58 protein-coding genes (1 of these 58 cut by a window edge) are annotated in these 57,671 nt (G+C 37.3%); 10 read left to right on the forward strand and 48 right to left on the reverse strand.

The genetic code is table 11. The features are described 5' to 3' along the window. Positions 1 to 148 precede the first annotated feature (148 nt). The 18 genes from ACIQX2_RS14495 to hprK form a co-directional block, all read right to left on the reverse strand. Entirely contained in the window at positions 149 to 406 is a 258-nt protein-coding gene (locus tag ACIQX2_RS14495) for an HPr family phosphocarrier protein (protein WP_402851805.1), read from the reverse strand. Between the two features lie 18 nt (positions 407 to 424). Continuing rightward, entirely contained in the window at positions 425 to 1,366 is a 942-nt protein-coding gene (gene whiA, locus ACIQX2_RS14500) for a DNA-binding protein WhiA (RefSeq protein ID WP_402851808.1), read from the reverse strand. Positions 1,367 to 1,394: 28 nt separating this feature from the next. Next, complete coding sequence (locus ACIQX2_RS14505) at positions 1,395 to 2,366, reverse strand: gluconeogenesis factor YvcK family protein (RefSeq protein ID WP_402851811.1); 972 nt, start codon at positions 2,364 to 2,366, stop codon at positions 1,395 to 1,397. Positions 2,367 to 2,370: 4 nt separating this feature from the next. Next, a complete protein-coding gene (gene rapZ / locus ACIQX2_RS14510; RefSeq protein WP_402851815.1) occupies positions 2,371 to 3,255 on the reverse strand; it encodes an RNase adapter RapZ in 885 nt (294 codons plus the stop codon). 3 nt (positions 3,256 to 3,258) lie between these two features. Continuing rightward, positions 3,259 to 3,729, reverse strand: a complete 471-nt coding sequence (locus ACIQX2_RS14515) for an NUDIX hydrolase (RefSeq protein ID WP_402851818.1) — start codon at positions 3,727 to 3,729, stop codon at positions 3,259 to 3,261. Between the two features lie 198 nt (positions 3,730 to 3,927). Further along, complete coding sequence (gene trxB, locus ACIQX2_RS14520) at positions 3,928 to 4,878, reverse strand: thioredoxin-disulfide reductase (protein WP_402851820.1); 951 nt, start codon at positions 4,876 to 4,878, stop codon at positions 3,928 to 3,930. Positions 4,879 to 4,947: 69 nt separating this feature from the next. Then, on the reverse strand, positions 4,948 to 6,474 hold the full coding sequence (locus tag ACIQX2_RS14525; protein ID WP_402851823.1) for a tetratricopeptide repeat protein: 1,527 nt from the start codon (positions 6,472 to 6,474) through the stop codon (positions 4,948 to 4,950). Between the two features lie 78 nt (positions 6,475 to 6,552). Continuing rightward, positions 6,553 to 7,179, reverse strand: coding sequence for a bifunctional phosphoribosyl-AMP cyclohydrolase/phosphoribosyl-ATP diphosphatase HisIE (gene hisIE / locus ACIQX2_RS14530; protein ID WP_402851826.1), 627 nt, complete (start codon positions 7,177 to 7,179; stop codon positions 6,553 to 6,555). A 34-nt stretch (positions 7,180 to 7,213) separates the two neighbouring features. Further along, positions 7,214 to 7,954, reverse strand: a complete 741-nt coding sequence (gene hisA / locus ACIQX2_RS14535; RefSeq protein WP_402851829.1) for a 1-(5-phosphoribosyl)-5-[(5-phosphoribosylamino)methylideneamino]imidazole-4-carboxamide isomerase — start codon at positions 7,952 to 7,954, stop codon at positions 7,214 to 7,216. Between the two features lie 15 nt (positions 7,955 to 7,969). Next, positions 7,970 to 8,566 carry an imidazoleglycerol-phosphate dehydratase HisB gene (hisB, locus tag ACIQX2_RS14540; RefSeq protein ID WP_402851832.1) on the reverse strand — a complete coding sequence of 199 codons (597 nt, stop codon included), beginning with the start codon at positions 8,564 to 8,566 and terminating at the stop codon, positions 7,970 to 7,972. After that, the gene (hisD, locus tag ACIQX2_RS14545; protein WP_402851835.1) at positions 8,563 to 9,846 is read right to left on the reverse strand and encodes a histidinol dehydrogenase; all 1,284 of its coding nucleotides are present in this window, start codon (positions 9,844 to 9,846) and stop codon (positions 8,563 to 8,565) included. The genes hisB and hisD overlap by 4 nt, the downstream gene beginning before the upstream one ends. 8 nt (positions 9,847 to 9,854) lie before the next feature. Further along, the gene (hisG, locus tag ACIQX2_RS14550; RefSeq protein WP_402851838.1) at positions 9,855 to 10,484 is read right to left on the reverse strand and encodes an ATP phosphoribosyltransferase; all 630 of its coding nucleotides are present in this window, start codon (positions 10,482 to 10,484) and stop codon (positions 9,855 to 9,857) included. Further along, positions 10,477 to 11,655, reverse strand: a complete 1,179-nt coding sequence (locus ACIQX2_RS14555; protein WP_402851841.1) for an ATP phosphoribosyltransferase regulatory subunit — start codon at positions 11,653 to 11,655, stop codon at positions 10,477 to 10,479. The genes hisG and ACIQX2_RS14555 overlap by 8 nt, the downstream gene beginning before the upstream one ends. 296 nt (positions 11,656 to 11,951) lie before the next feature. Beyond that, a complete protein-coding gene (locus ACIQX2_RS14560) occupies positions 11,952 to 12,470 on the reverse strand; it encodes an acyltransferase (protein ID WP_402851844.1) in 519 nt (172 codons plus the stop codon). Further along, positions 12,467 to 13,117, reverse strand: a complete 651-nt coding sequence (gene ppaX / locus ACIQX2_RS14565) for a pyrophosphatase PpaX (RefSeq protein WP_402851846.1) — start codon at positions 13,115 to 13,117, stop codon at positions 12,467 to 12,469. Before ppaX ends, ACIQX2_RS14560 begins: the two co-directional genes overlap by 4 nt. Beyond that, positions 13,114 to 14,052 carry a nucleoside recognition domain-containing protein gene (locus ACIQX2_RS14570; RefSeq protein ID WP_402851848.1) on the reverse strand — a complete coding sequence of 313 codons (939 nt, stop codon included), beginning with the start codon at positions 14,050 to 14,052 and terminating at the stop codon, positions 13,114 to 13,116. The genes ppaX and ACIQX2_RS14570 overlap by 4 nt, the downstream gene beginning before the upstream one ends. 15 nt (positions 14,053 to 14,067) lie before the next feature. Next, positions 14,068 to 14,877 (reverse strand): prolipoprotein diacylglyceryl transferase, encoded by an 810-nt coding sequence (gene lgt, locus ACIQX2_RS14575; RefSeq protein WP_402851851.1) that lies wholly within the window; start codon positions 14,875 to 14,877, stop codon positions 14,068 to 14,070. A gap of 23 nt (positions 14,878 to 14,900) precedes the next feature. After that, the gene (hprK, locus tag ACIQX2_RS14580) at positions 14,901 to 15,836 is read right to left on the reverse strand and encodes an HPr(Ser) kinase/phosphatase (protein ID WP_402851854.1); all 936 of its coding nucleotides are present in this window, start codon (positions 15,834 to 15,836) and stop codon (positions 14,901 to 14,903) included. Positions 15,837 to 15,958: 122 nt separating this feature from the next. On the opposite strand from hprK, the gene ACIQX2_RS14585 reads away from it, so the two are divergent. Further along, a complete protein-coding gene (locus ACIQX2_RS14585) occupies positions 15,959 to 16,510 on the forward strand; it encodes an N-acetylmuramoyl-L-alanine amidase family protein (protein ID WP_402851857.1) in 552 nt (183 codons plus the stop codon). Between the two features lie 671 nt (positions 16,511 to 17,181). Here ACIQX2_RS14585 and ACIQX2_RS14590 read toward each other — a convergent pair. The 4 genes from ACIQX2_RS14590 to ACIQX2_RS14605 all read right to left on the reverse strand — a co-directional run bounded on the left by ACIQX2_RS14590 (position 17,182) and on the right by ACIQX2_RS14605 (position 23,704). Then, positions 17,182 to 18,285 (reverse strand): DUF4097 family beta strand repeat-containing protein, encoded by a 1,104-nt coding sequence (locus ACIQX2_RS14590; RefSeq protein ID WP_402851860.1) that lies wholly within the window; start codon positions 18,283 to 18,285, stop codon positions 17,182 to 17,184. Between the two features lie 85 nt (positions 18,286 to 18,370). Beyond that, positions 18,371 to 21,259, reverse strand: a complete 2,889-nt coding sequence (gene uvrA / locus ACIQX2_RS14595) for an excinuclease ABC subunit UvrA (RefSeq protein ID WP_402851863.1) — start codon at positions 21,257 to 21,259, stop codon at positions 18,371 to 18,373. A 6-nt stretch (positions 21,260 to 21,265) separates the two neighbouring features. Then, a complete protein-coding gene (gene uvrB, locus ACIQX2_RS14600) occupies positions 21,266 to 23,248 on the reverse strand; it encodes an excinuclease ABC subunit UvrB (RefSeq protein ID WP_402851866.1) in 1,983 nt (660 codons plus the stop codon). A gap of 219 nt (positions 23,249 to 23,467) precedes the next feature. Beyond that, positions 23,468 to 23,704 carry an IDEAL domain-containing protein gene (locus ACIQX2_RS14605; protein WP_093063187.1) on the reverse strand — a complete coding sequence of 79 codons (237 nt, stop codon included), beginning with the start codon at positions 23,702 to 23,704 and terminating at the stop codon, positions 23,468 to 23,470. A 178-nt stretch (positions 23,705 to 23,882) separates the two neighbouring features. Here ACIQX2_RS14605 and ACIQX2_RS14610 point away from each other — a divergent pair, with 178 nt between their 5' ends. Next, positions 23,883 to 24,416, forward strand: coding sequence for a competence protein ComK (locus ACIQX2_RS14610; protein WP_402851870.1), 534 nt, complete (start codon positions 23,883 to 23,885; stop codon positions 24,414 to 24,416). 5 nt (positions 24,417 to 24,421) lie between these two features. On the opposite strand, the gene ACIQX2_RS14615 is transcribed toward ACIQX2_RS14610, so the two are convergent. Together ACIQX2_RS14615 and ACIQX2_RS14620 are read right to left on the reverse strand one after the other, a co-directional pair. Continuing rightward, complete coding sequence (locus ACIQX2_RS14615; RefSeq protein ID WP_402851873.1) at positions 24,422 to 24,778, reverse strand: YhjD family protein; 357 nt, start codon at positions 24,776 to 24,778, stop codon at positions 24,422 to 24,424. Positions 24,779 to 25,085: 307 nt separating this feature from the next. Continuing rightward, the gene (locus tag ACIQX2_RS14620) at positions 25,086 to 26,315 is read right to left on the reverse strand and encodes an EAL and HDOD domain-containing protein (protein ID WP_402851876.1); all 1,230 of its coding nucleotides are present in this window, start codon (positions 26,313 to 26,315) and stop codon (positions 25,086 to 25,088) included. A gap of 156 nt (positions 26,316 to 26,471) precedes the next feature. Here ACIQX2_RS14620 and ACIQX2_RS14625 point away from each other — a divergent pair, with 156 nt between their 5' ends. Next, positions 26,472 to 27,248, forward strand: coding sequence for an enoyl-CoA hydratase-related protein (locus ACIQX2_RS14625; protein WP_402851879.1), 777 nt, complete (start codon positions 26,472 to 26,474; stop codon positions 27,246 to 27,248). 61 nt (positions 27,249 to 27,309) lie between these two features. On the opposite strand, the gene ACIQX2_RS14630 is transcribed toward ACIQX2_RS14625, so the two are convergent. The 3 genes from ACIQX2_RS14630 to ACIQX2_RS14640 all read right to left on the reverse strand — a co-directional run bounded on the left by ACIQX2_RS14630 (position 27,310) and on the right by ACIQX2_RS14640 (position 29,720). Further along, positions 27,310 to 27,633: a DUF378 domain-containing protein gene (locus tag ACIQX2_RS14630; protein WP_402851882.1), complete on the reverse strand. Its 324-nt coding sequence runs from the start codon at positions 27,631 to 27,633 to the stop codon at positions 27,310 to 27,312. 140 nt (positions 27,634 to 27,773) lie between these two features. Continuing rightward, a complete protein-coding gene (locus tag ACIQX2_RS14635; protein WP_402851885.1) occupies positions 27,774 to 28,655 on the reverse strand; it encodes a DMT family transporter in 882 nt (293 codons plus the stop codon). A gap of 96 nt (positions 28,656 to 28,751) precedes the next feature. Continuing rightward, complete coding sequence (locus tag ACIQX2_RS14640) at positions 28,752 to 29,720, reverse strand: DMT family transporter (RefSeq protein ID WP_402851888.1); 969 nt, start codon at positions 29,718 to 29,720, stop codon at positions 28,752 to 28,754. 133 nt (positions 29,721 to 29,853) lie between these two features. Between ACIQX2_RS14640 and ACIQX2_RS14645 the strand changes: the two genes are divergently transcribed. Continuing rightward, entirely contained in the window at positions 29,854 to 30,732 is an 879-nt protein-coding gene (locus ACIQX2_RS14645) for a LysR family transcriptional regulator (RefSeq protein ID WP_402851891.1), read from the forward strand. 49 nt (positions 30,733 to 30,781) lie between these two features. On the opposite strand, the gene ACIQX2_RS14650 is transcribed toward ACIQX2_RS14645, so the two are convergent. Further along, positions 30,782 to 31,621, reverse strand: a complete 840-nt coding sequence (locus tag ACIQX2_RS14650) for a DUF2268 domain-containing putative Zn-dependent protease (protein WP_402851893.1) — start codon at positions 31,619 to 31,621, stop codon at positions 30,782 to 30,784. 148 nt (positions 31,622 to 31,769) lie between these two features. On the opposite strand from ACIQX2_RS14650, the gene ACIQX2_RS14655 reads away from it, so the two are divergent. Next, on the forward strand, positions 31,770 to 32,024 hold the full coding sequence (locus ACIQX2_RS14655) for a hypothetical protein (RefSeq protein ID WP_402851896.1): 255 nt from the start codon (positions 31,770 to 31,772) through the stop codon (positions 32,022 to 32,024). 197 nt (positions 32,025 to 32,221) lie between these two features. Here ACIQX2_RS14655 and ACIQX2_RS14660 read toward each other — a convergent pair whose 3' ends face one another. From ACIQX2_RS14660 to ACIQX2_RS14695, 8 genes are all read right to left on the reverse strand, one after another. Continuing rightward, a complete protein-coding gene (locus tag ACIQX2_RS14660; protein ID WP_402851899.1) occupies positions 32,222 to 33,355 on the reverse strand; it encodes a bifunctional cystathionine gamma-lyase/homocysteine desulfhydrase in 1,134 nt (377 codons plus the stop codon). A 2-nt stretch (positions 33,356 to 33,357) separates the two neighbouring features. After that, the gene (gene cysK, locus ACIQX2_RS14665) at positions 33,358 to 34,287 is read right to left on the reverse strand and encodes a cysteine synthase A (protein ID WP_402851902.1); all 930 of its coding nucleotides are present in this window, start codon (positions 34,285 to 34,287) and stop codon (positions 33,358 to 33,360) included. After that, positions 34,287 to 34,757, reverse strand: coding sequence for an S-ribosylhomocysteine lyase (locus ACIQX2_RS14670; protein ID WP_402851904.1), 471 nt, complete (start codon positions 34,755 to 34,757; stop codon positions 34,287 to 34,289). Before ACIQX2_RS14670 ends, cysK begins: the two co-directional genes overlap by 1 nt. Positions 34,758 to 34,769: 12 nt before the next feature. Further along, positions 34,770 to 35,408 (reverse strand): class I SAM-dependent DNA methyltransferase, encoded by a 639-nt coding sequence (locus ACIQX2_RS14675; protein WP_402851907.1) that lies wholly within the window; start codon positions 35,406 to 35,408, stop codon positions 34,770 to 34,772. Positions 35,409 to 35,536: 128 nt separating this feature from the next. Continuing rightward, complete coding sequence (locus ACIQX2_RS14680) at positions 35,537 to 37,381, reverse strand: SLC13 family permease (RefSeq protein ID WP_402851910.1); 1,845 nt, start codon at positions 37,379 to 37,381, stop codon at positions 35,537 to 35,539. Between the two features lie 211 nt (positions 37,382 to 37,592). Then, entirely contained in the window at positions 37,593 to 38,345 is a 753-nt protein-coding gene (locus tag ACIQX2_RS14685) for an ABC transporter permease (protein WP_402851913.1), read from the reverse strand. Further along, on the reverse strand, positions 38,342 to 39,061 hold the full coding sequence (locus ACIQX2_RS14690) for an ABC transporter ATP-binding protein (protein ID WP_402851916.1): 720 nt from the start codon (positions 39,059 to 39,061) through the stop codon (positions 38,342 to 38,344). The genes ACIQX2_RS14685 and ACIQX2_RS14690 overlap by 4 nt, the downstream gene beginning before the upstream one ends. Beyond that, positions 39,058 to 39,585 (reverse strand): GNAT family N-acetyltransferase, encoded by a 528-nt coding sequence (locus ACIQX2_RS14695; RefSeq protein ID WP_402851919.1) that lies wholly within the window; start codon positions 39,583 to 39,585, stop codon positions 39,058 to 39,060. Before ACIQX2_RS14695 ends, ACIQX2_RS14690 begins: the two co-directional genes overlap by 4 nt. A 136-nt stretch (positions 39,586 to 39,721) precedes the next feature. On the opposite strand from ACIQX2_RS14695, the gene ACIQX2_RS14700 reads away from it, so the two are divergent. Beyond that, a complete protein-coding gene (locus ACIQX2_RS14700) occupies positions 39,722 to 41,080 on the forward strand; it encodes an amino acid permease (RefSeq protein ID WP_402851921.1) in 1,359 nt (452 codons plus the stop codon). A gap of 61 nt (positions 41,081 to 41,141) precedes the next feature. Here the strand turns inward: ACIQX2_RS14700 and ACIQX2_RS14705 are convergent, their stop codons facing one another. The 3 genes from ACIQX2_RS14705 to ACIQX2_RS14715 form a co-directional block, all read right to left on the reverse strand. Next, positions 41,142 to 43,118 carry a S9 family peptidase gene (locus tag ACIQX2_RS14705; protein WP_402851924.1) on the reverse strand — a complete coding sequence of 659 codons (1,977 nt, stop codon included), beginning with the start codon at positions 43,116 to 43,118 and terminating at the stop codon, positions 41,142 to 41,144. A gap of 302 nt (positions 43,119 to 43,420) precedes the next feature. Beyond that, the gene (locus ACIQX2_RS14710) at positions 43,421 to 43,996 is read right to left on the reverse strand and encodes a dihydrofolate reductase family protein (protein WP_402851927.1); all 576 of its coding nucleotides are present in this window, start codon (positions 43,994 to 43,996) and stop codon (positions 43,421 to 43,423) included. 84 nt (positions 43,997 to 44,080) lie between these two features. After that, positions 44,081 to 44,254 (reverse strand): hypothetical protein, encoded by a 174-nt coding sequence (locus ACIQX2_RS14715; protein WP_402851930.1) that lies wholly within the window; start codon positions 44,252 to 44,254, stop codon positions 44,081 to 44,083. A 186-nt stretch (positions 44,255 to 44,440) separates the two neighbouring features. Here ACIQX2_RS14715 and ACIQX2_RS14720 point away from each other — a divergent pair, with 186 nt between their 5' ends. The 4 genes from ACIQX2_RS14720 (at position 44,441) to ACIQX2_RS14735 (ending at position 46,620) form a co-directional block, all read left to right on the forward strand. Then, positions 44,441 to 45,115 carry an AlkZ-related protein gene (locus ACIQX2_RS14720; protein WP_402851933.1) on the forward strand — a complete coding sequence of 225 codons (675 nt, stop codon included), beginning with the start codon at positions 44,441 to 44,443 and terminating at the stop codon, positions 45,113 to 45,115. A 243-nt stretch (positions 45,116 to 45,358) separates the two neighbouring features. Continuing rightward, on the forward strand, positions 45,359 to 45,622 hold the full coding sequence (locus ACIQX2_RS14725) for a hypothetical protein (RefSeq protein ID WP_402851935.1): 264 nt from the start codon (positions 45,359 to 45,361) through the stop codon (positions 45,620 to 45,622). A 134-nt stretch (positions 45,623 to 45,756) separates the two neighbouring features. Further along, positions 45,757 to 46,062 (forward strand): hypothetical protein, encoded by a 306-nt coding sequence (locus tag ACIQX2_RS14730; RefSeq protein WP_402851937.1) that lies wholly within the window; start codon positions 45,757 to 45,759, stop codon positions 46,060 to 46,062. Between the two features lie 63 nt (positions 46,063 to 46,125). Further along, positions 46,126 to 46,620: an NUDIX hydrolase gene (locus ACIQX2_RS14735; RefSeq protein ID WP_402851940.1), complete on the forward strand. Its 495-nt coding sequence runs from the start codon at positions 46,126 to 46,128 to the stop codon at positions 46,618 to 46,620. A gap of 396 nt (positions 46,621 to 47,016) precedes the next feature. On the opposite strand, the gene ACIQX2_RS14740 is transcribed toward ACIQX2_RS14735, so the two are convergent. The 9 genes from ACIQX2_RS14740 to lplA all read right to left on the reverse strand — a co-directional run. Then, the gene (locus ACIQX2_RS14740; RefSeq protein WP_402851943.1) at positions 47,017 to 47,787 is read right to left on the reverse strand and encodes a polysaccharide deacetylase family protein; all 771 of its coding nucleotides are present in this window, start codon (positions 47,785 to 47,787) and stop codon (positions 47,017 to 47,019) included. A gap of 562 nt (positions 47,788 to 48,349) precedes the next feature. Beyond that, positions 48,350 to 49,897 carry a fatty acid--CoA ligase family protein gene (locus ACIQX2_RS14745; protein WP_402852157.1) on the reverse strand — a complete coding sequence of 516 codons (1,548 nt, stop codon included), beginning with the start codon at positions 49,895 to 49,897 and terminating at the stop codon, positions 48,350 to 48,352. Positions 49,898 to 50,055: 158 nt separating this feature from the next. After that, positions 50,056 to 51,987, reverse strand: a complete 1,932-nt coding sequence (locus tag ACIQX2_RS14750; RefSeq protein ID WP_402851946.1) for an FtsX-like permease family protein — start codon at positions 51,985 to 51,987, stop codon at positions 50,056 to 50,058. Next, on the reverse strand, positions 51,959 to 52,732 hold the full coding sequence (locus ACIQX2_RS14755; RefSeq protein WP_402851949.1) for an ABC transporter ATP-binding protein: 774 nt from the start codon (positions 52,730 to 52,732) through the stop codon (positions 51,959 to 51,961). Before ACIQX2_RS14755 ends, ACIQX2_RS14750 begins: the two co-directional genes overlap by 29 nt. Beyond that, a complete protein-coding gene (locus ACIQX2_RS14760) occupies positions 52,692 to 53,738 on the reverse strand; it encodes a sensor histidine kinase (RefSeq protein WP_402851952.1) in 1,047 nt (348 codons plus the stop codon). Before ACIQX2_RS14760 ends, ACIQX2_RS14755 begins: the two co-directional genes overlap by 41 nt. Position 53,739: 1 nt before the next feature. After that, positions 53,740 to 54,444 (reverse strand): response regulator, encoded by a 705-nt coding sequence (locus ACIQX2_RS14765; RefSeq protein ID WP_402851955.1) that lies wholly within the window; start codon positions 54,442 to 54,444, stop codon positions 53,740 to 53,742. 169 nt (positions 54,445 to 54,613) lie between these two features. Next, a complete protein-coding gene (gltS, locus tag ACIQX2_RS14770) occupies positions 54,614 to 55,798 on the reverse strand; it encodes a sodium/glutamate symporter (protein WP_402851958.1) in 1,185 nt (394 codons plus the stop codon). A gap of 6 nt (positions 55,799 to 55,804) precedes the next feature. Next, positions 55,805 to 56,002 (reverse strand): hypothetical protein, encoded by a 198-nt coding sequence (locus ACIQX2_RS14775; protein WP_402851960.1) that lies wholly within the window; start codon positions 56,000 to 56,002, stop codon positions 55,805 to 55,807. Between the two features lie 950 nt (positions 56,003 to 56,952). Beyond that, positions 56,953 to 57,671, reverse strand: the 3' portion of a protein-coding gene (gene lplA / locus ACIQX2_RS14780) for a lipoate--protein ligase (RefSeq protein WP_402851962.1). Its footprint extends 274 nt past the window's final position; the window shows 719 of its 993 coding nt (coding positions 275–993); the start codon falls outside the window, past its right edge; the stop codon is at positions 56,953 to 56,955.

The raw sequence follows: 57,671 nt of genomic DNA on the forward strand, positions 1-57,671 counted from the left end.
AAAGCGACCGCCCGGAGCGGAATCACATTGTCAGGTTTCATTTCTTTACTATTTATTGTCCGTTTTTTTCTTACTGCTACACTTAAATTGAATATTCAAGATAAAAAAAAGCCCTTTCGTCTTAAGTGACTAATGAGGCCGTTCATTTTTATGATTCACTTGAGATAAACTTCCCTAAAGCTTCTACTGCTTCCTCCGCATCAGAACCATCAGCACTTAAAACCACCGCTGTTCCTTTACTGATCGCCAAGCTCATAATTCCCATAATGCTCTTCGCATTAACTTTTTTAGTATCTTTTTCTAAAAAAACGTCCGCAATATAACGATTTGCTTCCTGTACAAAAAGTGCAGCCTGTCTTGCTTGAAGTCCTGACGCTAATTTTACTTCCACCTGCTGTTCTGCCATTGTCTACTCCCCATTTCTCTAAATTGTCTCTCCATTGCGCAGCATATCTGCTATTTCATCAATCTTTCGCAATCGGTGATTTACACCTGATTTACTCACATTTCCAGTAGAAACCATCTCACCTAGTTCTTTCAGTGTAACATCTTGGTACTCTACACGTAACCTAGCTATTTCACGAAGTTTTTCTGGTAGCTGATCTAAACCGATGGAATTCTCAATAAAACGAATATTGTCCACTTGGCGAATAGCTGCACTGATTGTTTTGTTCAGATTGGCCGTTTCGCAATTGACAAGGCGGTTTACGCTATTTCGCATATCTCGTATGATTCGAACATCTTCAAATTTCAGTAATGCTCTATGGGCTCCCGCAATACTTAAAAAATCGGAAATCTTTTCTGCTTCCTTTAAATATGCAACAAACCCTTTTTTTCGTTCAATTGTTTTTGCATTCAATTCATATTCATTCATTAAATCTACCAATGCATCACTATGTGTTTTATAAGAAGAATAAATTTCTAAGTGATAAGATGAGGTTTCCGGATTATTAACCGATCCTCCTGCTAAAAAGGCTCCTCTTAAATAAGCTCTTTTACAGCAACTTTTTTGAACAAGCTCTTTGGAAATGGAGTATTCAAATTGAAAGCCATCCTTTAATATTTGAAGATCTTCTAACAGGTTTTTTGCACCGTCCCGAATACGACAAATATAAATGTTGTTCTTTTTCAATCTCATTTTCTTTCGAACAAGTAATTCTACTTGATATGGATATAACGATTTTATCAATGTATATAGTCTTCTCGCAATAGCTGCATTTTCTGTTTGAACGTCTAAGCTTAACATTTTGTTGCTAAAAGAGAGTGATCCGTTCATGCGTATAAGCGCAGAAAGCTCTGAACGTGCACAGCAAGGCTCATTTTCTTCCTGGGTCATCTCTTTTTTAGTTTCAGAAGCAAACGACATATTCCGTTTCCCCCTTTCTCCTGGACAGTTACATTTTTAAACCGTCTGCGTATTCTACAAGCCATTTCGCAACTTCCGTTGCATCATGACGAACTGCACCGTCATTAACGACTGAAATGTCTTTTTTAACAATGTCTATATTTAATTTTTCTAATTCATCAATATCTATTTTAACAGGAGATGCCTGCTCTTGTTTGTATAAATATCTAACATTTTCAGGAATTTCTTCCTTACTTATTAACACTGCATCTAAAAAGTTATCCCCTACATGTTCGATCAGTGCATTTACATGATCATATGCAGAGTAATTACCTGTCTCTCCAGCCTGTGTCATTAAATTACAAATATATACTTTCTTCGCTTTAGATTGTCTAATAGCTTTTTGTATATCTTGCACTAATAGATTCGGCAAAATACTCGTATATAAACTTCCTGGTCCAATAACGATCACATCCGCTTGACGAATAACATTAATCGTTTCTGGCAACGGTTTTACGTCTGCAGGAGTTATAAATACTTTTTCAATCTTTTTGCCATATTTGGGGATTTTAGATTCTCCCTTAATGGTTGTTTGATCTTCAAAAAGAGCATGTAAAGTTACTACTTGGTTCGCGGCTGGTAGTACTTTCCCGCGTATATTAAGTACTCGACTCATTTCTGTTATGGCATGTGCAAAATCACCTGTTATCGATGTAAGGGCAGCTAACATAAGATTACCTAATGAATGCCCTTCCAATTCTTTCGATTGAGAAAATCTATATTGAAACATTTCCTCCACTAACGGCTCTACTTCCGAAAGAGCGGCTAGTACATTTCGTACATCTCCTGGTGGTGGAATGTCATATTCATCACGGAGTCTACCCGAGCTCCCCCCGTCATCTGCGACCGTCACAATTGCTGTAATATCCAGTGGAAAATTCTTTAATCCACGAAGTAACGTAGAGAGACCCGTACCTCCACCGAGTATAACTATTTTTTTACGGTGTTTTGTAGGTTCCATTCCTTCATTCCTTTCTAATAACTACATCCCGGTGAGTAATAATCGTTTTGTCGTCCTCTTTCAATAATTTCCCAAAGTATTCTGCTAATGTAACAGAGCGATGCTGTCCTCCGGTGCACCCAAATGCAATAACTAACTGGGTTTTACCTTCTCTTTTATATTGAGGAATCATGAATAGGAACAAATCGGTTAGCTTTTCGATTAATGTCTTTGTGTCTACCCATTTTAATACGTAGCTGGATACTTCTTCGTTTAGTCCAGATTTCAAGCGTAGCTCTTCTATATAATACGGATTTGGCAGAAAACGTACATCAAATACTAAATCAGCATCAATAGGAATCCCATGTTTAAATCCAAAGGACATTACGTTAATAGTAAACACTTGACTGCTTTTGGAAGAGAACTCTTCTTGAATTTTCTCTCTAAGTTCACGAGGCTTCATCTTAGAAGTGTTGTAAATGTATTGAGCTCTCCCCTTTAAATCAGAAAGCATTTGCCTTTCTTTTTTAATACCTTCCAAAGGTAAACCAGAGTTTGCGAGCGGATGAGAACGACGCGTTTCCTTGTAGCGTCTTACTAATACTTCATCCCCCGCATCTAAAAATAATAATTTAGGTGTTACTGTTGTTGCCTCTTCTAATTGATTTACTGAATCTGCTAAGGAGTTGAACATTTCCCCTCCGCGCAAATCCATCACAACTGCTATATTTCGAGGCTGTTTATTCGAATCTATCATTAGTTTGATGAACGTACTCAACAACTCTGGTGGTAAATTATCAATGCAGTAATACCCAAGGTCTTCGAAACTTTGGATAGCCACAGTCTTTCCAGCACCTGACATTCCTGTAATAATTACAACTTCCGTTTCGTGCTTTTGAAGACTCTCCATTGTTCATTCTCCCTCCGTTGATTGCTGAATTGTTTCCGATATAAGAGAAAATTCAGGTGTATAGACAAATGTTCCATATTGCATCCCTTTTCCTTGAACTGCAAATAATAGATTTGTCCGGTCGCCTTCAGCCATTGGAAGGTGATGTAGATCCTTGACGGAATGCCACTCTAATATTCCTTCCGTTGTCTCCTCATAAGGTATTCCTTCAATATCATTAGCAACAAACGTAAATAACATCCATTCATCCAAATGCTTTCCATTTTCCTCAATTATCATTGTATAAATTCCTTTTAAATGGGGCTGTAAGGGAACTGCATTCGTTTCTTCTGTAAATTCTCGTACAGCAGCAATTAAAATAGATTCACCCATTTCCATTTTACCGCCTGGTGCCACATACCAATTTCTTCTTGGTTTTTTCAATAGTAGTACTTTGTCATCTTTACATACGAGTAGGTTGGCTATTCTTTGCACAAATCGTCACTCCACATCTATCATGTGTTCATAAAATATATTATACATTATTTTTCATAAAAAGAGGCTGCTCCACGATTAAAATCGCGAAACAGCCTGTCCAAATGTTTCATATATAAAAAGGGGGTCAATTTATATTCTTTACTATACACTTTATTTATTTCAAGACTATTACAATCCGATTAAGAAAAAATTAAGTTAAGCGTTTGTAGTTATTTTGTCTTTCAAATTTTCGATATAGTGTTGCGCAGCTTGTGCAGCAATACTTCCGTCTCCTGTAGCAGTAACAATTTGACGAAGCATTTTCTCACGAACATCTCCTGCGCCGAATATCCCAGGTACAGCTGTTTCCATTTTCTCATTTGTCACAATATAACCATTGTCATTTAGAATATCTAAATTCGCAAAAGGTTTTGTTAATGGAAGCATCCCTACATATACGAATACACCGTCTGTTTCAAATTCTCTTTCCGTACCGTCCACGGTAGATACTAAAGTAACACTTGCTACTTTTCCATCTTTGCCATGAATTTCTTTTAAAGTTGTATTCCAAATAAATTCAATTTTCTCGTTGGCAAATGCACGATCTTGTAGAATTTTCTGTGCACGTAGCTCATCACGACGGTGGACAATCGTTACTTTGTTCGCGAATTTAGTTAGGAACGCACCTTCTTCAACTGCAGAGTCTCCTCCACCTACAACTACTAGGTTTTTCTGTTTAAAGAATGCTCCATCACAAACTGCGCAGTAACTAACTCCGCGTCCACCTAGCTCAGTTTCACCAGGAATACCCATTTTTTTATACTCTGCACCAGAAGAAATAATGACTGCTAATGCTTTATATTCTTTCCCACTTACTTTCACTGTTTTGTATGCTTCACCGTCAATAATTTCTGAAACATCGCCGTATGCGTATTCAGCACCGAATTTCTTAGCATGGTCAAACATTTTAGTCGAAAGCTCTGGTCCTAAAATCATTTCAAATCCAGGGTAGTTTTCCACTTCCTCCGTGTTCGCCATTTGTCCACCTGGAATACCACGTTCAATCATTAAAGTGGATAGGTTTGCACGAGAAGTATAAACTGCCGCTGTCATACCAGCAGGTCCAGCACCAATTATAATTACATCATAAATTTTATCTACAGTCATTTTAAATTCCTCCTACGTTGCTCTTATCCTCAATCTATAGGATTTTTTCGTATGCTTCAACTATTTTGCTTATGCATCGAAAAGAGGTAAAAATTGCATTAACTCGTTAACATACTTAGTTAATGTATTAGTAGTAATACCATATTGCTCAGCATAATATTTTTTCGTTACATTTTTAGAACGTGACGATTCAAACATATACTCGGTTGCTGCTGCTAACGCACGTGGATTTTTGAAATCATAGCCTTTTTCTAGTGCACGTTCTACTAATACAAACCACATTTGAAATAGAAACGTATCTTCATGCTCTAAAGGCTTATATTTATCGTACAATAGGTCTGTCGCTGCAATTGCTTTTAAGAAAGCTTTCTCTGCGGGAGACTTTTCATCAAAATCATGCCCTAAAGAATTAGCAAGGAATAGTTTTTCCATCGTTGTTAAATCATCTACAACAATCCATTTTGGATGTGAGATTATTTCTTGACGATGCTTAGATTTTCCTAACAAATAAAACCCATAAATACGTTCGCTCACGTGCTTATGCTCTATCTTTTCTAAAATATATTCCTTCTGAATTTTAGAAGCAGCATCATCGGATTCACTTTTTATTGGTAGCCAAGGTTCAAAACCAGCTTTTTCTGGATCTAGTTTCAATAGTGCCTTCCAAGCATTTTTGGCAACCTCTTCATGTCCTGAAAAATAAGCTGAATGAGACAGCCAAAAATAAAATCCTGGATCTCCTTCAAAGCCTTTTCTCTGTAAACTTCTTAGCCACTTAAATGCCTGTTCATATTTTCCTATTAACGCAAATGTTGCGCCTAACTTGTAGCGATGCTCCACAAAGTAAGGGTTTATCTTAGTTAATATTTCTACGATTTGTTGTAGCTCATCTTCGTTTTTTTCATAATAATGAATGACAGCTAAATTACATAATGCATGGATATTTCCTCTATTTTCATTGAGTACATCATGTAATAATGCCTTTGCTTGCTCCTCTTCGCCAATATAAAAGTAAGCTAGCGCTAAATTATTAAATGCTGCCCAAAAATCTGGATGGTCTACTACGATTGATTCTAGTAGCTCTACTGCTTCCGCAAACTTTCCTTGTTCCATCAAACGTCTTGATTTTTCCTGTAAAAATAACGCTTCACTAGAGGGTGTATCTGCTTGTAGTGACACAACATCCTCTTGTTCCGTGAAATCCACAATCTCCATTGCCTCTTCTGTATATTCGCCTTGAATATCCATCTCTAAGTACATGCTGGCGAATTTATTGGCCTCGACAAAGTTACCAAGATGTGCGTTTACTTCTGCCAAAAAGAAAATAATTTCAGATTCATTTTGGTCCATAGCATAAGCACTTCTCAATAGCTCATGAGCTAGTTCAAAGTTATCTATTTCCATTTGTAATATCGCATATTGTAATAAGATCATGGGATCATTAGGACTTAGTTCAGCTGCTCTTTTTAAATATTTATGTGCTTTTTCATATTGTTCTTTTTGTAGTTCGTCTAAAGCCTTTTTATAATAGTATTCACCCGTGGGTAAAAATGAAATTATATTTTCTTTAAGAACTTTTTTACTTTTTTTATTCAACATAATCCTCCGAAAAATAATAAGGAACGTTTAAGTAAACGTCCCTAATTAGTATATCCTTCAGTATATCACATATATTTAATTTTTATCTGCTTTAGCTTCATGTCTTTTCTGTAATACTTGGAGTAAGTCGTAGAAGCTAACTTGTTGGTTTTGTAAAAGAACTAACAGATGATATAGCAGATCCGCTGCTTCCCATTTCAATTCTTCTCCATCATTATTTTTGGAAGCGATAATAACCTCGGCAGCTTCTTCTCCAACCTTTTTACAAATTTTATCTACACCTTTTTCAAAAAGATACGTCGTATATGCACCTTCAGGCATGGTTCTCTGTCTTTCCTCAATAACATTAATAAGAGCTGTAATCGTATTGTAGCCCACCGTATTATCCATTTTTTCTAATGTGTTATGGAAGCATGTGTTTTCTCCCGTATGGCATGCTGGACCAGCTGGTAGTACTTCAACTACTAATGCATCTGAATCGCAATCCGCCTTAATAGAAACTACTTTTTGCGTATTACCTGAAGTTTCTCCTTTATGCCAAAGTTCCTGTCTACTACGGCTGAAAAACCAGGTTTCCTGCGTTTCTACTGTTTTGGTATACGCTTCTTCGTTCATATAAGCAAGTGTTAAAACTTCTCTAGTAATCACATGCTGGACGATTACCGGTATTAAGCCTTTTTCATCATATTTTAAATTAGCCATGATCGTTCGCTCCTTTTTCATTCGTTACGAAAAGTTATTTGGACGCTTCCTGTAGAGCTTCAGTTAGGGTAAATCGTTCATTGTACAATGCTTTACCTGTTATAACACCAGCAACTGTTGTCGTTTGTGCTAATTTTGCTACTGCAGCAATATCTTCCAAGGAACTAATACCACCTGATACAATTATTGAAAGTCCAGTTTCATCTGCTAGTTCTTTGTTTGCCAATAAGTTTGGACCTTGCAGCGTTCCATCTGTTGCAATATCCGTAAAGATAACATGCTTGGCGCCTTTAGAGGCAAAATATTGGCCTACTTCAACGGCAGATTGCGAAGAGGTTTCTAACCAACCATGTGTTGCTACCATTCCATCCTTTGCATCTAGCCCAATTACAATTCGATTGCCACCAAATTCTTCGATTAAACCTACAACTAGGTCAGGCTGCGAAATAGCCAAACTACCTATAATGACACGATTTACACCGTTATTCAAATAAAACTGAACGTCTTCTTTCGTACGAATTCCTCCACCAATTTGCACGTTAACTGGAAGCTCTTTGGTGATACGAATAACTTCTTTGGCATGGATTTTCTTTCCGTCTTTTGCTCCATCTAAATCTACTAGATGAATCCAGGTTGCTCCTTCATTTGCAAACTTTTGAGCCATATCGAATGGAGAATCCCCATAAACGGTTTCTTGTTCATAATCCCCTTGATATAGGCGGACACATTTTCCACCTTTCATGTCAATCGCTGGGTAGACTTGAATGGACGTCATATTATTCTCTCCTTCTTATGTAAGTAGACCTTTTGTAGAAGGAACGCCCTTCACTCGATCGTCTTTTGTAATAGCATCATCAATTGCTCGAGCCAACGCTTTGAAAATCGCTTCAATCATATGATGTGTATTTGCACCGTAATGAACAATTACATGCACATTCATACGTGCCTCCAAAGCAAATTTCCATAGGAATTCATGAACAAGCTCTGTATCAAAGCTCCCTACTTTTTGGGTTGGAAACTGTGCTCGGAACTCAAGGTGAGGTCGATTGGAAATATCAATGACTACTTGTGCTAGGGCATCATCCATTGGTACAAAAGCATTTCCGTAGCGTTTAATACCCTTTTTATCCCCTAATGCTTCTTTTACTGCTTGTCCAAGAACAATACCGATATCCTCTGTTGTATGATGATCATCGATATATGTATCTCCTTTAGCTTTAATAGATGCATCAAATAGACCATGCTTCGTAAAAAGATCCAGCATATGATCCATAAACGGGACCCCTGTATCTATTTCCGCTTTACCTTCACCATATAAGTCTATTTCAACCCATACCTTTGTTTCGTTCGTCATTCTTTCTATTTTTGCCGCTCTTTTATTTGTCATTGTGAATCCCCCTTATCCCAGCTTCTTGACTCTACAGATCTGGCATGCCCCTCTAATTGCTCTAGTCTAGCTAAGCGAGCAATTTTAGGATATTGCTCTTCCCACATTTCTTTTGAATAATATACGACGCTTGTTTTCTTCACGAAATCGTCAACACATAAGCCACTCGAGAATCTAGCGGTGCTATTTGTCGGAAGTACATGATTCGTACCAGCAAAATAGTCACCTACTGGCTCACTACTGAATCTACCAATGAAAATAGCTCCTGCATGCTTTACCTTTTTACTGAGTACTTCGGGCTGCTCCGTAATAATTTCCAAATGTTCCGGTGCTAGCTCATTCACTGCAATTACCGCTTGCTCCATTGATTCTGCAATATAGATACATCCAAAGTTTTCAATAGAGGCGCGAGCAATTTCTTCTCTAGGAAGAAGCTTTAATTGTTTTTCTACTTCTATTGAAACTTGTTCAGCAAGAGATGAACTTGTTGTGATTAAAACAGAACTTGCAAATCTATCGTGCTCTGCTTGCGCAAGAAGGTCTGCTGCTACTTCATCCGCATAGGCTGTATCATCTGCAATAATCGCTATCTCACTTGGACCTGCTATCATATCGATTGCAACCTTCCCAAACACCTCTCTTTTGGCAAGTGCAACAAAACTATTACCCGGACCTGTAATTTTATCAACTGCTTTGATCGTTTCAGAACCGTAAGCAAGTGCCGCTATTGCCTGAGCTCCACCAACTTTATATATTTCTGCAATGCCAGCTATACGCGCTGCAACTAATACTGAGTCTGGGAGTTTGCCGTCCTTAGATGGAGGGGATACGATGACCACTCTTTCTACTCCAGCTACTATTGCAGGTATTGCATTCATTAATACGGAAGAAGGATAAGCTGCGGTTCCACCGGGCACATATAAACCAACTGCATCTAAAGGCGATATTTTATATTGAATATAAGAATTTTTGGCTAAAGGGAAGTCGATTTGCTCGCGGATCTGAGCCGTATGAAATGCTCGAATGTTTACAGCTGCCTCTTCCAAGTCAGCTATCAATTGTTTATCAAAATTAGCGTATGCTTCATCGATCTCTTCTTCGGTGACTCTAAGTGATGCAAGTTTTGCACCATCCCATTTTTCTGTATAACGAAGAAGTGCTTCATCGCCATTCTGACGTACATCTGCGATTACTTCACGAACAGTCGTTAAATAATCGGAACTTGCTTGTTCAACTGAACGTAGCAATGAAATGGTATTTGTAAGCTTTTCTATTTTCATAGGATTCCCTACCTTTTAGTCAATTCATTTTTTAATTGTCCAATAAATGCATTGATACGTTCACTTTTTACTCGATAGCTTACAGGATTGACGATCAATCGAGAGGAAATAGAAACGATTTTCTCATATTCCACTAAGCCGTTTTCCTTAAGCGTCTGTCCCGTGGAAACAATATCGACAATACGATCCGCTAGACCAATCATTGGGGCAAGCTCAATTGATCCATTCAGCTCAATGATTTCCACTTGCTCGCCTTTTTCCTTGTAAAAATTTGTAGCAATTCTTGGATACTTCGTTGCTACACGTGGAGCAATCTCATTCATCTTCGTATTCGGAAGACCCGCAGTTGCTATATAACAATTACTAATATGTAAATCCAATAGTTCATGGACGTCGCGGTGCTGTTCCAATAAAACATCCTTCCCCGCAATACCGATATCCGCTACACCGTGTTCAACGTATACAGGTACATCCATCGGTTTCGCCAATATAAATTGAATACGTTCATTAGGAGCTTCGACTATCAACTTTCTCGAATCACTAATCTCTTTAGGCAAGTTAAATCCTGCCTCTACAAATAGTTTATATGCTTCTTCGAAAATACGCCCTTTTGGCATTGCAATTGTTAACTTATTCACGGAAAGAACCACCTTCGGACACGATAATCACTTCATCGAAAATTTGTTTAAACGCCGCAAGATCATTTACACTTTCCACAAATTGCAAAGTTACACGCTCCGCAGCATTTCTTCTAGCTTCTGCTAATACATTTGCTTTAGAAAAAGAACCTTTATCAAATAAAAGAAGTGTATGCTTTTCATTTACGTTCATCTTCGGTAATACCTCTAATAAACGGTCGACTCGAATTCCAAATCCCGTAGCTCCTACTTTTTCGTCGAACTGTTTAAATAACTCATCATAACGACCACCATTTCCAATGGAGAAACCACTTCCTGCCGCATGGATTTCAAACAGCATTCCCGTATAATAACTCATATGACTCGCTAAAGAAAAATCAAACGATACAATTGAATAATCATTTAACTGGAATTCAAGTAGTTTTTGAAGCTCCTCAACCTGATCAAGCAAATATTGCTGATCGTCATTTAAGAACTGACTGAAATCCGAAAAGACGTTGGCATCTATTGTATAATCAATTATTTTACTAAGTCTTTCTTTCTGTGCTTGTTGTAAATTCATGCTTTCTAACTTTTGAGAGAAACCAACTAAGTTCTTCCCTACTAATAATTGTCTAAGCATTTCAACCTGCTCTATATTATCCGTGTTATTCGTTAAGAAGGCGGTTAAAATTTCAGCATGTCCAATCGTAATCCGGAAACTTTCCACACCTAAAGCCTTCAATAGTTCTATTGCTGTATAGATTATTTCACTATCTGCGTATGGACTAAAATCCCCGATAAGTTCCAGCCCTAGCTGCTCAAACTCAGCTGGTCTTCCTCCCTCACGTTGCTGTGCACGAAATACATCTGCATAGTACGCTAGGCGTAGCGGATTTTTTTCCTTTAATAGTTTAGAAGCTGCTATTCTAGCAATCGGTGTCGTCATATCAGGACGTAATACAAGCATTTCGCCTTGATTGTCCACTAGTTTAAACAAAGACGATTCATCAATGGCAGAAGCCTTTCCGATTGTTTCAAAATACTCTACGGAAGGTGTTTTTATAAAGTCGTACCCTTTTTTTCTTATGAAATCTCTTGCAGTCGATCGTATGTATTCTTTTTGTTCGTTTACTTCTGGAAATGAGTCTCTCATTCCAAGAGGTTTTTCAAACATTTGAATTTTGCTCATTTATACCACTCCTAATTTCACTTTAACACACTAGAGAACTAACAAGATGAATTAATAGAATTTTATACTATTTATTCCTTTTCGTCAACTTGTCGCTTTTTCCTCTTTTTGAGAGATATTTTGTTCTCGACAAGGAAAATGGAACGTGGATTTGAGCTAAAAGGAACCACCGAAAAGAGTTAGTTGGAATTTCGAGCACTTTAGTTGGAATTTTTGCTTGTTTAGTTGGAAATTCAACCATGTTAGTTGGAATAGGGTGTTTTTTCCACAAAAAAACTATTCTCCTTAGTTCTACACTAAGAAGAATAGCTTTTGTTACGTTCAATCATTTGTTCCTTCGTATAAATAACACGCATTGGATTTCCGCCAACAAAGCAGCCTTCTGGAACGTCTGCATTGACGAGTGTTGCGGCAGAAACAATAGCGTCATCACCAATCGTAATACCGGGCAGGATTGTCGTATTTGCACCGATCAAAACCCGATTACCAATAATGACATCTCCAATTCGATATTCATCAATCAAATATTCATGCGCAAGAATCGTCGTGTTGTAACCAATAATGGAATTGTCGCCTACTTTAATCCGTTCGGGGAACATGACATCGACCATTACCATTAACGCAAAAGACGTTTCTTTCCCAACCTCCATTTTCAGAAATGCACGATAAAAAAAGTTCTTCCAGCTTAAGAACGGCGAATATCTAGCTGCTTGAATAAAAATAAAGTTTTTCATCACTTTCCAAAATGGTACGGTATCATATACATGCCAAAGCGAGTTTGCCCCTTTTACAGGGTATCGTTCTGTTCTCCTCATGCACGCTGCCCTTTAGCTATTAAAAGTAGCTCACTCACATGATGAAGCATATAAGTGGGATTATAAGTAGCTAAAAATGCTTCTCCTTTAATGGACCAAGCTACTGCAGCTGTATCAACCCCAGCTCTTTGGCCACCTACAATATCATGAAAGTTATCGCCAATCATAAGTGCATCTTCCTTATTAGCTCCAATTCTATGAAGCGCTATTTGAATTGGCTCCGGATCAGGCTTTGTAAATGTAACATCCTCCAAGCCGACAATCGTATCAAATAACGTTTCGCATTTCATCAATTGGAGACCTCTTTCAATCATTTCTCTTCTCTTAGTAGAAACGATCGCCATTTTATAGCCATCCTTCTTTAGTTGTCGTAACGTTTCTACGACACCATCAAATGGCGCAACCATTTGATCATGCCGCTTTAGGTTCCATTTACGATAGGAAGCCGTTAAAGTCTCTGTTAACGATGGGTCTATCCCATTAAATGTTTCAAACAATGGTGGTCCTAAAAACGGCAGGACAGCTTCTCGATTATATTTCCCTGGAAATGTTTCGCCTAATACGTGTAAAAAAGTTTCGATAATTAGTTCGTTCGTATTTAACAATGTTCCATCTAAATCAAAAAGTAGCGCTTTATAGTTTTTCATGAAACCACCACTTCCTTATGTTTACTTTGCCCAGCTTTCCTCCATACAAATGCAACTACAATTGTTAATACGAAAGCAGTTATTAACCTTATTAATAATAATGGCCAGATTGGGATTCCTAATGGTATGAAGATTAAAGTATCCTCGACTACTGCGTGACATGCCACTAAAAAAATAAAGACTAGTGTCGCATCCTTTTTACTTACCCCGTCCTCTTGTACTGCTTGAATCATTACACCCGCTCCATATGCAAGTCCAATGACAAGCCCAGCCACCAGCGTTAAAGAAGCATTCGACTGAACTCCAATAACCTTTGTGAAGGGAGCAAGTTTCTCCGAGAATTTTTGTAAATAATTCCGATCCTTTAAAAACTGGATAATAATCATCAACGGTATGACGATTAACGCCAATTGTACAACGCCAAACGTCGCCTTTTGAAGACCAAGCAAAACAATTTCTCCCCAGCCATCAGGAACTTTCTGACTTACTTGGAGGGCACCATATTTCGCTACCTCTCCGCCACCCTTCCATAGAAGGTTAATGATGATTGCTGACATAATAGCTAAACCAAAGCGAACGACTAAGACAACCCATAACTTCACTCCAACTCGAAGGGCCACTCCCGTTTCAATGAAGATATTATGAGAAAAAGAAAGCATCGTCGCTAATATAAATACTTCCTTCACAGTCAATTCCAAAGATAGGATTCCAGCTATACCTGCATATAAATTTAATGCATTCCCCAGCACTAATGGAATTGCTGCCTCTCCCCGAAGTCCTAATAGCCCCATAAACGGTGTGATTATATCGATAATCCAAGGAAGAACAGGTGTGTACTGCAATATGACTACGATTAATGTTATTGGAAATATAACTTTACTTAATGTCCAAGTCGTTTTAAGACCAGCGAACATCCCATTTTTCAACGTCCCCATCTTATCCCAGCTTCCTTACTTATCTTGATAATGAACAACAGGTTTAACTGTCATTCTTCTGTAAACAAACAAAATAATAGCAATTACAATGGTCACAATCGAAACAACCTGTGCTGTCCGCAATTCACCTATTAAGTAAAGGCTATCCGTGCGCATTCCCTCGATGAAAAACCGTCCAAATGAATACCATACTGCGTAAAATAGGACCATTTCTCCTCGACGTAAATTCACTTTTCGAAGTAATATCAAAATAATTACTCCCACAAAGTTCCAGACAGATTCATATAAAAACGTTGGGTGATAATACTTTCCGTCTATATACATTTGCTCGATCATCCAGTTAGGTAGCATTAAATTTTCTAAAAAAGTTCTCGTTACTACGCCACCATGCGCTTCTTGGTTGATGAAATTTCCCCAACGACCAATAGCCTGTCCAATTAGAATACTCGGTGCTACAATATCTGCAACCTTCCAAAAAGAAGTGCCCCGTTTCTTCGTAAATATGTAAGCCGTTATAAACGATCCAATTAATGCTCCATGAATCGCAATTCCGCCATTCCAAATTTCAATAATCTTACCCGGATTTTGACTATAAAAATCCCATTTAAAAATAACGTAGTAAATACGAGCACTTATTATGGCAATTGGAACTGCCCAAATAAGTAAATCCGTTAAATAATCCGGATGAAACCCTCGCTTTACCATTTCTTTTTGTGCAACGACAAATGCTAATACTATACCGAGGGCAATAATTACTCCATACCAACGTACCGATATTGGGCCTAGAGAAAATGCAACCGGATCAATAATTTGTAATAAACTCATATGTAACTCCCTTCAAATATCTATTAATAATCTACTTCTGCATTTTGTTCTATTACATCATTTAAACGCTTGGCGAAATCTTCCGCTGCATTTACACCCATTTTTTTTAATCGATGATTCATTGCAGCCACTTCTATTATTACTGCTATGTTTCGACCTGGTCGTACGGGAACTGTAAGCTTCGTAATTGCCGTATTGATGATTTCCATTTTCTCTTCTTCAAGACCTAAACGATCATAAGTCTTTTTCTCATCCCAAATCTCTAATTCGATGACAAGCGTAATACGTTTATAGCTTCGAATAGCACTTGCTCCGAATAATGTCATTATGTCGATTATACCAAGTCCGCGAATTTCTAAAAGATGCTCTATCAGCTTTGGTGCACTACCGACCAACGTTTCCTCACCCTCTTGCCTAATTTCCACACAATCATCGGCTACTAAACGATGACCTCTTTTCACTAGCTCCAAGGCCGTCTCACTTTTTCCGACTCCACTTTTCCCAGTGATTAGCACACCAACCCCATAAATATCTACTAATACGCCATGTACGGCAGTAGAGGGTGCTAACCTACTTTCTAAAAAGTTCGTAAGCATACTTGAAAATCTGGTCGTAGGCAAGCTCGTCGTCAATACAGGAACAGAACTTTCATTAGAAGCCGTAATTAACTCCTCCGGTACTTCCATTCCGTGGGAAACAATAATTACTGGAGTATCTTGTGCACAAAGCTTTCTCATACGTTCACTTTTTTCTCTAGGTTGTAATAATTCAAAAAAAGAAATCTCTGTCTTTCCTAAAAGCTGTATTCGATTAGAAGGGTAATGTGTGAAATATCCTGCAATTTCAATTCCCGGTCGAGAAATATCACTCACGGAAATATGACGTCCTATGCCTTCTTCCCCACTTACTAATATGAGATTCATATGTTCTTTTATGTCCTTCGTCGTCACATGTGACATACCCCTAAACTCCCTTCGTACTGCAATTGTAAACCTATTATTTATTTTATCATGATTGTCCACTTAAATTGTATCCATTTACCTTTTCTTCTTCTATTTAAGAAAAGAAAGGAGGTTTTCCGATGAAAATTATGTTGGATGCAGGTCACGGTACTAACACTATTGGAAAAAGAACACCAGATGGAAAAATGAAGGAGTTTGAATTTAATGAGGCGGTAGCTCAACTTGTCACAAATGAACTTTCTACTTTTGGCATAACCGTTATGCATAGTCATGACAAAAAGAGAGATGTTCCTCTTAACGAGAGAACTACAACGGCTAATAATGTGAAAGTAGATGCATTTATCTCCATCCATGCCAATGCATTTGGCACAACATGGAATAATGCAAGGGGAATCGAAACCTTTACTTATACGAAGCCTTCCGAGCAATCAATTATTCTCGCATCACTCATCCAAAACGCACTCTGCTCTATTACAGGAAGAACAAACCGAGGAGTAAAGAAGGCAGATTTTGCAGTTGTTCGGGACACCAAAATGCCAGCAGTATTAGTGGAGTGTGGATTCATGACAAATAAACAGGAAGCCATTTTACTTCAGTCTAAAGATTACCGAATGCGCTGTGCGAAAGCCATTAGCTTTGCTATACTTTGTTGGCTAAACCAGAAGCGTTAAACTGAAAAAAATCATAAAGCATAATACAAGATTAAAACCTGTTCCAATCATTTTCAAAGTGCTTTGGATAGAGGTTTTACTATATGATTTCCGGGTGAATATTTTGGGGATGTTGGTTGTTATGACGAACGTCATAACAACCAACATCCTTTTTTTCGGTAATCTTATGTCTTTATATATCCTTCACCCTCCTACAACTCTTAGAAACAGGTAAGTGCGTTTTTGGATAAATAGAAGATGAGATATTTTCTTATTGATAGAGTAGGCTCACGAAGATGCAATTTCGTTCGCTTTTTCGCTTCTTTATTTAGAAACTACCTACTATTTTTCTTTATTTCCACTAGATAAATGAAAAACTACTATCCTTAACATTTACAGAATAGTTTCCCTAACTCAACAGACCGTTTTATAACTATATTAACTTTAGCTACTCTTATCATCAAAGCGATATGCTATGCTCGATCTACTTAGGGAGTACTACACAGTAATTGATTGAAGTGGAAGGCGGCGACTCCAGCGGGAACAGCGTTAGGCGAAGACCCCGCAGCGAAGCGAGGAGGCTGAGGCAACGTCCGCGGAAAGCGTCCGCCTGAAACGGAAATCAGCAGTATTATTTTATGGATTATGCAAAATAAAAAGTGAAGGGGAATAATATCCCGCTCCACTTTTACTTATTCGCCTTCTACTGTATAACGGACAACAACCGATCCTGTTTTTGCATCGCCGTATACTCGCAATGGTACAGCTTCTGAATCTACTATTTTCGTGAATCCTACTTTTTTGTTTAACAGCTGCTCCGATTGGTTTAGGTGCGTAACATCAGCCAATTGGACATCTATCCTACCAATTTGTGAAGTAGCTTCTCCTTTTATCGAAACGTCTTTTGGAATGTAAAGTTCGACTGTTCCAGCTACTGCTGTTCCTTCTATTTTACGTGCATCTTTATCCTTAGTCGTCAAAATAACATGTCCGCTTACCGAAGAACCTTCTATTTCCTTGAGCTTACCATCTACGTAAATACGACCATTCATCGTTTCTACTTCAATCGTTTCTCCTTCAACGCGCTGGACTTGAACCGTTCCATTAACCGTTTCAATATCAGCTCTTTCAAATTTCAATTCATCCAATTCTACTTTTCCATTTGTTGTTTTCACTTTAAAAGAGTTTGCTTCTAAATTCTTTGCGGAGAATTCCCCATTGAATAATCGAGCAGAAATATAATTATATGCTTTGTTAGGTACAAATAACGTTACTTGCACAGAAGTTGTTTTCAGCTCACTGTACACGCGTAATTTGTTTCCTTCTGTAGTGAATATAAACTCCTCATGGAAACGCGCCTTCGCTTCTTCCTCTGTAGAATTTTTAAAGGATTTCACTTTAACAGCAGCACGTACATGCTGTTCATCTGTAGGCTGGATTTCAACTTTCCCATTCGCAATATTAATCGAGATATCTGTGAAGTTTGCATCCTCTTTAACGAATTGCTCTTCAAAGATAATTGGATCTCCAAATGGCATTTCAAAATCTTTCATCTTGTCGACTGTGCCTTGCATAAACTGCATGAAGCGTTCACCCATAACAGTAAAATCGCGCTTCAAATCTTCCACAAAATCGGTATTATTGTTTGATGACTTTTTATATTCTTTCTCTTCAGGGACAAACGGTGTCGCAGGTGTTGTTTGTTTTCCAAGCTCTTCAAGTAATGCCAATGCTTCTTGTGCAGTAATCGTGCCATTTTCAACCATATCTAAAATACGCTTACGTTCCTCTTGCATAGTGAAAGGCCTCCTCATGAATTTATACTATAAATCATTTTACTTACACTACTTTATACGAATGAAAAAACAAAAAGTTTCATTACTAAGTTGTTACAGGACTTTTTTTCTTTTTAGATGCTTTCGTTATAACTTCATCCATCCGTTGACGATCTCTTTCTAAAATCGTTTTCAAGTATTTCCCTGTATACGAATCTTTCGATGCAACAATTTTCTCTGGAGTACCAACTGCAACAATTGTTCCACCTTTATCTCCACCTTCAGGTCCCAAATCAATCATATAATCTGCTGTTTTAATGACATCTAAATTATGCTCAATTACTAATACACTATCTCCGTTTTCAACTAAACGTTGAAGTACAATTAACAATCTTGCGATATCATCTACGTGCAAACCTGTAGTTGGTTCATCCAAAATGTAGAAAGACTTGCCGTTAGAACGCTTGTGTAATTCAGAAGCCAGTTTTACTCGTTGTGCTTCACCACCAGACAGAGTAGTGGCTGGTTGTCCTAGTTCCATATACCCTAACCCGACATCTACAATCGTTTTTATTTTCCGACTGATTTTCGGATGGTTTTCGAAAAAGGCAAAGCCGTCCTCTGCTGTCATTTTTAGCACGTCCGCAATATTCTTTCCTTTGTATTGTACTTCCAATGTTTCACGATTATATCTTTTCCCATGACAAACTTCACATGGAACATATACATCAGGTAAGAAATGCATTTCTATTTTAAGGATTCCGTCTCCGCGACATGCCTCGCAACGACCTCCTTTTACATTGAAACTAAATCTTCCTTTTTTATATCCTCTTACTTTTGCTTCATTTGTCGTTGCAAAAAGGTCTCGAATATCGTCAAACACACCAGTATAGGTTGCAGGGTTAGATCTTGGGGTACGACCGATTGGCGATTGGTCAATCTCAATTACTTTTTCCAACATTTCTATCCCTTCGACACTCTTATTGCTTCCCGGTTTTACTCTCGAGCGATTTAGTTTCTGTGCTAATGATTTATATAATATTTCATTTACTAATGTACTTTTACCAGAACCTGAAACTCCTGTAACAGCGGTAAAAACTCCTAAAGGAATATCTACACTTACATTTTTCAAGTTATTTTCTGAAGCGCCTTTTATCTTGATAAAGCGTCCATCTGGCTTTCTTCTTTCTGCTGGAAGTGGAATAAACTTTTGTCCACTTAAATATTGTCCTGTTAAAGACTTTTTATTTTTCATCACTTGTTCAGGTGTACCAGCAGCGATTATCTCACCACCATGCACTCCCGCACCAGGGCCGACATCTATCAAATAGTCTGCTGCCATCATTGTGTCTTCATCATGCTCTACAACTATTAATGTATTCCCTATATCTCTCATATTTTTTAACGTATCAATCAATCGATCATTATCCCGCTGATGTAGACCGATTGATGGTTCATCCAAAATGTATAATACACCAGTTAATCTTGATCCGATTTGAGTAGCTAAACGAATACGTTGCGCTTCCCCACCAGATAGTGTTCCTGATGCACGGTTTAATGTTAAATAATCAAGTCCTACATTTTCTAAAAAACCTAATCGTTCATGTATTTCTCTTAACACGAGACGAGCGATTTGCATATCTTTTTCTGATAATGTCAACTCATTAAAAAACTTATTTGCTTCCTCAATGGAATACTTTGTGATTTCCCCAATATGGAGCGAATTTATCTTCACTGCAAGTGTTTCTTCTTTTAGACGATAGCCCTTACAAGTTGGGCAATCATGTTGCTCCATATATTTTTCCATTTGCTCGCGAATATAATCAGATGACGTATCTTTAAATCTTCGCTCAATATTCGCAAGTACACCTTCAAATGAAATGACACTATCGCGAACCTGACCAAATTCATTTTCATATCGGAAGCGAATTTTATCATTTCCTGATCCATACATAATTTTATTCCATTGATCTATCGGTAATTTTTCAACGGGAACATTCATTTTTATTTTGTAATGCTTACAAACAGCTTCAAGAAGCTTCGGATAATACTGAGAGCTTGTTGGCTGCCATGCGACAATAGCTCCCTCTGATAGCGTGAGACTCTTATCAGGAACAACTAATTCTTCATCTACTTCTAGCTTTGTGCCAAGTCCATCACAATCCCCACATGCTCCAAATGGACTGTTGAATGAAAACATTCGTGGCTCTAATTCTCCGATAGAAAATCCACATATTGGACAGGCATGATGCTCACTAAATAGAATTTCTTCATGCTCCATCACATCTATTAAAACTTTACCATCTGCAATTCTCAGAGCTGACTCCAGAGAATCACTAAGCCTTGCAGCAACTCCTTCTTTCATTATTATTCGGTCGATAACAACTTCTATATTATGTTTTTTATTTTTATCTAAATTGATATCATCATCTAAATCGATTAACTCTCCATCGATACGTACACGAACGAAGCCTTCTTTTTTCATTTCTTCCAGAAGCTTTACATGCGTTCCTTTACGACCTGAAACAACAGGCGCGAGCACTTGCATCTTTGTTCTTTCTGGATATTCGCTTAAACGATCGACCATTTGTTCAATCGTTTGCGAAGAAATTTCAATACCATGATTTGGGCATATCGGCTTTCCAACTCGCGCATACAATAAACGCATATAGTCGTAGATTTCCGTCACAGTTGCTACGGTAGAACGTGGGTTTTTACTCGTCGTTTTTTGATCAATGGAAATAGCTGGTGATAGGCCTTCAATAACATCGACATCAGGCTTCTCCATTTGACCTAAAAATTGTCGTGCATATGCTGATAGTGACTCAACATATCGGCGTTGTCCTTCCGCATAAATCGTATCAAAAGCTAATGAAGACTTTCCTGAGCCAGAAAGTCCTGTCATTACAACTAGCTTATCTCTTGGAATTTTCAAACTTACATTTTTTAAATTATTTGCACGTGCTCCTTGAACTACAATTTCTTTATTTTTCAACAGATATCACCCTTCCAGCTTCAGTTCCAAAATTGCGTCTCGTAACTCTGCAGCTCGTTCAAAGTTAAGCGCTTTTGCTGCATCTTTCATTTCTTTTTCTAGATCCTGTAGAAGCTTTGCTTTTTCTTGAGTCGTCAATGGTTTGCCGCTTATTAAACGTTGTGCATACGTTTCTTCCTCTTCTGCAACTTGTGACGCACGAATAACATCGCTTATTTTCTTTTGAATTGTTTTTGGTGTAATACCATGCTTTTCGTTATATTCCATTTGAATAGTTCTGCGACGTTGTGTCTCGTCAATCGCTTTTCGCATGGAGTCTGTCATTTTATCTGCGTACATAATAACTTCTCCATTAGAGTTACGTGCAGCACGCCCAATCGTCTGGATTAAAGAACGTTCAGAGCGCAAAAATCCTTCTTTATCAGCATCTAATATTGCTACTAGAGATACTTCTGGTATGTCTATACCTTCTCGTAACAAGTTAATTCCTATTAATACATCGTACGTACCTAATCGAAGTTCTCGAATTATTTCTGTACGTTCTAGTGTTTTTACTTCTGAATGTAAGTATTGAACTTTTATCCCAATCTCTTTTAAGTAATCCGTTAGATCCTCTGACATTTTTTTTGTAAGTGTCGTTATTAATACTCGCTCGTTTTTGGCAGATCTTTCATGAATTTCATTGATTAAATCATCTATTTGCCCTTCAATTGGCTTCACAGTTATAACTGGATCCAATAGTCCTGTTGGACGAATAATTTGCTCAACCATTTCTGGTGTATGCTCAAGCTCATATGGTCCTGGAGTTGCGGAAACAAATATAGCTTGGTGTATATGTTTTTCATATTCATTGAAAGTTAAAGGACGATTGTCTAGAGCAGACGGCAAACGGAAACCATAATTTACGAGCACTGATTTTCTCGCTTGGTCTCCATTATACATTCCTCTTACTTGGGGTAATGAAACGTGACTTTCATCTACTACGAGTAAAAAGTCTTCTGGAAAATAGTCTAGTAATGTATAAGGCACTGCACCTGCTTCTCTTAATGTTAAATGCCTTGAGTAGTTTTCAATGCCTGAACAAAAGCCCATCTCTTCCATCATTTCTAAATCATATCTCGTACGTTGTTCCAATCTTTGGGCCTCTAAAAGCTTATCCTCACTTCTTAAATAAGCCAGTTGTTCCTCTAATTCTTTTTTAATATTTGCTAAAGCTAGTTTCATCTTCTCTTCCCGGGTAACGAAATGAGAAGCGGGGAATATAGCAACGTGATCACGTTCACCAAGAATTTCTCCTGTTAGCGCATTAACTTCTCGAATTCGATCGATCTCATCTCCAAAAAATTCGACTCGAAGACATTTTTCATCACGGGAAGCGGGGAAAATTTCTACTACATCTCCACGAACACGGAACTTTCCACGTACGAAGTTCAAATCGTTTCTTTCATATTGAATGTCTACAAGTTTACGCAATAATTGATTACGATCAATCTCCATTCCCGTTCTTAATGATAGAACGAGCTCTTTATATTCCTCTGGATTACCTAGACCGTATATACAAGATACAGATGCGATAATAATGACATCTTTTCTTTCAAACAAAGAAGAAGTTGCAGAATGTCGTAGCTTGTCTATTTCCTCATTAATACTTGAATCCTTTTCTATAAATGTATCGGTTGATGGTACATATGCTTCTGGTTGAAAATAATCATAGTAGCTTACGAAGTACTCCACAGCATTGTTCGGGAAAAATTCTTTAAACTCGTTATATAATTGACCCGCTAGTGTTTTGTTATGTGCCATCACTAGTGTTGGTTTATTTACTTGTTGAATTACATTTGATATTGTATATGTTTTACCAGTACCAGTTGCACCTAGTAAAGTTTGAAACCTTTTTCCTTCATTAACACCTTTTACTAATTCTTTTATTGCTTCTATTTGATCTCCCGCTGGCTCATACGGAGCTTGCAAATCAAATTTTTGTTCCATACATAAGCCTCCCATTTTTTGAATAATTTCAGTTTAACATACTCTTTTTTTGATTCCTAATAAAACGAACGTATGTTTTTTGTTATCCATAAAAAGCCACTTATACAAGTGACTTTGAAAGCTATTCCTATTATTAGATGTTTCTTGCGCTACTATAAAAATAGAATTTCAAACGAAAAAAACCACTCTAATAAAAGTGGTTTTTTACCTAGGATTGAATTATTTTGGACTGTTAAGTTGATGAAGAGCAGCTGTATACTCCATAAATGCTGCCTTATCTTTTTGATCTAACGTCTCATCTATCAATGCTAAGAGACGGTTACTACTTTGTTCCCGGTGGACAATGTTCAAAAACATATCAAGATATATTTCGTTTAACAAATTTTCCGCAGAGCTTTCCTTCCCTGCCTGACCCATAGCTTTCAAGAAATCTGCGTATGAATATTGTTTGTCCATCTCCATCACCCCGATGCCTTTTTTCTATTATATAAAAGCATCGAGATTGTTGCAATCATTTTAAGAAAATTTAGTCTATATAGTAAAAAGGGAATATTTTAAATATTCGTTATTTTTACTTGCTTTACTTCCAAAATTAACTATAATTGAGATATATAATACAAAGGGGTGGATTTTTATGTCGAATAAAGTAGAAGAAAAATCTTTTTTCATTTCATTTGAGACCGCTGTACTTCAACCTATTGTAGTGAATAATACGATATTTACAAAGGTAACTAACTTTTCAGGGGAAACCAATATAATTAATAAAAAGCCTTTTGATATTGTTCGGCATTCTTGTTCTTTTTACGGCTCTTCTTTTCAGCATACTGCTCGATTATCGAGGGAAGCAATTGGAAATTATTTTAAGCTACCTATTCTAATAGCACATGACTTCGGAAATCCATGTATATTCATACCAATACTTTCTCCAAAATCGGATTTAAATGTTTGGTTCTCTTTTAAGGCAATAGCTTCCTTTTATCCTTCGGACGATGGCTGTGTAGTCGTTCTAACAAATGGTCAAAAATTAACAGTTCCATCATCTCCTCAGACAATAAGTCGACAAGTTGGATTTGCTAATATACTAAATATGCACTTACTAAAACGGATGAGTAATCTGATGAATACTGGTTACATTACTAAAAAATTTCAAAAAGACTCCCAGTACTAACGAAATTATTCTACTACGGCAAAATAAATTGATAAAAGTTCTTCGACTCTGTTGCGGAGCCGAACGTTTAGGTAACGTCGATGTTCTTCATAACCTCCATGAAAAAATACATACTCAGTGAACATATCATCTCCTTCTCCACGAAGAACTTTCATACTGTGACGCCTCATATACATATGCGTCTGTTTCAATTCTTTCTGAACTTGCTTTCCTGCTTCTTCTACTAAAACGATATACGGACGCTTCAATTTAAATGGAGCCTTTTCAAAAATAGTTCGATCTTTTTCTAAAATAGTCAAAACCATTGGAAGATAAATCATGTTTTCGAAGTATGGGATTGCTTCTTCCGGTATTAATGGCATAACTACTCCTCCTTCTTTCTAAAAAGAACGTTTGTTCTGTTTTTAATTATACTATCTCCTCCGAAAAATGCAACTGGCAAAGCACTGGAATATAGAGGAATAAAAAAATGGTTTCTAGTGTTTTCGAAGGGCTTTGAACAGACTTTTGCTATATGGTTGCTAAATTTTTTAGGAGAGGATAATCGTGACTGATGTCACAATTATCCTCTCCTTTTTAGGTAACCTTATGCTCTAAAAATGGTAAGTGCATTTTTCCTTAATCCTCAAAAAAATAACAACTGCCATCTTGATAAAATGGCAGTTGTTATTAACCTACAATATCCATAGCCCAACTACGGGCTTCTAAATAAAATTTGTTTAATGTAGCGTGATCAATGCCGATAGCCTCTGCACCCGCAATAATATCATCCCATCTCACTTCATCACAAGCTATAGAAAGCTCCAAATAAGGAGTCATTTCCGTATGTTTTCCTGAAAGCGTTTCTATAACCTCGTCCGTGAGCGGTAATTCTTGAAGTAAATGATCCATCTTTTGATGAAGTAATGTGTCGATTAATGAAAACATTCCTACCAGCAAGTATTCAGGAGAGTTTTGTAAAAAATTTCTTTTAGCTAATAACTCACAAAACTTTGCACGGAACAAGGATGCTTCGATTATTGCCATTCCATCCCCATCATCGTTTACTTTCGACTCTCTTAGCATTAATACATATAACCAATGATTCAATTCTTCTAATCCCAACATGACTACCGCCTGTTTGATGGAACGAATTTTAGATTTTTTTCTAGCAGCTGGTGAATTAATGATTTTCAAAACTTTAAAGGATAGTGACACGTCACGCTCGATTTCCTCTGCTATTTGTTCAATAGTGGAAACCCGATTGCGTAGTAAGCTAATAATTCGAAAATATTGTGCCATATTAGCTGGAATGTCTGTCCCTTTAATAATTTCTGGTTTGGCAAAAAAGTATCCTTGGAATAATCCATATCCTGCCTCTTTTGCAAGATAGAAATCTTCACGTGTTTCTACTTTTTCCGCTAAAAGTACGATATGTGGATAATTTTTCTTCACAATTTTCTCGAAAACTTGTCTCTCAGAAGGTTTGCTCAAAATAAAATCAACTTTGATAAAATTAACTAAGCTAAATAACTCATCATATAGATTTACATTATTATGTAAAATAAAATCGTCTAGAGCTATTAAAAAACCTAATTTTTTTATGTATTTAAGCTTTTCGATTAAAGATGGCGTGATGGGAATATTCTCTAAAATCTCCACAACTATGCGTTTTGGTGGAATCTTATTAAATACAGTATTGTCCAATAAGTTTTCCGTGAAATTAATAAAACATAATTTTTCTCCCGCAAGGTTATTTATACCTATCGTCAAAAATGAATGTATTAACACTTCTAAAGTTGCTCTATCCCCATCTATGATAGGGAATGCATTAGTATCACTATCCCGATACAATAATTCGTAAGCAAAAATATGCTCATTATTGGTAAAGATAGGCTGCCTTGCCACAAAAATTTCCATGCGAATTCCTCAAATCCATAAATATTCATTAGTTCCATTGTAGCAAACCTTTCCAAGGAAATCGATATTATTTCTATTTATTACCTATGGATGACAGAAAACTGAGAACATGCTATGTTGATATTGGGGAGAAAGTAATTGAAAGGGGAGAAAATAATGGAATCTATCCGTTATACACAACAGGGGAATTTAGCATACGTCACGCTCAATAGACCAGAAGCATTAAATGCATTTAACTATGAAATGCTTCGTGAACTTGGAGATATCGCAGAATCTATTCGCATTAATCCAGATATTCGTGTAATTATTTTCACTGGCGCAGGAGAGAAGTCATTTAGCGTTGGTGCAGATTTAAAGGAACGTAAAACCTTAACTGATCAACAAGTGAAACGTAATATATTCAAAATTGGCGAGGTATTCACTGCAATTGAAAACCTCCCACAGCCAACAATTGCTATGTTAAATGGCTATGCTTTTGGCGGCGGAACAGAATTGGCGCTTGCCTGCGATTTTAGAATTGCTTCAGACGATATTCAACTCGGTTTAACGGAAACAAGTTTAGCAATAATCCCTGGTGCGGGTGGCACACAGCGATTACCTAGACTTATCGGAGAAACTAAAGCTTTAGAGCTAATTTTAACTGCGAGAAGACTAAAAGCAGAAGAAGCATTGTCCTACGGATTAGTGACTAAGGTAACATCGAGAGAAACGTTACAAGAAGAGACAGAGGCATTTGCAGCTCTTATGCTTGCAAATGGACCTATCGCATTACAGCAAGCTAAGTTTGCAGTAAAACACGGAATGAATACAGACCTTCAGACAGGTCTCAGCATAGAAAGAAAAGCTTATGAAATCACTATACCAACAGAGGATCGTATAGAAGCATTAGTAGCCTTTGGAGAAAAAAGAAAGCCTGTATTTAAAGGTAAATAAGAAGCCTCAATCAAAAAGGATAGATAAACTGTGGCTTTCTACAGTTATCTATCCTCTTTAGTTATTTCTTCAAATCCTCTTTTGAAGAAGCCTCTTTTATATCGGTAAATTCAGGCTCCTCCCCGAACTCAGTTCCATATTGAAGGTTTCGAGAACTTTGTCTGCTTGTTCCATACTCTTCTTCTTCCTCTTCATAAGTTCTAAATAGAAGTGGAATGCAGATTAAGCCACTAATACCAACCAATGCATAGATCACCTTAGAAAATAGAGCAGTTTGCCCTCCGAAAATAGAAGCGACTAAGTCAAATTCGAAAAAGCCAATCAATCCCCAGTTAATTGCACCAATGATAACGAGGGCTAAGGCAAGCCGATGTATAAATCCCACTGATAAACTCCTCCTTCAATTATTGTATGAATGATAGCGACGATACGGGAAAACATATCGTAAACAACTAAGATTCGCTCTTATCTTTTGCAGAAAACAGCGATTCATACTAAATGAAAGGAAATTCCTTTTTAACGTAGTTAGGTCAGTGTTTTTATTTTATCTTTTTTCATAAATTCCATTTTTGTTTCAGAAATAAGTATAGCTAAAAGTATTAGCAAGGCTCCGATAATCATTCTTCCTGTCATAATCTCACTCAAAATGATAACGGAGAATACCATGCCCCAAAAAGATTCAGTAGCTAAAATAATTGCTGCCTTTGTTTCTGTTATGTATTTTTGGGCCACTGTTTGCATTAAAAAGGCAATAGTTGTGGAGAAAATCCCTAAGTATAGCAGATTTACCATGCCTTCTGTTTCCATAGAAAAGCTTGTCTCTCCTCTGAATAGCACAACTATACAACCAATTACTGCAGCTGTAACCATTTGTACTATTGTTAGCACAACGGGATCTTCCGTTTTAACAAACTTAGCAGTGTAAAAAATATGAAAAGCAAATCCTACGGCACAGCCTAATGTCAATAAATCCCCAACATTCACGTCGGACGATAATTTTAAAGATAATACTGCAATACCAATAATTGCGAGAACTGCACCAGTTAGTTCATACAGATCTATTTTTCTTTTGTATAATAAAAATCCTATAAACGGGACAATAACTACATTAACGGCCGTTAAAAAAGCATTTTTAGATGGCGTTGTGAACTGTAAACCAACTGTTTGAAGAGCAAAGGCTAAGTATAAAAAAATTCCTAATACCGCCCCTTTTATGAGCGTGCTTTTCTTTAGTTTGTTGAGCTTTTTAAAAAAGATGAGACTTAAAATAACAGCACCGATTAGAAACCTTCCAGCTAATATCTGATATGGCGAATAGTAATCTAATGCCACTGCACTTGCTACAAACCCACTCCCCCAAATAATTGCCGTAAGGATTAATAATATTTCTCCAATATATTTGAACAATACTTCCACCAACCTTTTTTCAATAAAACTAGTATATCGCAAAAAAATCAAAAAAAGCGTCTTCTTCTACAATTGTAGTAAAAGTCGCTTTTTCCGTTAGGAGGTACTTTCTTGTAAACTTTGTTTTACTTGGTGTCTCATCTTTCTCTTTTGAAGAAAACGTATAAAAATATTATTAGCAATAAGGGAAAGAATGATAAAGCCTACTCCTATAATTTCATAAAAAGTTATATGAGTTCCTTGCACACTCGATATAACAAGTGTCGTCACAGGTACAAAATTAATAAATAATAACCCATTTAAAGGCGAAAGAATACTTACTCCAACATTCCATCCAACTAATGCAATAACACCGGGAAAAATAATCATGAACAATAGATGTGGACTAACTGTTTGAATCGTATCAAGTGTCGGTGCAGAAACGTATCCTATCATAGTTGCAATTGCTACGATGAATGCTGCAGAAATCGTACCGAGCAAACATGTTAATGTCGAATATCTAAGGACAGACCAGCCTCTAAATTTATCTCCTCCCATTGTATACACAACCCAGCCAATAACTGCGATTAAAATTAGTAACGAAGGAACAATATTATTTGTTGCAGAAAGAAAGGAACCAATATCTCCTTTTGTAATAACAAGAATTGCTCCAACAAAAGAAACAAACACACAAAATAATGTAAAGGTATAAGGACGTCGTTTATAAAATAGCCAGACAATAACAATAGAAATCATTGGCATCAAGGATTCCATAATGGATGCAACCATAACACCTGGCTCTCCTAGTAAATCCTCTCCCCAAAAAATAAGTAAATTATAGACAGTAAATGCCATTGTTCCGAAAAACCATAACAGCGTTCCCTTACCCTCCATACGAAACGCCTTAATCCCTTCCTTCCATAGTAATAGAATAATCAAAATGATAGTTACTGCCCCATAACGGAAAATAGTAAAATAAAACGGATCGATATATGTAAAGGCATGATGCGCTACTGGAAACATCGCTCCCCATGACACACTTGCGATAAAGCATAAAAAAGCACCTAAAAAAATATTGTTTTTCATAAATAAGTAATCTCCTTCTCGAATTCCCTTATTTATTAAACGCCATCTTTATCTATCATGTAAAATGATTATTTTTGATGTTATATATCATTTTTAGTGATATCATAAATAACGATGAAGGAGAGATTGTAAGATGGAGTTGAAAGACTTAGAAATATTCCAACTTGTTGCTCAAAAAGGAACCATTACAGAAGTCGCTAAAGAGCTAAACTATGTTCAGTCTAATATTACAGCACGTATAAAAAAGCTAGAAACAGAGCTAAACACGCCATTATTTAATCGTCATAATAGAGGGATGAGTTTAACTCCTGAAGGTAAAAAGCTATTAGTATATAGCGAGCAAATTCTATCGCTCACCAATGAAGTAAAAAAAGTGGTACAAAATAAAGATGAGCCATCCGGAAAATTAGAAATTGGAACAGTCGAGACGGTTATACAATTACCAAGTATTTTATCTACCTTTACTAAAAAGTATAAGGAAGTGGACTTATCTCTTTTCTCAGGGGTCACAGAAAAGCTGCAAGAGGAAGTTTTAAATCATCGATTAGATGGAGCTTTTATCACCCAAACTGCTCCTCACCCGGAGCTTACCTCACATGAAGTATTTCAAGAGGAGCTCGTGTTAATTTCCAATAAATACACCACAACTCTGGAACAGCTGAAAAGTGAACCTTTTTTATGTTTTAGTAAAGGCTGTGGATATAGAGCAAGATTAGAAGCTTGGTATAAAGATGAAAATATAACTCCTAAAAAGGTTATGGAATTCGGGACGCTAGAAACTATTTTAAGTAGTGTCGTAGCAGGCTTAGGTATCACCTTTATTCCCAAATCAGCAGTTTCACATTTAGAGGCTCGTGGGCTTATCCAATGTCATGTATTGCCGACCAAATATAGTGAAATAAAAACAGTATTTATAAGACGATCGAATACATATTTAACAACAACAGTAGAAAGATTTATCGAAACAATTGAATCGAGTAAAAAAGAAGCCTCTGAGGTACTGTTATTTTAAATAGAAGCGTCATCTTTTAGAAATCTAAAGATAACGCTTTTATATGCGGTTATAAAGCAAAATCAGAGCCTGCTATTATTTCGGAGGAAGTCTTTAGAAGTAGCTCCTTCATAACAAAAGGGCCACGTTTCTTGTAGTATGAATCCACAATTTGATATCCAATATGATATCCAATCCACTTTGGAAACGGTCTGTTATTGTTACCAAATAAGTAGAGCTGATGATTTTGGATCCCCTTTATGTGTAAGGCAGAAACAAAATACCTCCGCCAAATTTCATTTACCTCTTCCGAACGATATTTAGTCACCCATGGTGCTATCCACTTTTTACCATACATTTGTTTTACAGCAAACTCCCCTAGACCTTCTACAATAAGTGAGTCTTCTAAAGAAATAGTTGCTGTAGGAGAATCTAGAAATTGTAATCTACATACATGATTATACTCATGCGCCAATAGCGCCTTAATCTCTTCGTTCGTTAAATCAGGAGATACGAAAAGAAATAGCACTTTCTTATAGGCAATGCCATTTTTGCGAGGAGCATCCTTTTTTCCCTGAGTTCTCTCCTTTCTTATCGGGAAAATATAAATAGAAACCTTCGGACCATTCCACAATTCTCGCAAATAGTTATATTCCTGCTTCACAATATCCCAAACACTTTTGCGTTCTAATCCTCGCACGATTTTCTTTACCGACTTCCAATCAGACGGTTCAAAAAGACCATGCTTTAAAAGTTCATATTGGATGACCTCCGAATTTACCTCTGGAAAAAACTTCATCACTGGATGACAAATTATCTCTCGCTGTAAAGTCTCCACCCCTTTCCCAGATTGTTCTTCGCATTTTTCTGCAAATGTAAAAAGCATATTTCTCGTTTCTTTGACTGACATGAATTCTCTCCTTTTCTGTCTTATAGCATATGTATTTAATTTAATTTAGCCACAGAGCTGTAGACAAGTGTCTCTAGCAAGTCCTTCCAGTCAACATAAGCTAATAGAACATACTTGTATGTAGTTTTATGGAAAGGAGGAATAAAAGATGAATCAAAATCAAGTATATAATCTCTGCTGTAGATATCATGGAAAAAGAGTAAGAATTGTAGATAGAGATGGCAGAGTGCATTTTGGGGAAGTTACAAGAGTGACTAGAAATATGGTATGGATCCGTCCTGATGGGAACCTTGGTGGATATGGTCTTGGATTTTTCGGTTTTGGAACTGGCTTTGGCTTTGGTTTCGGTATTGCGCTAGGTGCAATTGTCGGTATTACACTAGCTACCGCATTTTTCTGGTAAAAAAAGAGAGGGTGCAGCCTCTCTTTCTAAAAATTTGATGAGATTCCAACAAGAAAGGTCAAAATTACAACTTAAGTGGGCATTATTCCAACTAAATCTTCATTATTCCAACTAAGCCGCTCGAGATTTCAACTAAATGCAATTGAGCAACAAAAAAAGCATACCACCTCAGCAAAAGTGGTATACCTATTTCAAATTTATGCAAGTGCTTGTGTTAAATCCTCTAATAAGTCTTCTACATCTTCAATTCCTACTGAAATTCGGACAAGTCCATCTGTAATGCCTAGCTCGGCACGACGCTCGCTTGGAATAGATGCATGGGTCATACGAGCAGGCACGGAGATTAAACTCTCTACTGCTCCTAGACTTTCTGCAAGAGTAAAGTATTGCAGCTTCGCCAAAAGCTCATCCGCTTTCTCTGCACTTCCAACATCAAATGAAATCATTCCACCGAAGCCGGTTGTTTGTTTTTTCATTAAATCATGTCCAGTATGAGCAGTTAAGCCCGGATAAAAAACTTTAGAAACTGCTTCATGGTCATTCAAAAACTCTGCAATTCGTTGTGCATTAGTATTATGCTCTTCCATCCGAATACCAAGCGTTTTAATCCCACGCATTAACAACCACGAATCCTGAGGTCCAAGAACTGCTCCAACAGAGTTTTGGACAAAATGTAAATCGGTTGCTAGCTGCTCTGAGTTTACAACAACTAGACCCGCTACTACATCACTATGCCCACCCAAATATTTGGTCGCACTATGTACGACAATATCAGCGCCAAGTGCAATCGGTTGTTGGAAATATGGCGTCATAAACGTATTATCTACAATTGTTAATAATCCTTTTTCTTTCGCAAACTTCGCAATTCCCTCAATATCCGTAACCTTTAATAATGGATTCGTTGGCGTTTCTAAGAAAATCGCTTTTGTATTTTCATTGATTGCTGCTTCTACATTTGCGATATCTCCCGTATCCACGAATGTTGCTTCGATTCCAAAACGATTCAACACTTTAGAAATAACACGGAAGGTACCACCATATACATCATCTGTTAAAATAACATGATCACCTTTGTCAAAAAGCATCATAACAGAGCTTGTTGCAGCCATTCCCGATGCGAAGGCAAACCCTGCAGTTCCACCCTCCAGCTCACTGATTAATACTTCCAGTGCATGACGAGTAGGATTTCCAGTACGTGAATATTCATAGCCCTTAAATTTACCTACTGCCTCTTGTTTATACGTACTTACTTGATAAATAGGTGTCGACACTGCTCCAGTTGCCTCGTCCCCAACAATTCCTGCATGTATTAATTTCGTTTTAGCGCGCATTTTTACTCCTCCTTGAATAGTTCATATACCTTCTGACTTAAATACCGTTCACTCGAATCTGGAAAAATCGTTACAATATGACTTCCCTCTTTCGCTACCTCTGCTTCCTTCAGGGCAGCATAAAAGGCAGCCCCTGACGAACTTCCGACTAGTAAGCCTTCACTTTTTGATAGTGCTCTTAATTGTTTAAACGCATCCTCATCGGTAACTGTATGGATAGCATTAAAATAAGAAGTATCCATGAAGTCCGGTAAAAACTCCATGCCGATACCTTCTGTCGTATGAGAACCTACTTCTCCACCATTTAATATAGATCCTACTGGCTCTACAATTACAGTTTTAATCGCTTCTTTTTGCTTTTTCAAATATAGTGAAGTGCCCATAAATGTCCCACCAGAACCTGCACCAGCGACAAAGACATCAATTTCACCATCTAAATCTCGCCATAATTCTGGCCCTAGTGTTTTCGTATACGTAGCTGGATTGGCAGGATTTGAAAATTGTGACGGAGAGAAAGCATCTGGTGTTTCAGCCACTAGCTCTGCCGCTTTTTTTATCGCTCCCTGCATACCTAGTGCTGTATCTGTATTGACGATTTCAGCCCCTAATGCACGCATTAATGTTTGCTTCTCTACACTAAATTTCTGAGGGACAACAAAAATAACTTTATACCCTTTTCCAATTGCAGCCAAAGCAATTCCAATTCCTGTGTTACCAGCTGTCGGTTCAATAATGGTACCACCTGGCACAAGCTTCCCAGACTTCTCTGCATCTTCTATCAAAGACAAGCCTAGTCGATCTTTCACACTACCGCCTGGATTGAGATATTCGAGCTTTGCAAATATACGGCAATTGTTAGGGATTGGTATATGTTTTATTTCCACTACGGGCGTATTGCCTATTAAATCTTGTACGTTACTTAATATGTTCATTATGCTTCCTCTTTATAAATTTGACGCCATTCCTCTTTTTTAGCAAGCATTTCAGCAGCTATTTCTTTCGCACCTTCTAAGCTATGACTAGCGGCCCAACCACATTGAACTTCATTGCACGCTGGAACCTCTGTTGCCTGTAAAACATCCTTTAATGTTTTTTCTAGAATTTCCAGAATTTCATCAAAGTTATCGTGATTGATAACAGACAAATAGAATCCAGTTTGGCAGCCCATTGGACTAAGATCTACTACCTGTTCAGTATGGTTGCGAATATTCTCTGCCATTAAATGCTCTAATGAATGAAGACCTGGCATTTCCATATGCTCTTTATTTGGTTGTTTAAAACGAATATCATATTTTAGAATTTCATCGCCGTTTTTTCCAACTTTCGTTCCTGCTAGGCGTACAAATGGTGCTGCTACTTTTGTGTGGTCTAAGTTAAAGCTTTCTACATTCATTTTTTTCATAATTATCGCTCCTTATTTTTTCGTTGCGTCCATTAACCAAACATAGTCATTTAATTTTACGAATACTACTTGAAATCCTGCTTCTGTAAATAATTCTTTAAGTACAGGTATGGTCGTATAATATTCTCTTTCTAAATCTTCTGCTACATTTAAAAAGCCACGACCTTTTTCCTTCAAAATCTGTGCTTGTTTGGCTTCTTCCGTAAGAAAAACAGTATCTGCAAAAACGATTTTTCCATTGATCGGAAGTAAGCTCGCATATTTTCTCAATGCTATTCCCTTTTCTTCATCTGTTAAATGATGGAATACATATGTGCTTACAATGGCATCTATATTTTTATTTTGCACATCAAATTCAAGTAAATCGCCATCCATTAGTTTAATAGAAGGAAAACGTTCAGCAGTTACTTCAAGCATCTTACTATTAGGTTCGATACCAATAACTGAATTACCTGCTTCTAATAGCTTTGCGGTTAAATTTCCAGTACCCGTTCCAAATTCGATGATAGTACCAGAAACACGTTTTGTTACTTCATTTAAAATAGATTCATAACCTTCAAATACATCACGATACTCTGGATCTTTTCCAGAAACGGAAGCATCATAAGAGTCTGCCCAACCGTCAAAAATATCGACAAATTCTCTGCCCATTGTAGAACCCCTTTTTGAATCATATTATTCCTACTTGTGTACTTTGTTTTAGGCTTAATAATTTATTTATATCATATTCCAAGAAATTGTCAAATAAAAAAGCCTCTCTGATAAGAGAAACTCTTTTTTTACAATGGGAAAAAAATAGGAATTGCAATCATCATGATGAGGAACATAATAATTTGCAGAGGAATCCCTGCTTTTACAAAATCAAAGAATTTATACCCCCCTGCGGTCATCACTAACGCATTTGTAGGAGAAGCTACAGGAGTTGCAAAAGCCATACTCGAGGAAACCGCAATAGCAATTAAAAACGTATACGGATTTGCATCCAAGCTGACGGCTGCGGTCATCGCTATTGGGGCAAATAACACAGCGGTCGCCGTATTACTAATAAACTGTCCAAACACCATCGTAATAAAGTAAATACCCGCTAATACTCCCATTGCACCGAACCCCCCAAGGAGATTAACAATCCCCTCGGATAAAATGATCATACCGCCAGTTTTTTCAAGAGCTGTTGCCATAGGAAGCATCGCAGCGATCAAAATAATACTTTCCCAGTTCATCTTGCTATAGGCGTCATCCATATTTCGGAGACAGCCTGTTATAACCATTAAGGTTGCAGCTAAAAGAACAGAAATAACCGCTGGGAATACTTCAAAAATCATTAAACCGATCATTAGTAACATTATTGATCCAGCAATTGGTGCTTTCCCACTTGCAGCTGCCATACTGGCATGCTCCTTAGGCTGACCGATAATCACTACATCTTTTACGGCTCTGGACAGAAGCTCAATCTCATCCCAAGCACCTTGAACGAGCAGTGCATCACCAAATCGCAAGCGTACATTAGCCATTTCGGTTAATACGTATTCCCCTTTGCGATTGATACCAAGTATATTTAAATTATATTTTTCTCGGAAACCAATGCTACCAACTGTTTCATTGATCAAATTAGAATGTGGCGTTAAAAGAACTTCCGCAATTCCTAATTGTTTAGAAACTAGCTCCTCAGCATTCGATTCCTCATCTTCTATCTCTAAAAGAAAATCCTTTACAAACTGCAAGATACTCTCAGGTGGACCTTGAATATATAAGATATCCTTCGCTTCAATCACACTCGTAGGTCCAGCCATTTCCTGATAGCGGATAGGTAGAATATTCATCCCTTCCATTGATTTACGATCAATTTTTAAAATAGCTAGATGATATTTTGCTGGAAGCTTTAATTCGGCTAGCTGTTTCCCAATAATCGGAGAATCTTCTACCACTCGAACTCGGTGTAAATTACCACCTAATTCATAATCTGCTGCCAATTGCTTTGGAGATAACTTATGTCCTTCTCCTGCATTATTTTTTCTTTTATCATTCGGCAACACATATTTTCGAGCAAATAGAAAATATAAAATACCTGTAGTTAGCCCGATGATTCCAAGTGGAGTAATTTCAAAAAATCCAAGCTTTTCAAAGCCATTATCTACAAGCACTTGACTGACGATCAAGTTGGCAGGTGTCGCAATTAGTGTCATCAGACCGGATAGGCTACTAATATAAGACAGTGGTATCAAGTATTTAGACGGACTACTATTAATACTGATCGCGATACTAATCACAATGGGCAGCATTAATGCTACTACCCCAGTGTTACTCATGAACGAGCCAACACTGCCTGTAATGATGAGTAACAAAACAAATAACTTTATCTCACTTTTACCAGACCATTTTAATAATAAATTTCCCGCAGACTGTGCAAGTCCTGTCCGAACAATCCCTGCTCCCACAACAAAAAGTCCAGCAATCATAATGACTACTGAATTAGAAAAACCAGCGAGTGCCTCTGTCGGCTCTAACACACCTGAAATAACGAAAGCCAATAGTGCAAGAATTGCTACTAGATCCGCGCGCACTCGATTGCTTATAAAAAGGATGATACTTATGGCCAAAACAACAAATGTTATAGTTAATTGCATAATAGAGCGAATCCTTTCTACATAATTCTATCCCCATTATATCTGAACTGTATGGAAAGTTCCCAGCGTAAGTCGCAAGTGTTGCGTATAATCTAATCGATGTTGCGGATAGGAGTTTTTAGTCGCGGATACCTTTAACAATGTTGCCCATGTTGACTCGTATGTTGCTAGTTTGCTTTTAGGCACTGAATGGTGAACTGATTTAAACACACTATTTCCAATTCTTCAATTGGAGGTCCTTTGTAAATAATTTTTTATAACAAAGTATACTTAGCATCATGCTTGTAATAGCAGAGGAGCTTGTAAATACAAAGATGATTAATATTTGATAGCGAACCGCTTCGACTGGATCTGCTCCAGCAATAATCATTCCTGTCATCATACCTGGCAATTGGACGAGTCCTACTGTTTTCATCGCGTCAATTGTCGGAATCATACTAAATTTGACGGAGCGTTTTAATACATCCTGTACTGCTTGACGACTCGTGGCTCCGAGTGAGAGTAAGGTTTCAATTTCACCTTTAGAGCTTTCTGTTTCTCGCTTCAATTGTGTTAAAAATAATCCACATGCAACCATTGCGTTACCGATTGTCATTCCACTAAGTGGGATAATGTATTGTGGCGTTGCTTCAATGATTTGTAAGCTGAGTAATAGTCCCATCATGAGAATTTCCATCGTAGCAATGGACAGAATAATTCTCCATACAACTCCTGTCATACCTTTTGCTCGTTTCGCCGCATTAAATGCTGCAACGATAATCATGACGCAAATAATTAGGATAATAAATAAAACACTCTCCGATTGAAATACAAACTGTAAAATATATCCAACCAATAGGAGCTGAATTGCTGCTCTTACAGTACCAATTGCAATATCCTTCTCTAAATCAAGCTTCCGCCAGACTGATACGAGCATCGTAATAATGACAAATAACAATGTAAAACTTAGCGCTAGTAAACTCATAATTTCCCCTGTTCTGGAGAACTTTTCTGATCGTTAAAAAACTCGGAGGTCTTTACATCACCTACTAGCTTCCCATCTTCCATATACCAAATACGGTCACTGATGTTTTTAGCCTGCTCCGTATCATGCGTCACCCAAATAAAAGTGATTCCTTCTTTCTGGTGAAGTTTGATTAACAGCTGTTCTACTAAGTTCTTGCTCTGTTGATCAAGAGAGGCTGTAATTTCATCTAGAAGTAAGATTTTCGGCTGTAACAATAAAGAGCGTACTAAGGCGATGCGTTGTTTTTCCCCACCAGACAGCTCCCCTGCCTTCTTCTCCCAGTCTAGATGAATTAGTCCAACTTCTTTTATCAACGTTCTTGCGAGGTCTTCCTTGAATGGCCGATTATGTATTTTACTGCTAGTCATTAAATTATCCCTTATAGTTCCTGGAAGCATAGTGGGTTGCTGTGCAACATAGCATACATTCATACGCCACGTTTTACTATCTACCTCCTTCATCACTTGCCCGTTAAAATATATCTGTCCATTATCAACAGATTCTAATTTTGCTAGAATGCGTAAGAGCGTACTTTTACCCTGCCCAGATTTGCCAAGTAAGGCAATACGCTCTGGTTGCTCGATTGTCGTCGTTATGCCTGAAAATAATTCACTGTTCAGTTGTGCATCCCAATGTTTTTTCGTCAATTGCTTTAATTCAAATAATGGCATCATATACAGTCTTCCCACTCTTCTCTTAATAACCCCATTCGGATTGAGTCATAATAGACTCCATTATAAAACCTACACTTTCGTAATCTAGCTTCCATTGTCATTCCTAATTTTTCCCCAACTTTAATCATTCGTTCATTGCCTGACCAAGTTGTATAACCAACTCGAATAAGTGGTAGTTCTTTAAATAAATGATTGATCCACATTCGAAGTGCCTCTGTTCCGATTCCACCACTCCAATAACGAGGCTCATAAATGACAATCCCTATTTCTAACCACAGTGATTCTTCGTGCTCCCAGTAGTAACAAAGGGAACCAACTAATTCGCCATTTACATAAATACCCCACATATCTTCTTGATGGATCAATTGATCTTTTTTTTCTAAAAATTGTTCTAAAGATTTAGGAATATGAGGATAATAAGGTGCATCCCATTTCTTCCATTCAGGTGCTTCTTCCTTTGCACTTAATTCCCAGAGTCGAACAAGCTCCTCCTCGACAATAGGACGAATCGTTACTTCATTCATCACTTAGCTCCATTCTATCATGCTTTGTATTCATAATTTTACCACAATATCAGTATGATAGACTGTTCCCAATATACATATTATTGTGATAGAGTTTTATCTTATAAAGTATTTAATTTTGAAGGAGTGACATGGTTTGGGTGGAAATCAGCAACTACAGCGAGGTTTAGAACAGCGACATATCACCTTAATGTCATTAGGAGCAGCAATTGGAGTTGGGCTATTTTTAGGCTCTGCAACAGCCATAAAACTTGCAGGACCAGCTATTCTGATTTCTTATATTGTCGGAGGAATGGCCATTTTTATCATCATGCGTGCACTTGGAGAAATGGCGGTACATAATCCAGTTTCAGGTTCTTTTAGCCGATATGCAAAGGATTACTTAGGTCCACTTGCTGGATACATTACAGGTTGGAATTATTGGTTTTTATGGGTAGTTACTTGTATGGCAGAGATTACTGCTGTAGGAGTATACATGAAAATGTGGTATCCAGACACAGCCCCATGGATATGGGCATTAGCCGCATTAGTTATTATGACACTTATTAACCTTATAGCTGTAAAAGCTTATGGGGAATTTGAGTTTTGGTTTGCGCTTATTAAAATTATTGCCATATTAGCTATGATTTTTGTAGGACTTGGAGTTATCCTTTTTGGTCTCGGTAATGATGGAATTGCAGTCGGTATAAGCAATTTATGGACGAACGGTGGATTTGCACCAAATGGAGTTACTGGCGTATTCATGTCCTTACAGATGGTTATGTTTGCTTATTTAGGTGTAGAGATGATTGGGGTAACTGCAGGTGAAGCTAAAAATCCTAAAACGGTCATTCCACGAGCGATCGATACGGTATTTTGGCGCATTTTACTTTTCTATGTTGGTGCTCTGTTTGTTATAATGTCCATTTATCCATGGAATGAGATAGGAGCCAATGGTAGTCCATTCGTTTTAATGTTCGAAAAAATTGGTATTGGTCCAGCTGCTGGTATTATAAACTTTGTTGTCCTTACAGCTGCATTGTCTAGTTGTAATAGCGGTATATTCAGCACGGGGCGTATGTTATTTAATTTGGCTCAGCAAAAACAGGCACCTAATTCATTCGCTAAGATTGGCAGAACAGGAGTCCCTTCCAAAGCAATAATCTTCTCTGCCATTTTATTATTAGTTGGGGTTGTATTAAATTATTTAGTTCCTGAAAAAGTATTCATTTGGGTAACGAGTATTTCGACTTTTGGAGCTGTTTGGACATGGGGAATTATATTATTATCCCAATTAAAGTTCCGTAAAACACTTACAAAAGGTGAAGTATCAAAGCTTTCCTATAAGGCTTTGTTCTTTCCGATAAGTTCCTATTTAGCACTAGCTTTTTTAGTATTGGTACTTGGCCTCATGGCTTATTTCCCTGATACACGCATTGCACTAATAGTAGGCCCTATCTGGATAATCGGATTAGTATCTGTATATTATAAAAATGGATTTCATAAAAGAAGATAATGAATGTTGGTTTCGACCGATTTAAGAAAACCCCTTCAAAGTGAAGGGGTTTTCTCTATTCTCAAAGATATTTTGCAAACCAACTTGTGATTTGGTCTAATCGCGTTTTCCGTAAATTTGGCAGACCCACTCGAGATAAATTATGATCAGACTGCGGGAAACGGACAAAGCTAGTCTCTTTCCCCATAGCTTTTAACGTAATATAAAGCTGTTGCCCTTGTTCAATAGGACAACGATAGTCGTTTTCGCTATGCAATATCAATAAAGGAGTATCCACATTAGCTGCATATTTGAGCGGAGAGGCATCCCATAATTTATCGATATCTGTCATATCTGTACCAATTTGCCATGGTGTGAAGTAGTACCCAATATCAGAAACTCCATAAAAGCTGATCCAGTTAGAAATAGAGCGTTGCGTAACAGCTGCTTTAAATCGATTCGTATGACCAACAATCCAGTTAGTCATAAACCCGCCGTAGCTACCCCCGGTAACGCCTAACCGATTCTCATCAATCCAGTCATTTTCCTTCAATACATAATCTACTCCAGCCATAATATCTTCATAGTCTCCACCACCATAGTCTCCTCGAACAGCATCCACAAATTGCTGGCTATAAGAATGACTTCCACGTGGATTTACATATAATACTCCGTATCCCTGAGCTGCTAAGAGTTGGAGCTCATGGAAAAAGGTATTCGCATACATCGTATGTGGTCCACCGTGTATTTCTACAATTAGTGGATACTTTTTACCTTCTTGATAGCCTACTGGTTTCATCAGCCATCCATATACATCCCAATCGTTAAGTCCTTTATACATAATGGCTTCTGGTTCGACAAGCTCTACTTCATTTAACAGCTCATCGTTAAATTTAGTGAGTGCTATTCTTTCACCAGTCGCCAAATTTAGTTTAAATAATTCCCCGGGAAATATTGGACTACTTATTGTCGCAAGAGCATAGGTACCATCGCTAGTGATATCGTACCCATATACATGCTCGTTTTCTGGAGTTGCTGGGTAAATTTCTCCTTCAAGAGACGCAAAATACAAACGTACGTCCCCCATAGTGGATAATTGGAAATATAAGTGATTTTGGTCAGTCCAAACAACATCTGGTGCATTTGCTCCTTGTTGGATATCTGCTCCTGCATAATCCCCTACTGGTGCATCAATACCTTCAGTAAGGATTTGAAGGTTTCCAGTATTTACTTCATATACATATATCTCTGCATGCGTTGCGTTTTTATATGTACGAAGCATTCCGCTAAAAGCGATGTATCGATCATCTGCTGAAAAAATTGCGCCTCCAAAATATCCATTTTCTTCAATAATAATCGTTTCTTTTTTCGACTCCACGTCAATTAATAACAAAGGTTCATGGAATGAAAAATCTTGATTTTCATCTCGATTCACACCGACTACTAGTTTTTTTCCGTCATGAGAAATTGCCTGAAGACTATGATTAAATGTTCCTTCTGTAAATGCTGTAATTTCTCCAGAAGATATTTCGATTGATCCAATTTGACGGTATGAATCTTTTGGTAACAATCCTACACCGTCATTATGGTACTTCATTTTTTCTACAATATAGGCTTCTGGCAGTTTTTTGTCTTCTTTTTCAGCCTCGTCCGTCCAGTTCTTTCCTTTCTTCAAAGAAGCCGAGAACCAAATCTTTTTACTACAAGGAGACCAGATAAAGCTAGAAACTCCTTTTTCTAATTTTGTCAGCTGTTTTGCTTCCCCACCCTTAGCTGACATTATATAAAGTTGATTGTTGTCGTCACGATTCGATAAAAATGCTAATTGTTTTCCATCTACAGACCATTTCGGAGATGACACTTTCTCTTTCGAATGAGTCCATTGTGTTATTTCATTTGTTTCGATATCCACATGGTATAAATAAGCGTAGTATTTATTATCCTCTTTATGCATCTCCGTTCGAATAAAAACAGCTTCATTTCCGACTGGTGAAATCACAGGATTTGTTATGGATTGTATGGCAAATAAATCTGTTGCTTCTAATTTTCTTTTAGTCATTTTAATAGTCCCCTCTTGTTAATTATACTATCACTATTTATTTCGACATTCGAAATCTTTTTCCTTCTATTTTTTAAGAAAAGATCGTGATAATTCAAAAGGTTCGGGATCCGTATGGTCACTATTTACTAACTGGTGGTATCACTCTATTTGCTACACAAGTTGTCGTAAATATTGGAATGAAGACTGACACCAAAAAATAGAAACAGCGGCAGTCTTGGACGAGAAAATAAAGTCCTAGACTGCCACTGTTTTATTGAACTATCGTACTCGTAAGGATAATCTACCTTAGGGAGACAAAGTCATCTAACCGTCTGGTAAATGAGACCTATGGCTCCAGAATGAAAGGTCTTGTTTTCGATAAGTTTAAGATTGATCTTCTCCTTGAGACCTTGGAACAACGGCAACCCACTGCCGATCAGGACGGGAGAAACCGTAATTTTATACTCATCTATTAAATCAAGCTGCATAAGGTAGTGCGCGAACCTAGGACTGCCGAGGATGACCATATCCTTGCCTGGCTGCTGTTTGAGGTTCTTGATCTCTTCCTCGACATCTTCTTTCACCAGTCTAGTATTGTTCCATTCGACTTTCTCCAGCGTCGTGGAAAAAACGACTTTGGCTGTCTTTTCGATCCACTCGGCATGATTCCGTTCATGCTGCGAAGCTGATGGGTTCGAAGGAACAGATGGCCAGTAACTGTGCATCATTTGATAAGTCCCACTTCCCCAAATAACAGTGTCGGCAGTACTCAGAATTTCTTTCGCGTGTTTCTCCAAATCAGAATCGTAGGAAACCCAGCCAATGTCCATTTCACCGTTCGGCCCTTCTACAAAACCGTCAAGAGATGCGTGCAAAAATAGAACGAGTTTTCTCATTTTCAGATCTCCTTTGTTCATGAGGGATATTTACATTAACCATTTTAGCAATTTCAGCTTGGGTTATTTCTTATGGATTGCTAACTAATCCTTTTTAATATTCTCTAGATACTCCAGTTTATTTAAAATTTCTTTAAGTAAAATATTGCGTTCTTTTTGAGATTGAAAAATCCAAACAACGAACCAAATAATAAAAACAATAACAGCCACATATAAAAAGAACTTTAGTAAAGGCAAAATAGCGATAATTTTAACCATTTATTTAACCCCCTTTTTAAGAGGAGTATAGCATAAATGGGAAAGATTGTATTTGATAAATCACAAATCATAATTAGTAATTAAAGAGAAGGTGCTTGTTCAACTAACGGGTGCTTTACTTCAAGAAGGATAATCTTGTTTTATATAGAAATTAGATATATGTCTATTTATAAAAGGAGATAAAAAGTGGAATATAAAGTAAAAACTTATGAAGATGCCATAAATGTAATAGAAGAGATTGGTTTACTCCCTCTTGCCCCTTTAATACCTGATTACCCTTCTTTGAACACCATTACTTTGCCAGAGTATTGGCATTCCGAAACAGAGTTTGATCCATGGATTTGGAGGACGAAATTCTCAACTGACGGGGTTGCAGGATACGGTAAATTCATTAAGAAAAAATCGATATTAGTTTCACGTCAGCTTCTTCCATATGTAAAAAAGGTCTTGGGTCATGATGAGTCCGTTGAGCATCGCTATTTTAATGGGAACGTATCAAAAGAAGCATTTCAAATATACAAAATAATTGTCGAACTAGAAGGGATAGACTCAAGGGAGTTAAGGAAAAAAGCAGGTCTAAAGGAAAGCAATAAAAAAAAGATATTTGAGAACGCGTTATTAGAATTGCAAGGTTCAATGGATATTGTAATTTCAGGCATACAGGAGAAAAGAAATGAAGTCGGTGAAAAGAGTGGCTGGAGCAGTACAGCTTTTGAGACTTATGATTCTTGGGCTATTAGAAATAAATTAGACACTATAAATACAGACAAAGAAGAATCCAGGAAATATCTAATTTCCTTTTTTTCAAATGTATGCGGTATTGAATCGCTAAGAAAACTTGAAAAAATATTTGCAAAGTAAAGGTTTGCACCGATTGCTTCAAGCTTTTGTTTCCTTTCATACAGTTCTAAGGTACACCCCCCTTAATTTCAACCAGGATATAATAACGCGTTGTATTTTTTAATCGAATCGAGGTAGTTTGTGAAATATTCCAATTAAAATAACGAGGTGCTTTACTTCAAGAAGAAGTAAACTGTTTTTTAACTTGTGTTTAACAATCGGACAGATTTTAAAATAACTGAAAGGCATAGGAGTGAAAGAACTTTGAAGAGAGTTTTAATTGGTGGATTCGTAATGATGGGCGGTTTATTCATCGCTTCAACCATTATTTTAGCAGGTGCTTTATATGTACCAGATACGACTTCCTGGTGGTCTGGCAGGTCGAAGTTTTGGTTCGCGATTTTTGGTGGAGAACAACATGGTGATGACGTAGTTGATTCGTTATTTTTGGGCTTACCTCTTATTGTTGGAGTGGTATTAGCGCTTTTGGGGTTACTCATTTTGGGTCGCGAATATAATAAAAAATAATTAACCTTTATTAAACCAACGAGTTGCTTTACTTAAACAAGTGGCTACCAGTAAGGGTAGCTCGTTCTTATTGAACAAACGAAGCAGGTTAGTTCAATTGAATAGTCTTTTTTAAATTGTAAGGGGTGATATCTGTGCATAAGAAGTTAACCTTAAGTATTACTTTTGTAGTTGCATCAATTATCTTGTTTGCTTTCTCACCTTGGATTACAAAAGATATTGCTGAAAAAAGAGCAATAACGGGATTTCAAAACCAACAAAAGGGCATTGTTGATGGTTGTGGATTTAATTGTGATGGGTGTGGTTTAGTAACATCCGAGAATGTATTGTTTGGTTATAATGTCCGAATTGAATATGCTTGTGGACTAATATTAGAAGACATTATGGAAAATCACCAGATAAAAAATGTATTTGTTTCTTTTTTAGGAACTGTACATTGATTTTCACAAACGCGGCAGGTTAGTTAAATAAATCAATAAAAGCATTCTTAAAGGGGATTTGTTATGCCAATATCAGATTATTATAAACAACTTCGATTAAAAGTAGGTAAAGACCTAATATTTATGCCGAGCGTTGCTGCGATAATAAGAAATACCAATGATGAAATATTGTTCCAATATCCTGGAGAAGGTGAATACTGGAGTCTACCTGCCGGAGCAATTGAACCAGGTGAAGCTCCTGCTCAAGCACTTATACGTGAGGTATGGGAAGAAACTGGATTAACAGTTAGACCTAATAAATTATTAGGCATATTTGGTGGTGAAAGTTTTCGTTTTACATATCCTCACGGAGACAAAGTTGAATACAATGTGTTTGTTTTCGAATGTAATATAATAAGTGGAAAATTAACTGCAATAGATGGAGAATCTGCTGATTTACAATTTATTAAGGAAGAAAACAAGCCAAAACTTGCTTTACCATATCCAGATTTTATATTTAACAAGCAGCATTCAGATAACGTTTATTTCCAGTGGGATAATAATTGGGCGTACAAATAATATAAACTTTTTTGATATTTATGATCTAGACAACAATAAGCTACAAATTTGTTATTGGAAATAAATTAAGAATTTCTTATTCAATTATAAGGTGCTTTAGTGAAATATATCGTTGAATACAGCTCTTTTTTCTTGTTCACTAATGCACCCCTAAAAGTACACAAATAGGTGGCGTACAAAAATTACATTGATTGGTTCAGGAGGGTCAGGGAAATCTACTCTGGCACGAAGATGAGGGGAAAAGTTGAACACAGAAGTTTATCATTTAGATACATTGTGAATTGGTTAAAAAAGTTGATTAAGTATCGCGACAATTAATCTGCCAACATTTCTACAATACAAAAACATTAAAATCAGATTTTCTTATTAACTTAAATAGTTGTTCTACTTGTCATTTCATTCACTGTTAGTTTCTTGACTTTTCTTTTCATCTGCTTGCATTTTCAATTTTATTAAATCGTTAATCGTTACAAACTTATAGCCCTGTTTTTGAAGTTCTGGCAAGATTTTTTCCAATGCCTTCACGGTCTGTGACCTATTTCCACCGCCATCATGGAACAGAATAACATCCCCTTCTTTTGTTCCTTTTAATACCGTATTCACAATTTTATTCACACCCGGGTTTTTCCAGTCTTGTGTATCTTGGTGCCATGACCACATGACAACTTGAAAACCGTCTTTTACAATTTCTTCAATCATAGCATCGGTATATTGTCCTTCAACTGGTCGAAATAGGGTTGGCGTGAAACCTGTAATGCTGTAAATGGTGTCATTTGTTTGTTTAATTTCTTTCATGATCTTCGAAACATTCCTACTGTAAGGGTGTGTATAAGTATGATTCGCCAAGTCATGTCCCTCTTCGTACATTCGTAATACAACTTCCGGATTTTTTTCTGCTTGTTCACCAACAAGAAAAAAAGTCCCTTTTGCGTCGTATTGTTTGAGTAAATCCAAAACTTCCGTGGTATACTTTTTATGTGGACCATCATCAAATGTCAAGGCTACTACCTTTTCCTTTGTTTTAATATCCCAAATAATCATTCCTGCTTCTTCATAAAATTTTCGACCACGGTCTGCCGAAACGCTTTTATTCTCGCTGTCAAAAACGTAAAAAATGGCAACACCTATAAGGAACAAACCCAGTAATGAAAGTACCACTTTTTTCACAAAAACACTCCCTTAAATATATTTCGATGTAATTTATTATTTGTTAATTTCACTATATAAATGTACCGTTTTTGTGAAATTAAAATTGCGAATTTTATCCATTAATGTTCAATATTCGAGCCCGGTTTTATATTGCAAAATAATATTTTGAACATTTCTTTAAACTAAACTGTTTAAATGTTCCCCTTTTACCTTTTCTTTATTCCATCTTCTTCGTCAGTCAAGTAATATTGTGACCTTTAGCTAATAGTTCATACCTCTTCAATAATTCTTCAACTGATAATTTTTCTGATTATCTTGGATCAAAAGTTATACTCATGTCGATTTCGCATTGAAAAAATTTTTTTCTCATAAGCCCAGTTATCTTTAAACTATTTCCATAATTTATGGTTGAAAAATATTTAAATAAATCTCTCTACCTACCCCATCGCAAGTTCATTTTCTTATTAAGCTAACAGGTACTTTAGTAAAAAAAGACAAAAAACGAGCTTGGAAATGCTCCAAGCTCGTTTTCTATAGAAAATCAACCATTCACTTTAATATAGCCATATAAAATTACCTCTTAAACTGTTTGCGGTTTTAAAGAGCGTCGCAGAATTTTACCCGTTGTATTTTTAGGAAGTTCCTCTAAAAATTCAAATTTCTTCGGCACTTTATATTTTGCTAGTTTTTCTGTACAATAGTCATGTAATTGCTGTTCTGTTAGAGTAGAATCTTTTTTCACAACAAAAGCAAGCACTTCTTCTCCAAAGTTTGGATCAGGAACTCCGACAACCGCAGCCTCCACTATACCCGGATGAGTAAAAAGCACTTCCTCTACTTCACGAGGATAGACATTAAAACCACCGACAATTATCATATCTTTTTTACGATCAACGATGTAGAAATAGCCTTCTTCATCCTGTTTTGCAAGATCTCCAGTGTATAACCAGCCTTCACGAATCGCACTTTCTGTTTCTTCCGGCATTTTGTAGTAGCCCTTCATCACGTTAGGTCCGCGAACGATCAGTTCTCCTACTTCCCCTACTGGAACTTCTTCTCCAAGCTCATTGACGACTTTATTTTCTACATTTACAATATTTGTTCCAATGGAACCTGGCTTACGATCGCGGTCAATTGGGTTAAAGCATGTTACCGGGGATGCCTCAGACAAACCATATCCCTCAGACACACGTAAATTGAACCTGTTTTCAAAGTTATGCAACAGTGCTACCGGCAATGAAGATCCACCCGAAATAGCTAAGCGAATACTAGAAAAGTCCTCTTCATTTGCATCCTGGAATTGATACAAGAAATTGTACATCGTTGGAACACCTGCAAACACTGTTGCTTGATGCTCTTTTGCGATTTTAAATACTTCTTGTGGGCTAAATCTTGGAATTAATAGTAGCGTTGCACCCATTAATAATGGTGCATTTACCACAACTGTTAGAGCAAATACATGAAATACAGGTAAAGTCGTGATTACACGATCCTCAGTATTTATCTGCAAGTACTCAGCAACATCGCGAGCATTTGAATAAATATTATTGTATGTTAACATTGCACCCTTTGGATGACCAGTTGTCCCCGAAGTATATAAGATTACAGCTACATCATCTGGATCATTATTCACTGCAGAAGTACCCAATGTCGCAGAAGAAATCATTACTGAAAACGGTTTCACTTTTGTCTTCAAGTTTTCTGGGAGTGCAGCTAATTTTTGAACAGTATCTGGCTGTGTCTCACAAATGATATAGTTTTCAACTGAAGTAAAAATGCCAGCTGCTTTCTCCACTAAAGGCAATAGTGCATCAAGCGCAATAATTACTTTAGCATCACTGTTTTTTACTATATAACTAATTTCATCTGGCGAATATATTGGATTTATCGGAACTGACGTAGCACCTATTCGCATAGTAGCATATAGAGAAATTAAAAAATGAGGTGAGTTACCCAATAAAAAACCTATATTATCCCCTTTTTCCACACCAATTGATTTTAGTGCTCCTGCAAATAACTCCACAGACTGTTCGAATTCTGCGTATGTAGTATCTTTCCCCATAAAGTTATAGGCTATCTTCTCCGGATGCTCATTGGCAATTTGTTGAACACGTGAAACTAAACTCATATTCTCGTCTCCCATCTTAATTAAATGAATAACCATTCATTTTCCCCATATTCATTATATAAGAAAAGTTTTGACAATTCAAGAAAAACTAGAATATAGAATACTAGAGGTTCAATTGGTTATATAAAAAAGAAGGCTACATTCGTAACCTTCTTTTTTTATTGAATATGAGCAATGTATCTCCAACGGATCAAAAAGAAATAAGAAACTTGAATAATCGTAAATGCTATCAACACGAGTAACATTTCCATCGCAATAGAAACGGCTGCTAAATCCACCCAAAATGCTTGTAAAAACATAAACGAAAATGTACTATGCACCATAGCTAATCCCCATGGCAAGAAAAATTGAGGAATTAACTGGCGATTGACGATTTTCACTAGCTCTCTATCCGTAACTCCCATTCTCCGAAGTACATCATATTGTTTTTTATCACGCTCCAAGTCCGTATAAAGCTTAAAATAAACAAAGCTCCCTGCCGCAAGCAACAATACAGCTGCCACAAGTAGACCAGTAAATAACAATAAGGAAAATGTAGCTCGGATAATCGAATAATTTAAGCCAGGATTGGCGAAATAGAAGGCGTTCGGATTTACATTCGAAGTACCCATAGATTGTGTCATAATTTTGTCTAAGTTAGTTCCTACATCCTTCGTGCGGAGCCATTCGGAAACGTGAAAAGCATAAAATGTCATGTGAGATTCTCTTAAGCCATGCCCATATAAAGGCTCGGTAACGAATTCATAATCTTCATCACTAATTATTAATGACCTATCTTTAATAGCGAGTGAAGGAAATATTACCCGTTCATAGACACCTTTAATTTGAATTGGTATACTACTTTCCTCCAACACTGTTTGCTCGTCTTCTGCTCTAATACCATTAAAGTCCTCTTGCGTATTCGGTAGAATCATCGCTTCCCCTTCTTGTAGGTCTATCAAAGGGATTTTCAACGCAACCGCTAAACTATTCACTTCCGATTCCTTTATTAGATTTACTTTGTCACGTAAATTGGAGGAAGTTTGTTTTTTTACCTTGAATTTAATCAACTCATAGGATAGCCCTTCCATTTGAAGCTCCTGGGATATTTTCATCACATGCTCGTCCTCAAAGGGATTATCCCAATTGCTCGAGTAGAAAACACTGACTGGATTCATTTCTCGATATTGTGCTGTAAAAGAAGTAAACGAGGTTACGACACCAACCGATAGAAATGCGATCGTGGAAACAATGGTTACGATAAAAAACATCCGAGCATTTTCTCTTATCTTAATAGACCCTTCCGCAAAAGCGATCAATCGAAAAGAATGCCAATACAAATTCTTGCGCTTTCGAATAATCCCTAACAAATACAAAACACTATCTGTATAAAATAGATACGTACCTACTATAGCTAATGAAATAATTATAAAACTCATATATACTTTAAGCTGAAAAAGAGAAAAAATTACTAAACTATAGGCAGCCAACAACAGTAATAAGCCTAAAATTGCCCTTCCCTTACTGTAAACCTCTTCCTCGTTTTGCTTACCAAATCCCTTTAGTAGCTGAATTATATTCTTTTTACGTATGAATACCGAGCTACTAAACGAAATAATGACAAACAATGATAAAAACACAAAAATAGTCAAAGTAAAAGGCTTCCATGAAACATACAACGGCAGGCTATCTAATAAAAACATTTCTCGAATGACCATAAAGAAAAACTTAGAAAAAGAAAATCCAAAAAAGATTCCGACCGTTATGGAGATAAACCCTAAAATCATCGTCTCTAAGAAAATCATCCGATTCAGCTGACGTTTGTCCATTCCTAAATTGAGAAGCACTCCAAATTCCTGCGAACGTGCCTGCAAAAAAGCACTCATCGAATAAAACAAGAAAAACAACGTGAATATGATCAGAATTACCTGTGCTATAAACATTCCACCAAAGGCGATATTCTGCAAAAATTGATCTTCAATACTTGGGTGAAACATTAGCATTGAATAGACAAAGAACACTAAAACAGAAAAAATACTCGCCAATAAAAATGCAGCATAAACGCGAGCATTTCGAATAACGTTATGATAAGCGAATTGTTGAAAGGTCATTTACATTTCCACCTAGCAAAGATAAGACATTTAATATACGTTGAAAAAACGTTTGTCTTCGGTCATCTTTATAAATTTCATTAAAATACTCGCCATCCTTTATAAATAAAACTCGATCACAAAAGCTTGCCGCAATTGGATCATGGGTCACCATAATGATGGTCGTATTACTTTTTTTATTTACCTTAGACAATAGTTCTAATACATCCTTTGCGGCTTTTGAATCCAGATTTCCCGTTGGTTCATCTGCAAGTATAATCGAAGGCTCATGTATTAGAGCTCGTCCAATAGCAGTTCTTTGTGCCTGCCCTCCTGAAATTTCGAATGGTCTCTTTTCTAAAATAGACGTTAAACTCAACTGCTCCGCAACTTTATTTACTTTTTGTTTCATGATGCTTACGGGCTGTTCGTCTAAAGTTAATGGCAATACCATGTTCTCTTCAACTGTTAATGCAGGAAGTAAGTTGAAATCTTGAAAAACAAAACCAAGCTGTCTTCTTCGAAATAAAGATAAATCATTGCTTTTCAATAGCAGAGGATTTAAATCATTAATCGTCAAATCTCCCGAAGTAGGCTGATCAATCGTTGATATTAAATTAAGTAATGTTGTTTTACCACTCCCGGAAGGACCCATAACTGCAAGAAACTCGCCTTTTTCCACCTCGAAGCTCAGCTGATTAATCGCTAAATGCGCAACTTTCCCCTCATACACCTTCGTTATTTCTTTCAGCTTCAATATCGACATCGAGCTCACCTCGTTCTGTAGATTCATGTTGTTCAAATATAATCGATACAGACGTTCCTTCTCCAACTGTTGACTCAATTTTCATCTCATGTCCTAATCTATGACATACCTCTAGTGCCAAATATAATCCCATCCCAGTTGATTCGCCAGTTTTTCTGCCATTTTCTCCAGTAAAAAATGCTTTGGTTACCCGTTTCATATCAGAAGCAGGAATACCTATTCCTTCATCTCTTACCGTCAAAATGACTTGATTATGTTCAAAGAAGGTTTCAAAGTATATTTTTTTGTTTTCCTCAAATGTATATTTGATCGCATTCGTTAAAAATTGTGCTAGTACAAACCGCAGCCATTTCGGATCAGAAGTAATTATACATTCTTCCACAATCGAAATAACTGGAAATACATGACTCCCTATAAACAAACGCTTATTAGTCGAGACTACCTCTGTAACAAGCTGCTTTATATCAATCTGTTCAATTTGCATATCTTCTTCAAATGTATCTAGCCGTGCATTCATTAGAACTGCATCCAACCCACGCTTCAATCGATCCATCTCCTCTGAAACACCAGCTGCTTCTATTTGATCATCCGCTTGCGTCATCAGCTCTATAACCGATATAGGAGTTTTCATCTGGTGCACCCAGCTATTCATAAATTGCAAATGTCGATTTTGCCTAGCATAGAGAAGCTGCACTTCTTTTTGATATAACCGATAAATATGCTGCAAATATGCCTCGACCTGTTTTATCTCAGGGGACCTGGCCTCCCGTTGTAATACCCCTTCTATTTCAGTAGGTACGGATAGAATCTTTTTATAGAAAGCATATTTTTTTATAAATAATGTTCCTAAAAAGGTGAGGGTCAATATACTAGTAATAACAATGGAATACACTGCAGTGTCTAAGTTTCGAAAGCCATCTAGCCAATATAAAAGCATCACAAATAAGACCAATAATACCTGAAATACTAAAAAGACTAAATGCTCCTTTAAGAACAATCGAATCATATTATGACTCCTCTGAGCTTAGGATTAGTCGATAGCCCGCTCCTCTTACCGTTTCAATTGTTGATAAAACATGATAATCACTTAACTTTTTTCGCACTCTTGTCATATTTACATTTAATGTATTTTCATCTACAAAAGACTGATCATCCCACAGCTCTTCTAATAGCTGCTCTCTAGTCACTAGCTTCGGATAATTCTTTAATAATAACTCCAGAATCGTACATTCTTTCTTTTGGAGGGGAATTTCACCTTGTACAGTATGTAACTCCATTCGTTCCATATAAAGCTGTAGTCTACCAACCTTTACAACTCTTTCTTCCTGCTTTGCGGCATATTCACCATATGTTCTTCTTAAATGGCTTCTTATTTTAGCTAGGACGATTTCATAGTGAAAAGGCTTCGTGATAAAATCATCTCCACCATTTTCAAGCGCAAATATTTGATCCATTTCTCCTGATCTCGCAGAAACGAATATGATTGGGCAAGTAGTTAACTGGCGCAATTGACGACACCAGTAATACCCATCATATGATGGTAGATTAACATCCAGCAAAACAATATGCGGATCAAACGCAGTAAACTCTTCTATTATTTGATCAAAATCCTCAATTGTATGCACTTCATAATGATATTTCCTTAAAGTATCTGCAAGCAAAGATGCTATCTTTCGATCATCCTCTACAACTAACACACGATGCGTCGTCACAATAATCCCCCTTCACAAAAACAGTTCTTCCTTTATCATATCAAAAAAGAGCCCAACATACGTCAGACTCTCTTCCATTTATCAATAAATTAATTGAACAAGCTCTTCTTTTGTAATACCACCGAAGTATTTTGGTACGTCGATGTTTGGAAACAGTCAATCCAATAACTCACTTGAAGAAGTTAATCGTCGCGATAATGATCGGTGCGCTAAATACAACATCAATCAGGAATGCACCTACAATTGGCACGACCAGGAACGCCGTTCGAGAAGGACCATACTTGCTCACGGTTGCGGACATGTTCGCCATTGCATTTGGAGTTGCACCCAGCCCGTGGCCTAAGAATCCAGAGATCATGACAGCCGCATCGTAGTCCTTGCCAAGCATTCGGAACATCACAAAGATGGCATACAAGACGATGACGATAACCTGGATGAGTATAATGCCGATGAGTGGTAGAGCGAGATCTGCGACTTCCCACAGCTTGATGCTCATCAATGCCATCGAGAGAAAGATCGCAAGCGAAACGTCACCGATAAAGTTGATTTCCTTCATGTTCACCGTGCCCTTTACAAAGCGGTCGGCAAGATTCCGGACAATGACCGCCACGAACATCGCCCCTATATAGGACGGCAGGACGAAGCCGGTAACATTCGTAAACAATTCACCAAGATAGGTTCCAACTGCCATGCAAAACGTGATGAGGGCGACCTGGACCATGAACGACCATTCTTGAATCGGTTTCTCATCCTTCTCTACATACTCCTCTACTTCACCCGATGCCGGCTTTAAGTCGTGTTTCTTAATCAGATACCGCGCAACCGGGCCGCCGGTAAGGCTACCGCAAATCAGGCCAAGTGTGGCGGCGGCCATGCCAATCGTCAAGGCCGAGGAAATGCCCAAGTCCTCAATCGTCTGTCCGTACGCCGCAGCGCCGCCATGCCCTCCGTTCATCGAAACTGCCCCGGCCATGACACCCAACAGTGGGTCAATTCCAAACAATTGAGCAAACGAAACACCGATGACGTTCTGCAAGAACACCGTGACGCCGCACAAGAGCAGGTAGATGACTAAGAGCTTCCCACCTAGTTTGATGAGCTTGAAGCTTGCTCCAAGACCCACCGTCGTAAAGAAGGCAATCATGAACAGCGTCTGTAGCGATGTATCCAATGTAATCTCGACAATCCCCGTAGTTTTCAACATTAGAGCTAAAGCGGCAAATATTAAACCGCCGACGACAGGCGCCGGGATCAGGAACCTGTTAAGGAATCCAATCCTGTTTACAAGTGCCATTCCAAGCAGATAGAGAGCTACTGCAAGGAACAGAGTGGTAATCTGGTTGAGTTCAATCATTTATCTTCACCTTTCTAAAAAGCCTTTACCATTTTCATCAAAATTCTGGTAAACCTCGGATATGTTAAAGCTTGTCGTTTTTTCATTTACACATACGTGCCGAATGAAAGATGCCAGCTGATCACGGCATGTGTCGAATTCCGTTTCTCCCTCAAACACATATGTGACGCCGAGCTCATCTACACGGTTAAAAAGCTCTGGCATGTTGCAATCGTCTCACTGTTGATTTGTCTATCCAAAGATTGCAACCGCTTTCCTTATACAAAATGTTCATCCTAAACTAATGTCGGTACACAAGGAAACCATCCCAAGGTGAAAATTTGATATACCTTAGTAAACGCTTTCATCCCTAGGAGATAGAGTTATAGCTAATATTCTCCGGGAGGCTTATTGAATCCTACAAAATCCGACGTTCCCCATTATACTTTTTTAAAAAATGGTGAATTTTACTCATCCATTCAATTAGCACTCGCTAAACTTTTCATTTGCTTTAGGATTGTTCAACTACAATTTACATAATATAAAAGACTGAACCACCTAAATCGTTGACAAATCAACGTTCCAGGTGGTCTTCTTTATAAATCAAACACATTTATGGTAGGGTTCCTCAATCAAAAAATTAGAAGTTTCTAGAGTGGAAATCTTAGAAGCGATAATGTGGTTGCTACTGCATCAAAAGAGGGGTTTTGCACTAGCTCATTTAGTTTAAGTACATTCTTTACAAATTCAATACAATTTTGGAGAAGTATTCATTTTAATAGTAGAAAAAAATCACCAGAATTATTGAGCGGTGATTAGTTTCCAATGCTTAAAAACAAGCCGATTTACTAGAGAAAATCAGCTTGTTCTTTTTTTGTGGCATATTAGCATTTAATGATTCCCATTCTTAGGATTCATGTCATCCGGTACCAAACCTTGATAATATCGAGGTAATGACTTAATTTTTCTTCTTTTATCGAATCCATTCAAAATACCTGCCAAAATATAATATTAGAAAGCAATTTTCAAACCGAATTATACAAGGGAGATTCACCCTTGGGAAGTCTCGTGTCAGAACTCCATTGTTCAAAAAAACGTTGATATGACTAAGTTTATAGAGCATTCTCCTAAGTTTCAAAAAAGAGCCCGACATAAGTCAGACTCTCTTCCATTTCTTAATAAATTAATTGAACAAGCTCTTCTTTAGTAATACCACCAAAGTATTTTGGTACATCTACGTTTGCTAATGCTGCTTCAATGCCTTCTTTACTATAAGGTTTGCCAGTTAGTAACTGCTCTACTTCTGCCATATCCCCTACACCGAAGAAGTCGCCGAAGATCTTTACTTCTTCAATCATTCCTTTGTTCACATCTAAACGAACATCTACTCCTCCGACTGGGAAACGGTGAGAATGCTTCATGTTGAATTTAGGTGACTTACCAAAATTCCAATCCCATTGTTGGTAACGTTCCTCGGAAAGCTTGTGGATATTTTCCCAGTCTTGATCTGTTAACTCCCAGTATTGTATATTTTCTTCACCATCAAAAATAGAAGCAAGAAGTTGTGAACGGAACTGTTCGATTGTCATTGGATTTTCTAACAGTTCATTAATGTTAGTCACACGGCTACGAATGGATTTAATGCCTTTTGATTCAATTTTTTCCTTGCTCACTTTCAAAGCTGATACAACAGCATCTATTTCTGTATCAAACATTAATGTTCCATGACTGAACATACGTCCGCGAGTTGAATATTGTGCATTACCAGAGATTTTTTTCCCGCCAGCCATAATATCGTTTCTACCAGATAACTCCGCATCAACACCCATTTTAGCTAGAGCATCTATAACAGGCTGCGTAAACTTCTTAAAATTACGGAAACTCTCTCCATCAT

The organism is Psychrobacillus sp. NPDC096623, from assembly GCF_044762655.1.
In the GTDB taxonomy this organism is placed as follows: domain Bacteria; phylum Bacillota; class Bacilli; order Bacillales_A; family Planococcaceae; genus Psychrobacillus.

Excerpts from the sequence above, each read along its gene's own strand:
- uvrB (WP_402851866.1), bottom strand. The coding sequence starts at position 23,248 with ATGGAACAAAAATTTGATTTGCAAGCTCCGTATGAGCCAGCGGGAGAT.
- ACIQX2_RS14495 (WP_402851805.1), bottom strand. The coding sequence starts at position 406 with ATGGCAGAACAGCAGGTGGAAGTAAAATTAGCGTCAGGACTTCAAGCA.
- trxB (WP_402851820.1), bottom strand. The coding sequence starts at position 4,878 with ATGACTGTAGATAAAATTTATGATGTAATTATAATTGGTGCTGGACCT.
- ACIQX2_RS14590 (WP_402851860.1), bottom strand. The coding sequence starts at position 18,285 with ATGCAAGAGGAACGTAAGCGTATTTTAGATATGGTTGAAAATGGCACG.
- cysK (WP_402851902.1), bottom strand. The coding sequence starts at position 34,287 with ATGAACATATTAAGTAACGTACAAGATTTAATAGGCAATACGCCCGTA.
- ACIQX2_RS14705 (WP_402851924.1), bottom strand. The coding sequence starts at position 43,118 with ATGACTAAAAGAAAATTAGAAGCAACAGATTTATTTGCCATACAATCC.
- ACIQX2_RS14570 (WP_402851848.1), bottom strand. The coding sequence starts at position 14,052 with ATGGGGACGTTGAAAAATGGGATGTTCGCTGGTCTTAAAACGACTTGG.
- ppaX (WP_402851846.1), bottom strand. The coding sequence starts at position 13,117 with ATGAAAAACTATAAAGCGCTACTTTTTGATTTAGATGGAACATTGTTA.
- hisA (WP_402851829.1), bottom strand. The coding sequence starts at position 7,954 with ATGACGTCCATTCAAGTCTACCCAGCGATTGACATGAAAGGTGGAAAA.
- ACIQX2_RS14745 (WP_402852157.1), bottom strand. The coding sequence starts at position 49,897 with ATGAGTTTAGTTTCACGTGTTCAACAAATTGCCAATGAGCATCCGGAG.
- ACIQX2_RS14715 (WP_402851930.1), bottom strand. The coding sequence starts at position 44,254 with ATGGTTAAAATTATCGCTATTTTGCCTTTACTAAAGTTCTTTTTATAT.
- gltS (WP_402851958.1), bottom strand. The coding sequence starts at position 55,798 with ATGATTGAACTCAACCAGATTACCACTCTGTTCCTTGCAGTAGCTCTC.
- ACIQX2_RS14560 (WP_402851844.1), bottom strand. The coding sequence starts at position 12,470 with ATGAGGAGAACAGAACGATACCCTGTAAAAGGGGCAAACTCGCTTTGG.
- ACIQX2_RS14680 (WP_402851910.1), bottom strand. The coding sequence starts at position 37,381 with ATGCAATTAACTATAACATTTGTTGTTTTGGCCATAAGTATCATCCTT.
- hisB (WP_402851832.1), bottom strand. The coding sequence starts at position 8,566 with ATGACAAATAAAAGAGCGGCAAAAATAGAAAGAATGACGAACGAAACA.
- ACIQX2_RS14685 (WP_402851913.1), bottom strand. The coding sequence starts at position 38,345 with ATGAGTTTACTAGCGCTAAGTTTTACATTGTTATTTGTCATTATTACG.
- ACIQX2_RS14760 (WP_402851952.1), bottom strand. The coding sequence starts at position 53,738 with ATGATTCGATTGTTCTTAAAGGAGCATTTAGTCTTTTTAGTATTTCAG.
- ACIQX2_RS14620 (WP_402851876.1), bottom strand. The coding sequence starts at position 26,315 with ATGGAAATTTTTGTGGCAAGGCAGCCTATCTTTACCAATAATGAGCAT.
- ACIQX2_RS14655 (WP_402851896.1), top strand. The coding sequence starts at position 31,770 with ATGAATCAAAATCAAGTATATAATCTCTGCTGTAGATATCATGGAAAA.
- ACIQX2_RS14695 (WP_402851919.1), bottom strand. The coding sequence starts at position 39,585 with ATGAATGAAGTAACGATTCGTCCTATTGTCGAGGAGGAGCTTGTTCGA.
- rapZ (WP_402851815.1), bottom strand. The coding sequence starts at position 3,255 with ATGGAGAGTCTTCAAAAGCACGAAACGGAAGTTGTAATTATTACAGGA.
- ACIQX2_RS14670 (WP_402851904.1), bottom strand. The coding sequence starts at position 34,757 with ATGAAAAAAATGAATGTAGAAAGCTTTAACTTAGACCACACAAAAGTA.
- ACIQX2_RS14690 (WP_402851916.1), bottom strand. The coding sequence starts at position 39,061 with ATGATGCCATTATTTGAATTAAAGCAATTGACGAAAAAACATTGGGAT.
- lgt (WP_402851851.1), bottom strand. The coding sequence starts at position 14,877 with ATGAGTTTATTACAAATTATTGATCCGGTTGCATTTTCTCTAGGCCCA.
- ACIQX2_RS14605 (WP_093063187.1), bottom strand. The coding sequence starts at position 23,704 with ATGGACAAACAATATTCATACGCAGATTTCTTGAAAGCTATGGGTCAG.
- ACIQX2_RS14640 (WP_402851888.1), bottom strand. The coding sequence starts at position 29,720 with ATGAAAAACAATATTTTTTTAGGTGCTTTTTTATGCTTTATCGCAAGT.
- hprK (WP_402851854.1), bottom strand. The coding sequence starts at position 15,836 with ATGTCACATGTGACGACGAAGGACATAAAAGAACATATGAATCTCATA.
- ACIQX2_RS14625 (WP_402851879.1), top strand. The coding sequence starts at position 26,472 with ATGGAATCTATCCGTTATACACAACAGGGGAATTTAGCATACGTCACG.
- ACIQX2_RS14610 (WP_402851870.1), top strand. The coding sequence starts at position 23,883 with ATGTCGAATAAAGTAGAAGAAAAATCTTTTTTCATTTCATTTGAGACC.
- ACIQX2_RS14775 (WP_402851960.1), bottom strand. The coding sequence starts at position 56,002 with ATGCCAGAGCTTTTTAACCGTGTAGATGAGCTCGGCGTCACATATGTG.
- ACIQX2_RS14505 (WP_402851811.1), bottom strand. The coding sequence starts at position 2,366 with ATGGAACCTACAAAACACCGTAAAAAAATAGTTATACTCGGTGGAGGT.
- hisD (WP_402851835.1), bottom strand. The coding sequence starts at position 9,846 with ATGAAAATAGAAAAGCTTACAAATACCATTTCATTGCTACGTTCAGTT.
- ACIQX2_RS14650 (WP_402851893.1), bottom strand. The coding sequence starts at position 31,621 with ATGTCAGTCAAAGAAACGAGAAATATGCTTTTTACATTTGCAGAAAAA.
- ACIQX2_RS14675 (WP_402851907.1), bottom strand. The coding sequence starts at position 35,408 with ATGGGCAGAGAATTTGTCGATATTTTTGACGGTTGGGCAGACTCTTAT.
- ACIQX2_RS14735 (WP_402851940.1), top strand. The coding sequence starts at position 46,126 with ATGCCAATATCAGATTATTATAAACAACTTCGATTAAAAGTAGGTAAA.
- hisIE (WP_402851826.1), bottom strand. The coding sequence starts at position 7,179 with ATGGCTAATTTAAAATATGATGAAAAAGGCTTAATACCGGTAATCGTC.
- ACIQX2_RS14615 (WP_402851873.1), bottom strand. The coding sequence starts at position 24,778 with ATGCCATTAATACCGGAAGAAGCAATCCCATACTTCGAAAACATGATT.
- ACIQX2_RS14750 (WP_402851946.1), bottom strand. The coding sequence starts at position 51,987 with ATGACCTTTCAACAATTCGCTTATCATAACGTTATTCGAAATGCTCGC.
- ACIQX2_RS14645 (WP_402851891.1), top strand. The coding sequence starts at position 29,854 with ATGGAGTTGAAAGACTTAGAAATATTCCAACTTGTTGCTCAAAAAGGA.
- ACIQX2_RS14555 (WP_402851841.1), bottom strand. The coding sequence starts at position 11,655 with ATGAGCAAAATTCAAATGTTTGAAAAACCTCTTGGAATGAGAGACTCA.
- ACIQX2_RS14755 (WP_402851949.1), bottom strand. The coding sequence starts at position 52,732 with ATGTCGATATTGAAGCTGAAAGAAATAACGAAGGTGTATGAGGGGAAA.
- whiA (WP_402851808.1), bottom strand. The coding sequence starts at position 1,366 with ATGTCGTTTGCTTCTGAAACTAAAAAAGAGATGACCCAGGAAGAAAAT.
- ACIQX2_RS14585 (WP_402851857.1), top strand. The coding sequence starts at position 15,959 with ATGAAAATTATGTTGGATGCAGGTCACGGTACTAACACTATTGGAAAA.
- ACIQX2_RS14660 (WP_402851899.1), bottom strand. The coding sequence starts at position 33,355 with ATGCGCGCTAAAACGAAATTAATACATGCAGGAATTGTTGGGGACGAG.
- ACIQX2_RS14710 (WP_402851927.1), bottom strand. The coding sequence starts at position 43,996 with ATGAGAAAACTCGTTCTATTTTTGCACGCATCTCTTGACGGTTTTGTA.